The sequence below is a fragment of the Streptomyces sp. NPDC058457 genome (assembly GCF_042720695.1).
GTDB lineage: Bacteria > Actinomycetota > Actinomycetes > Streptomycetales > Streptomycetaceae > Streptomyces.
Genome location: NZ_JBHXLU010000070.1, coordinates 1 through 56599, shown reverse-complemented (window position 1 = coordinate 56599; position 56599 = coordinate 1). Strand labels below are relative to the sequence as shown.

53 protein-coding genes and 1 pseudogene (1 of these 54 cut by a window edge) are annotated in these 56599 nt (G+C 71.0%); 29 read left to right on the top strand and 25 right to left on the bottom strand.

Going from position 1 to position 56599, the window contains the following annotated elements:
- On the bottom strand, positions 1-354 hold the 5' end (the start) of the coding sequence (locus tag ACFWPS_RS38840; protein WP_383714490.1) for a Ku protein. The gene continues 747 nt to the left of window position 1, outside the view; 354 of the gene's 1101 nt are visible here — the first part of the coding sequence; the start codon lies at positions 352-354; its stop codon lies off the left edge, out of view.
- 52 nt (positions 355-406) lie between these two features.
- On the opposite strand from ACFWPS_RS38840, the gene ligD reads away from it, so the two are divergent.
- Positions 407-1288 (top strand): non-homologous end-joining DNA ligase, encoded by an 882-nt coding sequence (gene ligD, locus ACFWPS_RS38835; RefSeq protein WP_383714488.1) that lies wholly within the window; start codon positions 407-409, stop codon positions 1286-1288.
- Between the two features lie 26 nt (positions 1289-1314).
- On the opposite strand, the gene ACFWPS_RS38830 is transcribed toward ligD, so the two are convergent.
- On the bottom strand, positions 1315-2118 hold the full coding sequence (locus tag ACFWPS_RS38830; RefSeq protein WP_383714485.1) for a nuclease-related domain-containing protein: 804 nt from the start codon (positions 2116-2118) through the stop codon (positions 1315-1317).
- 101 nt (positions 2119-2219) lie between these two features.
- On the opposite strand from ACFWPS_RS38830, the gene ACFWPS_RS38825 reads away from it, so the two are divergent.
- The 7 genes from ACFWPS_RS38825 to ACFWPS_RS38795 all read left to right on the top strand — a co-directional run bounded on the left by ACFWPS_RS38825 (position 2220) and on the right by ACFWPS_RS38795 (position 9503).
- The gene (locus ACFWPS_RS38825; RefSeq protein WP_383714483.1) at positions 2220-2726 is read left to right on the top strand and encodes a protein phosphatase; all 507 of its coding nucleotides are present in this window, start codon (positions 2220-2222) and stop codon (positions 2724-2726) included.
- A 154-nt stretch (positions 2727-2880) separates the two neighbouring features.
- Positions 2881-3609 (top strand): hypothetical protein, encoded by a 729-nt coding sequence (locus tag ACFWPS_RS38820; RefSeq protein ID WP_383714481.1) that lies wholly within the window; start codon positions 2881-2883, stop codon positions 3607-3609.
- A complete protein-coding gene (locus ACFWPS_RS38815; RefSeq protein ID WP_383714478.1) occupies positions 3606-4841 on the top strand; it encodes an ATP-binding protein in 1236 nt (411 codons plus the stop codon). Before ACFWPS_RS38820 ends, ACFWPS_RS38815 begins: the two co-directional genes overlap by 4 nt.
- A gap of 245 nt (positions 4842-5086) precedes the next feature.
- A complete protein-coding gene (locus ACFWPS_RS38810; protein WP_383714476.1) occupies positions 5087-5551 on the top strand; it encodes an SH3 domain-containing protein in 465 nt (154 codons plus the stop codon).
- A gap of 43 nt (positions 5552-5594) precedes the next feature.
- Positions 5595-6956, top strand: a complete 1362-nt coding sequence (locus ACFWPS_RS38805) for an FtsW/RodA/SpoVE family cell cycle protein (protein WP_383714473.1) — start codon at positions 5595-5597, stop codon at positions 6954-6956.
- The gene (locus ACFWPS_RS38800) at positions 6953-8440 is read left to right on the top strand and encodes a penicillin-binding transpeptidase domain-containing protein (RefSeq protein ID WP_383714470.1); all 1488 of its coding nucleotides are present in this window, start codon (positions 6953-6955) and stop codon (positions 8438-8440) included. Before ACFWPS_RS38805 ends, ACFWPS_RS38800 begins: the two co-directional genes overlap by 4 nt.
- A 124-nt stretch (positions 8441-8564) precedes the next feature.
- Positions 8565-9503 (top strand): diiron oxygenase, encoded by a 939-nt coding sequence (locus tag ACFWPS_RS38795; protein WP_383714468.1) that lies wholly within the window; start codon positions 8565-8567, stop codon positions 9501-9503.
- A gap of 95 nt (positions 9504-9598) precedes the next feature.
- Here the strand turns inward: ACFWPS_RS38795 and ACFWPS_RS38790 are convergent, their stop codons facing one another.
- From ACFWPS_RS38790 to ACFWPS_RS38755, 8 genes are all read right to left on the bottom strand, one after another.
- The gene (locus ACFWPS_RS38790) at positions 9599-10741 is read right to left on the bottom strand and encodes an NlpC/P60 family protein (RefSeq protein WP_383714466.1); all 1143 of its coding nucleotides are present in this window, start codon (positions 10739-10741) and stop codon (positions 9599-9601) included.
- A 127-nt stretch (positions 10742-10868) separates the two neighbouring features.
- On the bottom strand, positions 10869-11216 hold the full coding sequence (locus ACFWPS_RS38785; RefSeq protein ID WP_383714463.1) for a hypothetical protein: 348 nt from the start codon (positions 11214-11216) through the stop codon (positions 10869-10871).
- A gap of 10 nt (positions 11217-11226) precedes the next feature.
- Positions 11227-11880, bottom strand: a complete 654-nt coding sequence (locus ACFWPS_RS38780; RefSeq protein WP_383714461.1) for a TetR/AcrR family transcriptional regulator — start codon at positions 11878-11880, stop codon at positions 11227-11229.
- Positions 11881-12090: 210 nt separating this feature from the next.
- On the bottom strand, positions 12091-13347 hold the full coding sequence (locus ACFWPS_RS38775; protein WP_383714458.1) for a styrene monooxygenase/indole monooxygenase family protein: 1257 nt from the start codon (positions 13345-13347) through the stop codon (positions 12091-12093).
- A gap of 42 nt (positions 13348-13389) precedes the next feature.
- A complete protein-coding gene (locus ACFWPS_RS38770; protein WP_383714456.1) occupies positions 13390-14025 on the bottom strand; it encodes an ATP/GTP-binding protein in 636 nt (211 codons plus the stop codon).
- Positions 14006-14428 carry a DUF742 domain-containing protein gene (locus tag ACFWPS_RS38765; RefSeq protein ID WP_217561068.1) on the bottom strand — a complete coding sequence of 141 codons (423 nt, stop codon included), beginning with the start codon at positions 14426-14428 and terminating at the stop codon, positions 14006-14008. Before ACFWPS_RS38765 ends, ACFWPS_RS38770 begins: the two co-directional genes overlap by 20 nt.
- Complete coding sequence (locus ACFWPS_RS38760) at positions 14425-14928, bottom strand: roadblock/LC7 domain-containing protein (RefSeq protein WP_089098801.1); 504 nt, start codon at positions 14926-14928, stop codon at positions 14425-14427. Before ACFWPS_RS38760 ends, ACFWPS_RS38765 begins: the two co-directional genes overlap by 4 nt.
- A complete protein-coding gene (locus ACFWPS_RS38755) occupies positions 14925-17834 on the bottom strand; it encodes a nitrate- and nitrite sensing domain-containing protein (protein ID WP_383714453.1) in 2910 nt (969 codons plus the stop codon). The genes ACFWPS_RS38760 and ACFWPS_RS38755 overlap by 4 nt, the downstream gene beginning before the upstream one ends.
- 396 nt (positions 17835-18230) lie before the next feature.
- Here ACFWPS_RS38755 and ACFWPS_RS38750 point away from each other — a divergent pair, with 396 nt between their 5' ends.
- Positions 18231-19019 (top strand): protein phosphatase 2C domain-containing protein, encoded by a 789-nt coding sequence (locus tag ACFWPS_RS38750; RefSeq protein WP_383714450.1) that lies wholly within the window; start codon positions 18231-18233, stop codon positions 19017-19019.
- 23 nt (positions 19020-19042) lie between these two features.
- Here ACFWPS_RS38750 and ACFWPS_RS38745 read toward each other — a convergent pair whose 3' ends face one another.
- Positions 19043-19534 carry a MarR family winged helix-turn-helix transcriptional regulator gene (locus ACFWPS_RS38745; RefSeq protein WP_383714448.1) on the bottom strand — a complete coding sequence of 164 codons (492 nt, stop codon included), beginning with the start codon at positions 19532-19534 and terminating at the stop codon, positions 19043-19045.
- Between the two features lie 278 nt (positions 19535-19812).
- Here ACFWPS_RS38745 and ACFWPS_RS38740 point away from each other — a divergent pair, with 278 nt between their 5' ends.
- Positions 19813-20628: a lysozyme gene (locus ACFWPS_RS38740; RefSeq protein ID WP_383714445.1), complete on the top strand. Its 816-nt coding sequence runs from the start codon at positions 19813-19815 to the stop codon at positions 20626-20628.
- 56 nt (positions 20629-20684) lie between these two features.
- Here the strand turns inward: ACFWPS_RS38740 and lon are convergent, their stop codons facing one another.
- Entirely contained in the window at positions 20685-23105 is a 2421-nt protein-coding gene (lon, locus tag ACFWPS_RS38735; RefSeq protein WP_383714442.1) for an endopeptidase La, read from the bottom strand.
- A 250-nt stretch (positions 23106-23355) separates the two neighbouring features.
- Between lon and ACFWPS_RS38730 the strand changes: the two genes are divergently transcribed.
- Both ACFWPS_RS38730 and ACFWPS_RS38725 read left to right on the top strand, forming a co-directional pair.
- Entirely contained in the window at positions 23356-24108 is a 753-nt protein-coding gene (locus ACFWPS_RS38730; protein WP_383714505.1) for a GNAT family N-acetyltransferase, read from the top strand.
- Positions 24109-24550: 442 nt separating this feature from the next.
- On the top strand, positions 24551-26059 hold the full coding sequence (locus tag ACFWPS_RS38725; RefSeq protein ID WP_383714439.1) for a sulfatase: 1509 nt from the start codon (positions 24551-24553) through the stop codon (positions 26057-26059).
- A gap of 4 nt (positions 26060-26063) precedes the next feature.
- On the opposite strand, the gene ACFWPS_RS38720 is transcribed toward ACFWPS_RS38725, so the two are convergent.
- Positions 26064-26885 carry a rhomboid-like protein gene (locus ACFWPS_RS38720; RefSeq protein ID WP_383714436.1) on the bottom strand — a complete coding sequence of 274 codons (822 nt, stop codon included), beginning with the start codon at positions 26883-26885 and terminating at the stop codon, positions 26064-26066.
- Between the two features lie 254 nt (positions 26886-27139).
- On the opposite strand from ACFWPS_RS38720, the gene ACFWPS_RS38715 reads away from it, so the two are divergent.
- From ACFWPS_RS38715 to ACFWPS_RS38695, 5 genes are all read left to right on the top strand, one after another.
- Positions 27140-27865: a spermidine synthase gene (locus tag ACFWPS_RS38715; protein ID WP_383714433.1), complete on the top strand. Its 726-nt coding sequence runs from the start codon at positions 27140-27142 to the stop codon at positions 27863-27865.
- Between the two features lie 110 nt (positions 27866-27975).
- On the top strand, positions 27976-28716 hold the full coding sequence (locus ACFWPS_RS38710; RefSeq protein ID WP_365708410.1) for a response regulator transcription factor: 741 nt from the start codon (positions 27976-27978) through the stop codon (positions 28714-28716).
- Complete coding sequence (locus tag ACFWPS_RS38705; RefSeq protein WP_383714431.1) at positions 28713-29825, top strand: sensor histidine kinase; 1113 nt, start codon at positions 28713-28715, stop codon at positions 29823-29825. Before ACFWPS_RS38710 ends, ACFWPS_RS38705 begins: the two co-directional genes overlap by 4 nt.
- 326 nt (positions 29826-30151) lie before the next feature.
- Positions 30152-34012 carry a multifunctional oxoglutarate decarboxylase/oxoglutarate dehydrogenase thiamine pyrophosphate-binding subunit/dihydrolipoyllysine-residue succinyltransferase subunit gene (locus ACFWPS_RS38700; protein ID WP_383714429.1) on the top strand — a complete coding sequence of 1287 codons (3861 nt, stop codon included), beginning with the start codon at positions 30152-30154 and terminating at the stop codon, positions 34010-34012.
- A gap of 170 nt (positions 34013-34182) precedes the next feature.
- Positions 34183-34362 carry a DUF6104 family protein gene (locus ACFWPS_RS38695; RefSeq protein ID WP_152776632.1) on the top strand — a complete coding sequence of 60 codons (180 nt, stop codon included), beginning with the start codon at positions 34183-34185 and terminating at the stop codon, positions 34360-34362.
- Between the two features lie 162 nt (positions 34363-34524).
- Here the strand turns inward: ACFWPS_RS38695 and ACFWPS_RS38690 are convergent, their stop codons facing one another.
- Positions 34525-35319 (bottom strand): hypothetical protein, encoded by a 795-nt coding sequence (locus ACFWPS_RS38690; protein ID WP_383714427.1) that lies wholly within the window; start codon positions 35317-35319, stop codon positions 34525-34527.
- A gap of 226 nt (positions 35320-35545) precedes the next feature.
- Between ACFWPS_RS38690 and ACFWPS_RS38685 the strand changes: the two genes are divergently transcribed.
- Positions 35546-36442: a DUF4097 domain-containing protein gene (locus tag ACFWPS_RS38685; protein ID WP_383714424.1), complete on the top strand. Its 897-nt coding sequence runs from the start codon at positions 35546-35548 to the stop codon at positions 36440-36442.
- Position 36443: 1 nt separating this feature from the next.
- Positions 36444-37541 carry a PadR family transcriptional regulator gene (locus tag ACFWPS_RS38680; RefSeq protein WP_383714421.1) on the top strand — a complete coding sequence of 366 codons (1098 nt, stop codon included), beginning with the start codon at positions 36444-36446 and terminating at the stop codon, positions 37539-37541.
- Between the two features lie 16 nt (positions 37542-37557).
- Here ACFWPS_RS38680 and ACFWPS_RS38675 read toward each other — a convergent pair whose 3' ends face one another.
- A complete protein-coding gene (locus ACFWPS_RS38675) occupies positions 37558-38523 on the bottom strand; it encodes a zinc-binding dehydrogenase (RefSeq protein WP_383714418.1) in 966 nt (321 codons plus the stop codon).
- A gap of 289 nt (positions 38524-38812) precedes the next feature.
- A complete protein-coding gene (locus ACFWPS_RS38670) occupies positions 38813-40045 on the bottom strand; it encodes an NADP-dependent malic enzyme (protein ID WP_383714415.1) in 1233 nt (410 codons plus the stop codon).
- A gap of 582 nt (positions 40046-40627) precedes the next feature.
- Here ACFWPS_RS38670 and ACFWPS_RS38665 point away from each other — a divergent pair.
- The 3 genes from ACFWPS_RS38665 to ACFWPS_RS38655 are packed head-to-tail and all read left to right on the top strand — an operon-like array spanning position 40628 to position 43345.
- On the top strand, positions 40628-41587 hold the full coding sequence (locus tag ACFWPS_RS38665) for an ABC transporter substrate-binding protein (RefSeq protein WP_383714413.1): 960 nt from the start codon (positions 40628-40630) through the stop codon (positions 41585-41587).
- A gap of 31 nt (positions 41588-41618) precedes the next feature.
- A complete protein-coding gene (locus tag ACFWPS_RS38660; RefSeq protein WP_383714410.1) occupies positions 41619-42548 on the top strand; it encodes an amino acid ABC transporter permease in 930 nt (309 codons plus the stop codon).
- A complete protein-coding gene (locus tag ACFWPS_RS38655; protein ID WP_383714407.1) occupies positions 42545-43345 on the top strand; it encodes an amino acid ABC transporter ATP-binding protein in 801 nt (266 codons plus the stop codon). The genes ACFWPS_RS38660 and ACFWPS_RS38655 overlap by 4 nt, the downstream gene beginning before the upstream one ends.
- 70 nt (positions 43346-43415) lie before the next feature.
- Here the strand turns inward: ACFWPS_RS38655 and ACFWPS_RS38650 are convergent, their stop codons facing one another.
- Entirely contained in the window at positions 43416-44036 is a 621-nt protein-coding gene (locus ACFWPS_RS38650) for a hypothetical protein (protein ID WP_383714404.1), read from the bottom strand.
- 277 nt (positions 44037-44313) lie between these two features.
- Entirely contained in the window at positions 44314-44598 is a 285-nt protein-coding gene (locus ACFWPS_RS38645) for a hypothetical protein (protein WP_383714401.1), read from the bottom strand.
- Between the two features lie 408 nt (positions 44599-45006).
- Here ACFWPS_RS38645 and ACFWPS_RS38640 point away from each other — a divergent pair, with 408 nt between their 5' ends.
- Complete coding sequence (locus ACFWPS_RS38640) at positions 45007-46854, top strand: protein kinase (RefSeq protein ID WP_383714398.1); 1848 nt, start codon at positions 45007-45009, stop codon at positions 46852-46854.
- Between the two features lie 30 nt (positions 46855-46884).
- Here the strand turns inward: ACFWPS_RS38640 and ACFWPS_RS38635 are convergent, their stop codons facing one another.
- Complete coding sequence (locus tag ACFWPS_RS38635) at positions 46885-48264, bottom strand: sigma-70 family RNA polymerase sigma factor (RefSeq protein WP_383714396.1); 1380 nt, start codon at positions 48262-48264, stop codon at positions 46885-46887.
- 101 nt (positions 48265-48365) lie between these two features.
- Here ACFWPS_RS38635 and ACFWPS_RS38630 point away from each other — a divergent pair, with 101 nt between their 5' ends.
- Positions 48366-49184, top strand: coding sequence for a hypothetical protein (locus ACFWPS_RS38630; protein ID WP_383714393.1), 819 nt, complete (start codon positions 48366-48368; stop codon positions 49182-49184).
- A 215-nt stretch (positions 49185-49399) separates the two neighbouring features.
- On the opposite strand, the pseudogene ACFWPS_RS38625 reads toward ACFWPS_RS38630, so the two are convergent.
- Positions 49400-49642: pseudogene (locus ACFWPS_RS38625) on the bottom strand (SAM-dependent methyltransferase); the annotation flags it as partial.
- Positions 49643-49742: 100 nt separating this feature from the next.
- Between ACFWPS_RS38625 and ACFWPS_RS38620 the strand changes: the two are divergent.
- Positions 49743-50384 carry an ABATE domain-containing protein gene (locus ACFWPS_RS38620; protein ID WP_089098821.1) on the top strand — a complete coding sequence of 214 codons (642 nt, stop codon included), beginning with the start codon at positions 49743-49745 and terminating at the stop codon, positions 50382-50384.
- On the opposite strand, the gene sodX is transcribed toward ACFWPS_RS38620, so the two are convergent.
- Entirely contained in the window at positions 50276-50722 is a 447-nt protein-coding gene (gene sodX, locus ACFWPS_RS38615; protein ID WP_361290451.1) for a nickel-type superoxide dismutase maturation protease, read from the bottom strand. The two genes, ACFWPS_RS38620 and sodX, sit on opposite strands and share 109 nt — an antisense overlap.
- A 145-nt stretch (positions 50723-50867) precedes the next feature.
- Between sodX and sodN the strand changes: the two genes are divergently transcribed.
- Positions 50868-51263, top strand: coding sequence for a superoxide dismutase, Ni (gene sodN / locus ACFWPS_RS38610; protein ID WP_055634112.1), 396 nt, complete (start codon positions 50868-50870; stop codon positions 51261-51263).
- Positions 51264-51399: 136 nt separating this feature from the next.
- Here sodN and ACFWPS_RS38605 read toward each other — a convergent pair whose 3' ends face one another.
- From ACFWPS_RS38605 to ACFWPS_RS38590, 4 genes are all read right to left on the bottom strand, one after another.
- A complete protein-coding gene (locus ACFWPS_RS38605) occupies positions 51400-51879 on the bottom strand; it encodes a GNAT family N-acetyltransferase (protein ID WP_383714390.1) in 480 nt (159 codons plus the stop codon).
- A 422-nt stretch (positions 51880-52301) separates the two neighbouring features.
- Complete coding sequence (gene ppk2, locus ACFWPS_RS38600) at positions 52302-53204, bottom strand: polyphosphate kinase 2 (RefSeq protein WP_383714387.1); 903 nt, start codon at positions 53202-53204, stop codon at positions 52302-52304.
- A 33-nt stretch (positions 53205-53237) separates the two neighbouring features.
- Positions 53238-53468 carry a hypothetical protein gene (locus ACFWPS_RS38595; RefSeq protein ID WP_383714384.1) on the bottom strand — a complete coding sequence of 77 codons (231 nt, stop codon included), beginning with the start codon at positions 53466-53468 and terminating at the stop codon, positions 53238-53240.
- 14 nt (positions 53469-53482) lie between these two features.
- Positions 53483-54637, bottom strand: coding sequence for an anion permease (locus ACFWPS_RS38590; RefSeq protein ID WP_383714381.1), 1155 nt, complete (start codon positions 54635-54637; stop codon positions 53483-53485).
- A gap of 106 nt (positions 54638-54743) precedes the next feature.
- Here ACFWPS_RS38590 and ACFWPS_RS38585 point away from each other — a divergent pair, with 106 nt between their 5' ends.
- The 3 genes from ACFWPS_RS38585 to ACFWPS_RS38575 all read left to right on the top strand — a co-directional run bounded on the left by ACFWPS_RS38585 (position 54744) and on the right by ACFWPS_RS38575 (position 56444).
- Entirely contained in the window at positions 54744-55142 is a 399-nt protein-coding gene (locus ACFWPS_RS38585) for a helix-turn-helix transcriptional regulator (RefSeq protein WP_383714378.1), read from the top strand.
- Between the two features lie 123 nt (positions 55143-55265).
- Positions 55266-55685 carry a VOC family protein gene (locus tag ACFWPS_RS38580; RefSeq protein ID WP_383714376.1) on the top strand — a complete coding sequence of 140 codons (420 nt, stop codon included), beginning with the start codon at positions 55266-55268 and terminating at the stop codon, positions 55683-55685.
- Between the two features lie 18 nt (positions 55686-55703).
- Positions 55704-56444 (top strand): VOC family protein, encoded by a 741-nt coding sequence (locus ACFWPS_RS38575; protein WP_383714374.1) that lies wholly within the window; start codon positions 55704-55706, stop codon positions 56442-56444.
- Positions 56445-56599: the final 155 nt, after the last annotated feature.

Genomic DNA, 56599 nt, shown 5'->3' with positions numbered 1-56599 from the left:
AGGGGCACCCGAGGCCGCCAGGTAGTACGCCGCGTCCATCTGGAGCGGGTCGATCCGGTCGGCGGGGACGAACGCGACGATCTCGATCGTGCGGGCGGTGGGGATGGGCAGGTGGGACAGGTCCTCGTCGGTGATCGGGACGATCGTGCCGTCGGCGTCCTCGTACCCCTTGCCGATCTCCGACTGGGTGACCTCACGGTCCTCCAGCTCGCAGAACTTGCGGTAGCGGATGCGGCCGTTGTCCTCGGTGTGGACCTGGCGGAAGGAGATCGAGTGGCTCTCCGTGGCGTTCACCAGCTTGATCGGGATGCTGACGAGCCCGAAGGAGATCGCGCCGTTCCAGATGGATCGCACGTGCGGCTCCCCTCCGTCCAGGGTGTACGCCTTTGTGTGAGATTGTCATCGTATGACGCCGATCACAGAGGTGGACGGGCGAAGGGTCGCGCTCAGCAACCTGGAGAAGGTGCTGTATCCGGCGACCGGGTTCACCAAGGGCGAGCTGCTGCACTACTACGCGACGACGTCCGGGGTCCTGCTGCCGCATCTGCGGGACCGGCCGGTCTCGTTCCTCCGGTACCCGGACGGTCCTGACGGCCAGGTGTTCTTCACCAAGAACGTGCCGCCGGGTACGCCCGAGTGGGTCACCACCGCCGAGGTGCGCCGCTCGGAGGGGGCGGCCCGGATGGTGCTGGTGCAGGACCTCGCGAGCCTAATGTGGGCGGCGAACCTGGTCACCGAGTTCCACACGCACCAGTGGCTGGTGGGGGCGCCGGACGAGGCGGACCGGATCGTCTTCGACCTGGATCCTGGGGCTCCCGCGACGGTGGTGCAGTGCTGCGAGGTCGCGTTGTGGCTGCGGGACCGGCTGGCGGCGGACGGGATCGAGGCGTACGCCAAGACGGCCGGTTCGAAGGGGCTGCATCTGCTGGCGGCGGTGCGGGGGGCGTCCAGCGAGCGGGTCAGCGAGTACGCGAAGGAGCTGGCCGTCGCGGCGGAGCGGGCGATGCCGCGGCTGGTGGTGCACCGGATGACGCGGAGTCTGCGGCCGGGGAAGGTGTTCGTGGACTGGAGCCAGAACGCGGGGCGGAAGACGACGGCCACGCCGTACACGCTGCGGGCGCGGCGGGAGCCGACGGTGTCGGCGCCGGTGACGTGGCAGGAGGTCGCGGAGTGCCGGGCGGCGGCGCAGCTGGCCTTCCGGGCGGGGGACATCGTGCCGCGTGTCCAGGACCACGGGGACCTGCTGGCCCCGCTGCTGGACCCGGGGCGCGCGACGACGCTGCCCTGAAGGCCCCTGCAAGCCCCCGAAGTGCCCTACACCCTCCCCCACGTGTTGCGGTCCCTCGCCATGGCGTGCAGGGCCTCCACGTCCGCCGGTTTGAGGACGCCGCCCAGCCGGGACAGGCTGTCCAGGTCCCGGTCCCGGAGGATGTGGACCTCGCGCGGCGGGGCCGTCAGCCTGACGTCCGCCGGCTCGGTCAGGGCGAGGACCGGACGGACCTCCGCCGTGAGGGCGTACGAGGCCCGGTCGGCGTCCGCCCGCAGGCGGCGCAGGAGAGGCTGGGGGTCACGCCGACCCAGTGTGATCATCGGGTCGGCGACCAGGACCTTCTGCTTGCGGGCGTAGAGGGAGTGCACACAGAACAGGCCGCCGGGCCCGATCAGCAGGTGGTGCAGGCGGTCGCCGCCGGGCAGCGGGACGGAGTGCAGGGCGTGCCAGCCCGCTCCGTCCAGGTGGTCCAGCGCGTCGCCGACGGTCTGTTCCGCGGTCAGGGCGAGGCGGCGCGGGTCGGGGCGGAGGCGGTGGGCCGGACCGGGGTCCCGGTCGAGCGCGACCAGCAGCGCCTCGCCCGGGCGGTTGGGCGCGAGGTCGTCATCGGGGTGCAGGGTCAGCCGCGCCAGTTCGGCGGGGGTGGGCACGGGTGGCGGGCCGACCGTGACCGGGCCGGTCAGGAACGGCCGCAGGGTCTCCAGTACGTCGTCCCGCCGCTCGTCGCTGAGCAGGTTGACCCGGCCCGCCTCACGGTCGTACCAGGCGATGTTCCTTCCGTCCGTGAGGCATACGTACAGTCGCTCCTGACCGTGCCGCCAGGTCGACACGACGCGCAGTCCGTTCATTGCGTCATCACCCCTCGACCATGGGAACAGGCGGGGTGCTCCAGGGGCAAGAACCCCGCTACCTTTGACAGGGGTTGGCGCGCGCAGCGGGGAGGCGCCGGGTGCGGATCCGTGGGGAGCAGTACGACGTGCCGGCTCCGGACAGTCCCTGGAGCGAGGTGCTGCCCGGTCTGTGGATGGGCGGCCACGAGTTCCGGGGGCGTTCGGGGCGGCTGGAGGCCGCCGTGGTGCGGGACGAGTTCGACCTGGTGCAGAGTCTGCTGCGGCTGCCCGGGCACGGTCCGGCCACCGGGGTCGAGCACCATGTGTGGCCGATACCGGACGGGCCGCTGGACGGCACCCAGCTGGCGGGGGTGATGCGGCTCGCGCTTGCGGCCAGCGAGGCCCTGGACGCGGGACGGTCGGTGCTGGTGCGCTGCTACAGCGGGTACAACCGGTCCGGGCTCGTGGTCGCGCAGGCGCTGGTGCACCAGGGGCGTACGGCCGAGGAGGCGATCCGGCTGGTGCGCGCCCGGCGCTCGCCCTGGGCACTGCACAACGAGCTGTTCGTGGCCTATCTGCGGGCCGGCCTGTCCACCGCCCGGCTCCTGGAGGATCTCGCCGAGTAGCCTCTGCCCTGCACCGCCCCCCCCAGGCGCAAAAAGGACTTCCCTACGAATCTGCGAATAAGGTGTACGAGGCCGCCTCCGCCCACCGCCCCCGCCCACCGACCCCGCCAGAGCCAGAGCCAGAGCCAGAGCCAGAGCCAGAGCCAGGAGCAGCGTGCCAGCCCGTCGTCCCGTCCGTGCCGCCGTGACCGCGGCCGCCGTCGCCCTGCTGACGGTGACCGCGGCCGGCTGCGGCGACTCCGGCGGACTGCGCGGGGCCGGGGCGACCCCGACCGCGATCAGCCCCGCGAAGCTCTGGCCCGACCTGCGGCCGGCGTCCAGCCCGGCCTGGCCCTACGACGAGGGCAGCACGGAGACCGTCAAGGGGATCACGGTTCCCGGCGACGACATCCGCGGGGTGGATCCGGTGGCCGTCGTACGGGCGGAGATCGCCTCGGACCCGGCGGACTACGGGGACAAGGGGGCGTACCACGAGACCGCGGACCGGATGAAGGAGTGCACGGCGGGCGGCGGCGGGGCGCGGTGTCCGCTGCTGAAGCCGTACTACCGGGACCTCACCGGGGACGGGCGGGACGAGCTCATGCTCGGCTTCCGGCTGTATCCGACGAACCAGACCGCGCTGCGCGTGTACACCGTCGAGAAGCACCGGCTGGTGCAGGTTCTCGACGACAACGACGCGATCATCGGCGTCGAGCTGGCCGGGCGGACGGTGATCGTGCGGTCGCCGGCCGGGATCAGCGGGTACGAGTACCGGACGACCTGGGCGTGGGATCCCGAGCGGAAGGCGATGGTGTTCTCCCGGGACGAGTTCCTGCGCACCGGCAAGGGCCGGCACACCCGCACCCCGATACCGTCGGCGTCGGCTTCGGCGGGGGCGCGATGAGGCTCCCGCACTGGGCCGGGACGCTCGCGGCGAAGTCGGCGGCGTTCATCACGGTGATGTGCTGTGCGCTGGCCGCGCTGCTCGGCGTCCTGGTGCATGTGTCGGTCACCGACCAGACCGTCGCACAGGCCCGCGACCAGGCGCTGGCCCGGCTCGCGGAGGCGACGACCGCCTACGAGGCGGGGGACGCCCTGCCGCGGGGTGCCCGCGTCGACCCGCGCGGGCTGCCGCCGCGGCTGCGGGCGCTGGCGCTGACCGGGGAGCGGGGCACGATGGTCGCCAGGGACGAGGACGACGGTCACCCTGTGATGTGGGCGGCGGGCCCGGCCGACCGGAGCCGGTCGCTCGCGGTGGGCGTCGACTACTCCCAGCAGGCCCGCACCATCGCCGGCCTGGACCACTCCATCCTCTGGTCGTCGGCGCTCGCCATCGGGGCGACGCTGCTGGTCGGCGCGTTCGCGGTGACCCGGGTGACCCGGCGGCTGCACGGCACCGCCCAGGTGGCCCGGCGGATCAGCGCCGGGGACCTGGACGCCCGCGTGCACGATCCCCGTACCGAGGATCCGACCCGCCCGCAGGACGAGGTGGCCGCGGTCGCCGCCGCGCTGGACGGGATGGCCGCGTCGCTGCAGAGCAAGCTGCTGAGCGAGCAGCGGTTCACGGCCGACGTGGCGCACGAGCTGCGGACGCCGCTGACGGGGCTGCACGCGGCGGCGGAACTGCTGCCTCCGGGGCGGCCGACGGAACTGGTGCGGGACCGGGTGGCGACGCTGCGCACGCTCACCGAGGACCTGCTGGAGATCTCCCGCCTCGACGCGGGCCGGGAGCGGCTGGAGACCGACGCGGAGGCACTGGGCACGCTGGCCGAGCGGGTGGTGCGGGCGTCCGGGACGGAGACCGAGGTGAAGGTCGTACGGGACGGGTGGGTGGAGACCGACCGGCGGCGGCTGGAACGGGTGCTGGGGAACCTGGTCGCCAACGCGCACCGGCACGGGCGGGGGCCCGTGGTGCTGACGGTGGAGGGCAAGGAGGTCACCGTGCGGGACCACGGGGACGGCTATCCCGAGTACCTGGTGGCACACGGCCCGCAGCGGTTCCGGACGGAGGGCGGGGCCAGGGGGCACGGGCTGGGGCTGACGATCGCGGTGGGGCAGGCGGAGGTGCTCGGCGCGCGGCTGTCGTTCGCCAACGCGATCGGCGGTGGGGCTGTGGCGACGTTGACGCTCCCGTAGGGGGTGCGCGGTAGGTTGCGCGGCTGCGGGTGCGTGGGGGTTGCTCGGGCAGTTCCCCGCGCCCCTGAAGGGGCGCTCGTGCAGCGCCCCTTTCTTTTGGGGGCGCGGGGACTGCGCGACCGCCCCCCACCGGCCCGCAGATCCCGTTCGGCTCACTGCAAAAGGCGCCCCCCGCGCACCCCTCCTAGCGTGGCGAATAGTCAGGTTCCCCCTGTTCACGCATCCCGTCCCGTTCGGAGGCCCCCATGTCCCTGCGCTCCACGCTCACCCGCGGCTTCGCGATAGCCGCCCTCGTCACCCTCTGCGGCACCACGCCCGCCCTCGCCGACGACGGCTGGGACAGTGCCGACCCGGGGACCGGCCAGTACGGCGACCCCAATGACCCCTACGACTCCGACCACCTCGACGGCGTCGGCAACACCGGCGGCGCCGACGGCACCGACGACTTCCTCGGCCCGGGTGGCACCGACCCCGCCCGCTACCGGGGCGTCGTCACCGCGCGGGACGGCATCTGGCTGCGCAACGAGCCGGAGCGGGGCAGCCGGCGGATCCGGTTCGTCGCGAACGGCGAGGAGGTCTCCATCCACTGCCGGGCCGTCGGCGATCCCGTCGACGGCGACCGCGTCTGGTACCTGCTCACCGACGGCACCTGGGCCTGGGGCCCCGCCCGCGACATCGACACCCTCGGGCGTACGCCACGCTGGTGCTGACCAACAAGACCCCCAACTCTCACTATTTGGGTAAGTTCCGGACATGACCAAGGCCGGAACCACCCTGGCGGCGACCGCGACCCCCACCTCCCCCGTACGCCTCCCCCGGCGCCGTGGCATCGAACTCGCCCTGATCGTGCTGGCCGTCCTGCTCTCCGTGTACGGCTACTGCGCGGTCGGCCTGGCAAAGACCGGCACCGTCCCGCCCGGCGCCGCCGGTTACGGCGCCGGTCTCGGGGTGCTCGCGCTCGTCGCCCACCTCGCCGTACGCCTGCGCGCCCCGTACGCCGACCCGCTGCCGCTCCCGATCGGCGTGCTGCTCAACGGACTCGGCCTGGTTTTGATCTACCGGCTGGACCTGCAGAGCCCCGGCGACCGGGCGGCCCCCGCCCAACTCGTCTGGTCCACCCTGGGCGTCGGCCTGTTCATCCTCGTCGTGCTGATGCTCCGCGACCACCGCGTGCTCCAGCGCTACGCGTACGTCTGCGTCGCCGCCGCACTCGTCCTGCTGCTCCTGCCGATCCTCTTCCCGGCCGTCAACGGAGCCCGGATCTGGATCCGCCTCGCCGGATTCTCCATCCAGCCAAGCGAGTTCGCGAAGGTGCTGCTCGCGGTGTTCTTCGCCGCGTACCTCGCCGCCAACCGCAACGCGCTCGCCTACGCCGGCCGCCGGCTGTGGTTCATGCAGTTCCCGACGGGCCGGGTGCTGGGCCCGATCGTCACCATCTGGCTGGTGAGCGTCGGCGTCCTGATCCTCGAACGCGACCTGGGCACCTCGCTCCTCTTCTTCGGCCTCTTCGTCGTGATGCTGTACGTCGCCACCGGGCGCACCGGCTGGATCGCCGTCGGTCTGCTGCTCGCCGTGTTCGGCGCGATGGCCGTCGGCCGTCTGGAACCCCATGTGCACGGCCGGATCGAGGACTGGATGCACCCCTTCGCCTCGATCGACGCGGGCCAGGGGCCGAACCAACTCGCCCAGTCCCTCTTCGCGTTCGCGGCCGGCGGGATCCTCGGCACCGGACTGGGCCTGGGCCACTCCGTCCTCATCGGCTTCGCCGCCAAGTCGGACTTCATCCTGGCCACGGCGGGCGAGGAACTCGGTCTCGCCGGACTCTCCGCGATCTTCCTCCTCTACGGCCTGCTCGTGGAGCGCGGCTACCGGGCCGGTCTCGCCCTGCGCGACCCCTTCGGCCGGCTGCTCGCGGTCGGGCTCGCCTCGATCGTGGCCCTCCAGGTGTTCGTGATCGCGGGCGGGGTGACCGGGCTGATCCCGCTGACCGGCATGGCGATGCCGTTCCTCGCCCAGGGCGGCTCCTCGGTCGTCACCAACTGGGCGATCGTGGCCCTGCTGATCCGGGTGAGCGACTCGGCCCGCAGCCAGTACGACGGACAGGTGGCCCCATGACCCGGTACGACCGCCGGCGGGGCGGCATGGCCAGGTACGTCCGGCGGGCCCGCGCCCTCTGCGCCCTGCTGCTGTTCGCCCTCCTCGTCAACGCCGCCCGCATCCAGGTCGTCCTGGCGCGGGAGTACGACGACAACCCCGCCAACCGCCGTAACTCGATCGCCCGTTACGGCCTCCCCCGCGGCGACATCCTGGTCGGCGGCGTGCCGGTCACCGGCTCCCGGGACAGCAGGGAGCAGCTGCGCTACGAACGCACGTATCCGCAGGGCCCGTTGTACGCCCCGGTCACCGGCTTCGCCTCCCAGCTGTACGGCACGACGTTCCTGGAGCACGCCGAGGACGGAGTGCTCTCCGGGACCGACCCGATGCTGGCGTCGCTCCCGCTGTGGAACGACACGGGCCGGGCGGTGAACCCGGGCGGGAACGTCGTCACGACCCTGAACCGGTACGCCCAGGAGGCCGCCTACCGGGGGCTCGGCTCGCGCAAGGGCGCGGTGGCCGCGATCGAACCGGCGACCGGCCGGATCCTCGCCCTGGTCTCCACCCCGTCCTACGACCCCTCCCAGCTGTCCGGCAACGGCGCGGCGGTGACCTCGGCCTGGTCGCGGCTGAACGGCGACCCGGAGAAACCGATGCTCAACCGGGCGGTACGGCAGACGTATCCGCCGGGCTCGACCTTCAAGGTGGTCACCGCGGCCGCCGCGCTCGACGCGGGCGTCGTCACCGACCTGGACGCGCCGACCCGCTCCCCCGACCCCTACCGGCTGCCGGGCACCACGACCCGGCTGACCAACGAGGGCGACGGCTGCGCGGACGCCTCGCTGCGGGCGGCCTTCGAGTGGTCCTGCAACACGGTCTTCGCGAAGCTGGGCGTGGATGTGGGAGCGGCGAACATGAGGGCGACGGCCGAGGCGTTCGGCTTCAACGACACCCGGCTGCGCATCCCGTTCACCGCCGCCCCGAGCACCTTCGACACGACGGTGGACAAGGCGCAGCTGGCCCTGTCGTCGATCGGGCAGTACAACACCCGGGCCACGCCGCTGCAGATGGCGATGGTCGCGGCGGCGGTGGCGGACGGGGGGCTCGCGCATCCGCCGTATCTGGTGGAGCGGACCGTGCGACGGACCGGTGAGACGGTCGCCACGGGCGGTGCGGGGCCGGTGCGGCAGGTGATGAGTCCCGCGACGGCCGTGCGGATGAAGGAACTCATGGTCGACGTGGTCCGGGAGGGCACCGGCACGAACGCGGCGATCCGCGGCGCCACGGTCGGCGGCAAGACCGGCACCGCGCAGCACGGTCTCGGCAACTCCGGGGTGCCGTACGCCTGGTTCGTGTCCTGGGCGCAGGCGGACGACGACCTGGAGCCGAAGGTCGCGGTGGCGGTGGTGGTCGAGGACGCGGCGGCCGACCGCTCGGACATCAGCGGGGGCGGGGACGCGGCGCCGATCGCCCGGGCGGTGATGCGGGCGGTGCTCGGCTTCTGAGGCGTCCCGCACCGGGGTAGACGCGGAGTCAACAAGTCGCGCGCGGGGGATTGACCGGCTTGCTGACAGGCGGTCTCATAAGAGCGGACGACGACATACCCCCGGGTAACGAGGTGAGGGAGCCATGACGACCCTGACGGAGGCCGACGCGGTCGACGGACTGCGGGACGCGCTCGGCCTGCTCAAGGACCGCGAGCAGGTGGCCGAACGGCTGCTGGTCTCCTCCGCGAAGCACTCCTTCGACCCGGACAAGGAGCTGGACTGGGACGCGCCCTTCGAGGAGGGCAAGTGGTTCTGGCCGCCGGAGCTGGTGTCGCTGTACGGCACGCCGATGTGGCAGCGGATGTCCGAGGAACAGCGGATCCTGCTCTCCCAGCACGAGGCCGCCGCGCTGGCCTCGCTGGGCATCTGGTTCGAGCTGATCCTGATGCAGCTGCTGGTCCGGCACATCTACGACAAGGCGGCGACGAGTGCGCATGTGCGCTACGCGCTGACCGAGATCGAGGACGAGTGCCGGCACTCGAAGATGTTCGCGCGGCTGATAGCGCGCGGGGACGCGCCCTGGTACCCGGTGAGCCGCGCCCACCAGAACCTGGGCCGCCTCTTCAAGACGATCTCCACGACCCCCGGTTCGTTCACGGCCACCCTGCTCGGCGAGGAGGTCCTGGACTGGATGCAGCGGCTGACCTTCCCCGACGAGCGGGTCCAGCCGCTGGTCCGCGGGGTCACGCGGATCCACGTGGTCGAGGAGGCCCGGCATGTGCGGTACGCCCGCGAGGAGCTGCGCCGGCAGATGGTGACGGCGCCGCGGTGGTCGCAGGAGTTCACGCGGGTCACCTCCGGTGAGTTCGCGCGGGTGTTCTCGGTCGCCTTCGTCAATCCGGAGGTCTACACGAACGTGGGGCTGGACCGGCGGGAGGCGGTGGCGCAGGTGCGGGCGAGCGGGCATCGGCGGGAGGTCATGCAGACGGGCGCGAAGCGGCTGACCGACTTTCTGGATGACATCGGGGTTCTTCAGGGGGTCGGGCGGCGGTTGTGGAGGAGCTCGGGGCTGCTGGCTTGAGGGTCGGGTGCGGGTGAGTGGGGGTTGTTCGCGCAGTTCCCCGCGCCCCTTAGGCGGGTATCCGGGTCGCATGTCGATACAACCCCGAGCCTCTCCTAGGTAGGAGTCGGCGTCGTCGGCGGCAGAGTTCCGAAGCTCTCATCCGGGCCCTCTGTCGCTGTCTTCGGGATCGCGGGGGGCGTGTAGCGGGCCAAGGACCGGGCCGTCGGATCTGGCCGTACCGCGCCCAGGATCGGATTCGCGGCGATCGGGGAGACCTTGATCTTCGCGCCGGGGCGGGGGGCCTGGACCACCTTGCCGTTGCCCAGGTAGAGGGCTACGTGGGTGGCCTCGGGGAAGTACACGACCAGGTCGCCGGGGCGGAGGCTGTTCAGGGGGACGTGGGGCAGGTCGGCCCACTGTTGCTGGCTGGTTCTCGGGATGGGCGTGCCGGCGTGCTCCCAGGCCTGTGAGGTCAGGCCCGAGCAGTCGTACGACGCCGGGCCCGCCGCGCCCCACTGGTACGGCTTGCCCAGCTGCCGCACCGCGTAGCGCACCGCGCGGTCGCCTTCCGGGGAGGGGGGTGGCGTGGTGGTGCTCAGGGCGCCGGACGTGGTGAGGCTCCGCTGGGCGTCCGCCGTCTCGGTCCGCTCCAGGTCCGCCAGGGCGGTGAGTTGGTCGGGGGTGAGGGAGGCCAGCATCCGCTCCACGTCGGAGAGGCGGGCCCGCACCTCGTCACGCTGTTTCCTCTGCCCCTCGGCGAGGGCGAACTGGGTGTCGAGTGCCTTGCGGGCCCGGCCGGTCAGGTCGGTCTGCCGCCGCTCGTCGTCGGCCAGCCGGCCCACCGTCTTCGCCCGCTCACGTGCCAGTTCGCCGATGACATGGCCCTCGTCGAGCGCGTGCTGCGGGTCACGGGCGAGGAGCAGGCGGATGTAGGGGGAGAGCCCGGTGGAGTTCTGGTACTGCTGCCGGGCCAGCCGGCCCGCCTCGTCCTTGCTGCTGTGCAGGGAGAGCCGGGCCTCGGCCAGCTCGCCGTCCAACCGGGTCACCTCGGTGCGCTGCCGGTTCAGGCGTTCCGCGGCCGCGTTGTAGGTCTCGGTGGCCTGTTCGGCCTGCCGGTACGCCTGCTGAAGGTCCGTCAGCAGCTCGGCGACCGGCCGCCCGGGGTCGGGTGCGGCGAGCGCGGGCAGGGGCGTGAGGACGGCCTGGGCCGCCGCCACCGCGGCCGTACAGGCCAGACGCAGAAACCTTCCTGGCACGTCATCACCTCCGATGCGGGACGGTCTCTCCGTCCCGCATCGCGATGATCACGTGATAATCAGACGTGTATGCGTGGCCCGCGCGGCGAATGTGCGCGATTCGGCCCAGTCATGTCACCCGCCAGTGTCACCCGCCGGTGCCGTCCGGCCCGCCGGGCGGCGTCGCGTCCGGTGCGGCGGGCGGCGTCGCGTCCGGTGCGGCGGCCGGGTCCGGCTTCGACCACGGCCACTTCGGCCCACCGCCGGCCCCCTTGCCCGTGGGGTCGTACTCGTACTTCCAGCCCTGGGACAGGCCCAAGCGCTTGCTCTGCCCGCGGGGCATGCGACGGTAGACCAGGACCGTGGGCGGCCCGCCGGCCGGGTCCGGGACCGGGATGCGGTAGGTCTTCGGGGGGTGGCCCGTCATGCCGAGCAGCACGGGGAGCGTCCGCCCGTCCATCGGGCCGCCTTCGAAGGGGGTGTCCTGACTCTTCACGGCACCAGTTTCAGCCATCCGCCGCGAGGGCGTCGACGAGGGCGGCGGTCTGCGGGTCGCGGCGCGCGGTCACACTGAGTACGGCGACGAACTGGTCGACCAGCCAGTCCCGCAACTCGTCGACCGGCGGCTGCTTGCCTTCGTCGAGCCAGATGAGGGAGGCCGCCTCGACAGCGGTGATCCACATCCGGACGGTCATCCGCAGCCGGGGGCTCGGGTCGGCGACGTCCAGGTGGCTGAGAATATGCTGCGCGGCGGCCCGCCGTACGCCGTCCACGATCGCTGTCGTCCGCGAGGTCTCGACCACGCTGCCGCCCTGGAGCAGGGCGCTGAAACCGGCGTCGTGCTGGTCGACGAAGGCGAGGTAGCGGTCGAGGGCGCGGGCGAGCCGGGGCAGAAGGGGGCCCTCACGGGGCTCGTCGAAGCAGTGTTCGAGCTCCTCGGCGGCCGACCTGAGGGCGGCCTCGTAGAGCTGCTGCTTGCCGCCGGGGAAGTAGCGGTACACCAGAGGGCGGGAGACCCCGGCCGCCTCCGCCACGTCGTCGAGCGAGATGTCCTCGGGCGCGCGGTGCGCGAAGAGGGAGAGGGCCGCGTCGAGCAGCTGACTGCGCCGCTCCTCGACGGACAGCCTGCGGTAGGCGGGGGTGGCGGCCTGCGGGGTCATGCGATCAGCGTATGCGCTGGGCTGGGAGCGCCGCGACGGGCACCGGCGGTCGGTCGGGTGCGGCGCCGTCGTGGCCGGTCGCGCCCACGCGGCGGAGCCGCATATCGAATACAGCCCCGCGCCCCTAAAAGCAGGGGGCTGCACAAGCGCCCCTTCAGGGGCGCGGGGAACTGCGCGAGCAACCACCGCGCACCCGCGGCCGAAAAACGATCAGGCGCCTGCGGTCACCGAGGCGAGGTACGCCTCTGTCTTCTCCGGCTCGTAGAAGAAGTTCTCGTAGTCGGCGGGGTCGTTGAAGCCGTTGGCGAAGCGGTCGGCGACCGGCGGGAGCTGGCCCGCGGCGCCGATCAGGTTGAGGATGTGCTCCGGCGGGGGCGCCAGCATGGCGTTCGTCCACTTGGTGACGTGCTGGGCCGTGTTCCAGTAGCGGTCGAACGTCTCCTGCATCCAGGCCTCGTCGAACTCCTTCTCGCCGTTTTCGAGGATCGAGGCGAGGTAGGAGGCGGCGCACTTGGCGGCGGAGTTGGAGCCCTGGCCCGTGATCGGGTCGTTGGCCACGACGACGTCCGCGACGCCGAGGACCAGGCCGCCGCCGGGGAGGCGGCCGATCGGGTTGCGGACGGTGGGGGCGTAACGGCCGGCGAGCGTGCCGCCGGCGTCGGTCAGTTCGACCTTGGTGGTCCGCGCGTGCTCCCAGGGCGTGTACCGCTCCATGAGTTCCAGGGTCAGGGAGAGGTGCTCCGAGGGGTCCTTGACGCCGTTGAAGACGTCCAGCGGGCCGCCGGGTATGCCCTCCCAGAAGAGGATGTCGGCGGGGCCGGAGGTGGTGAGCGTCGGCATGACGAAGAGTTCGCCGACGCCGGGGACCAGGTTGCAGCGGACCGCGTAGTAGTCCGGGTGCTCCGGGCGGGGTCCGAGGCCGTGGACGTAGGAGACGGCCAGGGCCCGCTGCGGCTCCGTGTAGGGGGAACGCGAAGCGTCGCGGCCGAACATGGAGACCAGCTCGCCCTTGCCGGCCGAGACCAGCACCAGGTCGTACGTACGGGCGAAGTAGTCGAGGTCGCCGACGGCCGCGCCGTGGATGACCAGCTGGCCGCCGCGCTGCGCGAAGGTCTCCATCCAGCCGGCCATCTTCACCCGCTGGTCGACCGACTGCGCGTACCCGTCGAGCTTGCCCACCCAGTCGATGGCACGGGCCGCGGGACCCTCGGCCCAGGAGCCGGGGGCGGCGACCGAGACGCCGAGTCCTTCGATCTTCGGGGCCTGGGACTCCCAGAAGTTCAGCTGGAGATCGCGCTCGTGCTGCAGTGCCGTGTGGAACATGCACTGCGTCGACATGACCCGGCCGGAGCGGATCTCGTCCGCGGTCCGGTTCGACATCAGGGTGACCTCGTAGCCGTGCGACAGGAGGCCGAGGGCGAGCTGGAGACCGGACTGGCCGGCCCCCACGACGAGTATCTTCCGCATGCGGTGGTGGCTCCTAAGGGTTCAGAAGATCTACCCGGGGTGCTACTCGGGGGTTTCGTCCAGCGCGTGGGCGACCAGGGACAGCAGCGTCTCGATGGCCGAGATCCGACGGCGGGCGTCCATGATCATTACAGGTATGTGCGGAGGAATCGTCAATGCCTCGCGCACGTCCTCGGGTTCGAAGCGCTCGCTGCCGTCGAAGTGGTTGACCGCGACGACGTACGGCAGCCCGCAGCTCTCGAAGTAGTCCAGCGCCGGGAAGCAGTCCTTCAGGCGCCGGGTGTCCGCGAGGACGACGGCGCCGATCGCGCCGCGCACCAGGTCGTCCCACATGAACCAGAACCGCTGCTGGCCCGGCGTGCCGAACAGGTAGAGCACCAGGTCGTCGTCGAGCGTGATGCGGCCGAAGTCCATGGCCACGGTGGTGGTCGTCTTGCCGGGCGTGGCGGTGAGGTCGTCGGTCTCCTCGCTCGCCTCGGTCATCAGCGCCTCGGTCTGCAGGGGCGTGATCTCCGAGACGGCGGTGACCAGCGTGGTCTTGCCGACGCCGAAGCCGCCGGCCACGACTATCTTCGTGGCGACGGGGGCCCGGGTGCGGTCCGTCTGCCAGGACCGCGTGTGCTCCTCCCCGTCGAGGAGCGGGTTGACGCCGGTGGCGTCAGAGACGGCGTAGTCCACTCAGCACCCTTTCCAGCAGAGCGCGGTCCGGGCGGCCGGCGCCGTGACCGGTCCCGGTGCCGTACACACGGATCTTTCCCTGGTCCGCGAGGTCACTGAGCAGGACCCGGACCACACCGAGCGGCATCTTCAGCAGCGCGGCGATCTCGGCCACCGTGCGCATGCGGCGGCACAGTTCGACGATGGCCCGCATCTCCGGCATCACCCGGGTGTTGAGGGAACCATTCGTCAGTTCCTTGCGCTCCTCCGGGGCCTCCAACGCGGCCACGAACGTCTCCACGAGGAGGACGTGACCGAAGCGGGTACGGCCGCCGGTGAGCGAGTAGGGGCGGACGCGGGCGGGTTTGCGGTCACCGCCGCGTACCGGGAGGTTCTGCCTGCGGTTCTTCGGCGCGTTGCTCATCGGCCGCTCCTCGGCGCGTCGGCCTCCAGGGACTGGCGTAGCTCGGTGCGGAGTTCGGGGGTGAGGACGTGGCCGGCCCGGCCGACGAACAGTGCCATGTGATATGCCACCACGCTCATGTCGCACTCCGCGCTGCCGTGCACACCCAGCAGCGAGCCGTCGCTGATCGACATCACGAAGAGGCTGCCCTCGTCCATCGCGACCATCGTGTGCTTGACCGGGCCGAAGTCCATCAGCTTGGCGGTGCCGACGGTGAGGCTGCCGATGCCGGAGACGATGGTGGCGAGGTCCGCGGCGGAGCCGCGCGGGCCCTTCCGCTTCTCGTTCCTGGCCTCGCGGGCCGCTTCGTTCTGGCCGGGGTCCGAGGAGAGCAGGAGCAGCCCGTCCGAGGAGACCACGGCGACCGACTGGATACCGGGCACCTCCTCGATGAGGTTGCTCAGCAGCCAGTGCAGGTTACGAGCCTCACTGCTCAGTCCGAAGGTACTGGGCGCGGTCAACTGCTTGCCTCCTCGACAGTGCCCCCCGTGGCTTCTTCGGATACGGCTGTTCCGGGTACGGCTCTTACGGTGCTCGGCACCCTGTTCTGCCCCGTCTGCTCGGCGATCTCCGCCTCGACGTCACGCCGGCCGGCGTCGGCGCCCCGGCGGAAGCCGCCGAGCCTGCGGCGGAGGGCATCCGCGTCGACGCCGGTGCTGCGCTGGCGGGGCGGTGGGGCGGGAGCGGTGATCTTGGGGGTGCGCTTGGGGAGGCCCTTGCTGGTGACCGGGTCCTCGTCCTCCGCCTCGGCCTCGACTTCGGCGGTTTCGTTCCCACCCGCACCATCCGTGCGGGTATCGGTGTCAGGTGCGGGTGGCCCCAGTGGGGCGTACTCGCCGTCGGCGGCCGCGGGCAGCGGGCGGGTGCGAGCATCGGCGTCGGCAGGATGCGCCCGCTCCCCGGCCGCACCCTCACCCACACTCGCCTCCGGCTGCGGCTCCAGCGGGACCAGCAGTTCCATCGTCGTCTCGGCGAACGTCTCCGCCGGCGCCTTCGGCCGGGCCGTCGGCTCGGGGTCCGCCGGCTTCGGCGGGGCCGCCTGCTCGTGCACGGCGTCCTCGTCGGCCCGCCGTACCGCTACGGCCTCCTCGTCGGCCCCCTCCGCCGCTGCGCCGTGCCCATGCCCGTCCGCCTCCCGTACCGCCTTCTCCGCCAGCGTCACCAGGGGGTCGCCGGACGTGGAGCGGCCGTACAGGACGTTGGAGTTGACCTCCGCGTCCGCGCCGGGGAGGGAGAAGGCGTGGGCGCCGGCCGGGGTCGTCGTGGCCGAGGGGACCGCGGGCGGCGGGGCCTGGGCCAGCAGCGGCTGGGGCAGGACCACGACTGCCGCCACCCCGCCCTGCTTCTGCTCGCGCAGCTGGACGCGGACGCCGTGCCGGTGGGCCAGCCGGGCCACCACGTAGAGGCCGAGGCCGAGACCGTCCTCGCCCTCCTGGTCGTACGGCGACTCGGGGTCGAAGTCGGCCAGGCGGCCGTTGAGGCGGACCATGCGGTCGGCGGTCATGCCGATGCCCTCGTCCTGGACGGAGAGCATGACCTCGCCGCTCTCCAGCAGCCAGCCGGAGATCTCGACGGGGACGTCGGGCGGGGAGGACGCGGTGGCGTTCTCCATCAGTTCGGCGAGGAGGTGGGAGAGGTCGTCGGCCGCGAAGCCGGCCACGTGCGCGTGCGGGGGGAGGGAGGCGATCCGGACCCGCTCGTAGCGCTCGATCTCGCTGACCGCCGCCCGGACGACGTCCACCAGCGGGATCGGGCCCGCGTGCTGCTGGACGTGTTCGGTGCCGGCGAGGACGAGGAGGTTCTCGCTGTGGCGGCGCATGACCGTGGCGAAGTGGTCGAGTTTGAAGAGGGTCGACAGGCGGTCGGGGTCCTGCTCGCGCTCCTCCAGCGTCTCGATGACCGCCAGCTGGCGTTCCACCAGGCCGAGCGTGCGCAGTGCGAGGTTGACGAAGGTGGAGCCGATGCTGGTGCGCAGCCGCTCCAGCTGGTCGGCGGCGTCGGTGACCTCCGCGCGCAGTTCCTCGCGGGCGTCGGCCATCTTCTGGCGCTGGCCGACCAGGTGCTTGCGGTCGGTCTCCAGGGTGGCGATGCGGTCGTAGAGCTCGGCGGCGTGCGCGTGCAGGGCGTTGACGGAGCGGACGACCTGGGCGAACTCGTCGTTGCGGCCGGTGAAGGCGACCGGTTCCGCGGTGCGCGGGTCCTCGGCCCCGGCGAGGCGGGCCGAGCCCCGGCGGAGCACGGAGAGGGGGCGGGTGAGGGTGCGGGCCATGGCCGTGGCGATGCCGACCGCGACCAGCATCAGGGCGCCGAGCACCGCGACCCGGATCTCCAGCGCGGTGACGTCGTCGTCGCGGAGCACCGCGAGGTCCTTGGTGCGGTGGTCGTAGAGGGCCGACTCCACGCCCCGCATCAGCTCGACCCGGGCGGACAGCGCCGCGTCCAGCTTCTTGGTGCCGGTGGCGAGGTCGTCGTCGGAGAGGGTCGGCTGGTCGGTGAGGGCGGCCAGGTACTTGTCGGCGTTGTTGACGTCGTTGCCGGTGACCGTGGAGTCGAACGAGTCGACCGCCGCCTTGGGCGCGGTGTCGCGGAAGTCGGCGAGGGCCGCGTCGGCGCGCAGCCGGGCCTGCTGGGCGGCGGCGGTGAGCGCGTCCCGCTGCTTCTTGTCGGCCTCGGAGGTGGTGGTGCTGGTGGTGGACAGACCGGTGATCGGGTCGATCGTGGTCTGGGTGGTGCTCGGGATGTTCAGGGCGGCGAGCAGGAGGCCCCGGGCCGCCGCGGACTGCTGGACGGCGGAGTCCAGTTCGGCGAGCGCGTAGGCGCCGGAGCCGGCCCTGGGGGGCATCTGCTCGGCCAGTTGCTCGGCGAGCCGGTGCAGTTCGGTGATGGTCTCCGAGTAGGCCTCGTGGGTTTCGAGGGCCGTGCTCTTGCCGGTGAGCGCGGCCCGGCGGACGGCGGCGATGCCGTCGAGGTCGGTACGCAGCCAGCCGGGGGCGTCGGTGTCCGCGCGCAGGTCCTCGACCTGGCGGTCGACCCGGGCGCTGCGGTCCTCGGAGGGCGCCTTGGACTTGGGGCGGCCCGCCGCGATGTAGGTGGTGACGTCGTCGCGCTCGTCGGCGAGCGAGTTGGCGAGGGCCAGCGCGTCCTGGGTGCGGCCGGCCAGGGTCACCAGGTCCTGGGAGTCGCTCAGCTGCCCGGAGGCGGTGAGCAGGGCGGGCGCTCCGGCTCCCGCGATCGCGGCGGCGACCACGGCCACGGCCACGATCAGCCGGGTGCGGACGTGCTTGGGGCGGCCGGTGCCGACGGGGGCCGCGGCGCCCGTTTCGGAGGCCGTCTTCTTGCCTGCGCGCCGAGGCCGCGTCTTCTGCACCGGTGCTCGCATTCCTGAACTCGTGTACCCAAGGGGTTGGGTGGCACCCCGTCATAATCCCCGGCATTTCGGTGCCAAGTGGTGCGTGCACCCGATTCGTACGGTCCCCGACCCTCCCAGCGCCGGTGGGCAGTGGTCTCGCATCACTCCCGCCGCCACCCGAAGGAGTGAACATCGGAGGGGAGTTGGCGGGCAAGTTCCGACGGACCGTGCGGGGTCCTTTTCCGGCTGGCCGGTTGGACGCGGACGGCAGGCTTTGGCAGGATTCGCCACCGCACCTTCCCGGAGTGCGCCATTCCACCCCAAATCAGGCGGCTGACCTGCGGGACCGCATCAATTCCAAGGTCGTTGCCAGCCTTTGGTGAAGCCCGTGGAGGGGTCGTGCAGACTGGCCGAATGCGTACTGAAGTCGTTTCGGAATCCGGCACCCCCGGCCGCCCCAACGAGGACTTCGCCGGTGTCGGGCTTCCCGCCTCGGGGCAGGGGGGTTGTCTGATCGTCCTGGACGGGGTCACTCCGCCGCGGGACGGCACCGGGTGTCTGCATTCCGTCCACTGGTTCACCGCACGGCTGGGCGGCGCACTGACCGAACTGACCGTTTCGCGAGGAGATCTGACGCTGCGGGAGATCCTCGAACGGGCGATCGGCCGCACAGCCGCCGCACACGGTGACACCTGTGACCTTTCTCACCCGCGCACGCCCCAGGCGACGGTCGTGCTGAGCCGCTGGTCCGAGGAGACCGTGGAGTTCCTGGTCCTGTCCGACTCCGCGCTGCTCCTGAGGTCCCCCGACGGCGCGGTCACCCCGGTCCTGGACGACCGGCTCGACCGCGTGCCCCGCGCCTCGCTCGCCTCGGACGCGATCGCCGACGCCACGGTCCGCAACCGGGAGGGCGGCTTCTTCACGGCCGCCGCCGACCCCTCGGTGGCCGCCCGCGCGGTCACCGGGACCGCGCCCCGCGCCGAGGTCCGCGCGCTGGCCGCACTCACGGACGGGGCGACCCGCTGGACGGAGAAGTTCCGCGAGGGCGACTGGACGGCCCTTCTCGACGTCGTCCGCAAGGAGGGGGCGCGGGCGCTGGTCGACCGGGTGCGGGAGCTGGAGGCGGCCGACCGGGAGGAGCGGGTGTTCCTGCGGCGGAGCAAGACGCACGACGACGCGACGGTGGTGTACGTCGAGCTGTGAGGCTCCCGGCGACGGCGTGGCGGCTACTTCTCCATGACGCCGTTCAACTGCTGGAGCAGCCGGGCCAGTTCCGCGACCTCGCTGCGGTCCCAGTGGGCGAGCTGGCGGACGTAGCGGCCCCGGCGGGCCTCGCGGACCGTGCCGACCCGGCGCCGGCCCTCGTCGGTGAGGGCGACCAGCCAGGCCCGCCCGTCGGCCGGGTCGGGCTCCCGGGCGATCAGGCCGAGCTCCTCCAGGGCGCGCAGCTGACGGGACATGGTGGCCTTGCCGACGCCGATGTAGGCGGCCAGTTCGGTGGCGCGCTGGCCGCCGCACTCGTCGAGCCGCACGAGCAGTCCGTACGCGGCGGACTCCAGGTCGGGGTGGACCTCCCGGGCCATCTCGCCCTGGCTGGCCCGGGCGCGGCGCAGCAGCACCGTCAACTCGCGTTCCAGGGCCAGGAACTCCTGGTCCGCACCGTTCGGCGTCAACCCGGTGGCGGCGCGCCGTTCCTCGCCCTGCTCGTCCTCGTGCACGTCAGCACCCCTGATCGGTTTCACAGTCCTGAAAGTTTCCGTCAAGCCCCGTCATCGCCGCAGCTCGCCAAGTATTCCGCAGGCTCAGACCAACGGCAGCCTCCGGACCCCCTTCCCGGGAGGTCCGCCACGTGCGTAGCGTCCGCTCCAAGGCAATCGATGGCATGCCCACGCCGCTAGATGGCGTCACGCCGTGTGACACCGCGTCGTGTCGCACCGCGTAGACGGACCGCCTCTGGCATATCTGGGACCTTCACCTCACCCCACGGAGGCACGTCATGCCCGTGCACAGACCCGCCCCCAAGCTCCTCACCGCCCTGCTCACGCTGCTGCTCGCGGCGCTCTCCCCCAACCCCGCCCACGCCGACGCGTCCGGCCCGGCCGGCCCGGTCCGCGGCTCGGCGTACATGGGCATGGGCGTCCTGGCCCACGACGGCCAGAGCGGCACGCCCAAGACCGGCCTCGCCACCCAGGCCGAGGGTGTCGATGTCGCCAGCTACCAGGGCGACGTCGCCTGGTCGACCCTGCTGAGCAGCGGGGTCAGATGGGCGTACACCAAGGCCACGGAAGGCACGTACTACACCAACCCCTACTTCACCCAGCAGTACAACGGCTCCTACGACGTCGGCATGATCCGCGGCGCCTACCACTTCGCGACCCCGGACACCACGGGCGGCGCCGCCCAGGCCGACTACTTCGTCGACCACGGCGGCGGCTGGTCCCAGGACGGCCAGACGCTGCCCGGCGTCCTGGACATCGAGTGGAACCCGTACGGCGCAGCGTGCTACGGCAAGTCCGCGAGCGGGATGGTCACCTGGATCACCGACTTCCTGAACCGGTACAAGGCCCGGACGGGCCGGGCCGCCGTCGTGTACACGGCGACCAGCTGGTGGAAGGACTGCACCGGCAACTACAGCGGCTTCGGCGCCAGCAACCCGCTGTGGGTCGCCCGGTACGCCTCGGACGTGGGCACGCTGCCGGCCGGCTGGTCGGCGTACACGATGTGGCAGTACACGTCGACCGGACCGACGGTCGGGGACCACGACAAGTTCAACGGGGCCGTAGACCAGGTGGTCGCGTTCGCCAAAGGGTAGGCGAAGGCCCGGGCCTCCTCGCGGGGACCCGGGCCTTCTGCATCCGGCAGCGTCCGTCACGCCGCTACCGGAACCTCCGGCGCCGCGCCGTTCGTGGCGGGCGCGAGCGCCAGCTCCAGGACCTGCCGGACGTCGGTCACGGCGTGGACGTCGAGCTTGTCCAGCACCTCGGCCGGGACGTCGTCCAGGTCGGCCTCGTTGCGCTTCGGGATGATGACGGTCGTCACCCCGGCGCGCTGGGCGGCGAGCAGCTTCTGCTTCACACCGCCGATGGGCAGCACCCGGCCGGTCAGCGAGACCTCGCCGGTCATCGCCACGTCCGTGCGGACCAGCCGCCCGGAGAGCAGCGACGCGAGGGCCGTCGTCATCGTGACGCCGGCGCTCGGGCCGTCCTTCGGCACCGCGCCCGCCGGGAAGTGGATGTGCACGCCCCGGTCCTTCAGGTCGCCGACCGGAAGCTCCAGTTCGGCGCCGTGCGAGCGGAGGAAGGACAGGGCGATCTGCGCCGACTCCTTCATCACGTCGCCCAGCTGACCGGTGAGGGTCAGACCCGCCGCGCCCGTCTCCGGGTCGGCGAGGGACGCCTCGACGAAGAGGACGTCGCCGCCGGCGCCGGTGACCGCGAGGCCGGTCGCCACTCCGGGGACCGCCGTGCGGCGCTCGGCCGGGTCCTGCGCGGACTCGGGCACGTGGTGCGGCCGGCCGATCAGGGCGCGCAGGTCCTCGTCCCTGATCGTGAACGGCAGCTCCCGGTCGCCCAGTTCGTGCTGTGCGGCCACCTTGCGGAGCAGCCGGGCGATCGAGCGCTCCAGGGTGCGGACGCCCGCCTCGCGGGTGTACTCGCCGGCGAGCTTGCGCAGCGCGCTCTCGTCGAGGATCACCTCGTCCTTGTCGAGCCCCGCCCGGTCCAGCTGGCGCGGGAGCAGGTGGTCACGGGCGATGACGACCTTCTCGTCCTCGGTGTAGCCGTCCAGGCGGACCAGCTCCATACGGTCGAGCAGGGCCTCCGGGATCGCCTCCAGGACGTTGGCGGTGGCGAGGAAGACGACGTCGGACAGGTCGAGTTCGACTTCCAGGTAGTGGTCGCGGAAGGTGTGGTTCTGCGCCGGGTCCAGGACTTCGAGCAGGGCCGCGGCCGGGTCGCCGCGGAAGTCGGAGCCCACCTTGTCGATCTCGTCGAGCAGGACGACCGGGTTCATCGAACCGGCCTCCTTGATGGCCCGCACGATCCGGCCGGGCAGCGCGCCGACGTAGGTACGGCGGTGACCGCGGATCTCGGCCTCGTCCCGGACGCCGCCCAGGGCGACCCGGACGAACTTCCGCCCCATCGCGTGCGCGACCGACTCACCGAGCGAGGTCTTGCCGACGCCGGGCGGCCCGACAAGGGCGAGGACGGCACCGCCACGGCGGCCGCCGATGACTCCGAGCCCCCGGTCGTTACGGCGCTTGCGCACCGCCAGGTACTCGGTGATCCGCTCCTTCACGTCCTCCAGACCGGCGTGCTCGGCGTCCAGGATCGCCTTGGCGCCCTGGATGTCGTACGCGTCCTCGGTCCGCTCGTTCCACGGCAGTTCGAGCACCGTGTCCAGCCAGGTACGGATCCACGAGCCCTCGGGCGACTGGTCGCTGGACCGCTCCAGCTTGTCGACCTCCTTGAGGGCGGCCTCGCGGACCTTCTCGGGCAGGTCGGCGGCCTCCACGCGGGCGCGGTAGTCGTCGGACTCCTCGCCGTCCTTCGCGGCATCGCCGTTCAGCTCGCGCAGCTCCTTGCGGACCGCCTCCAGCTGGCGGCGGAGCAGGAACTCGCGCTGCTGCTTGTCGACGCCCTCCTGGACGTCCTTGGCGATGGTCTCGGCCACGTCCTGCTCGGCGAGGTGGTCGCGGAGCTGCTGGGTGGCGAGCTTCAGCCGGGCCACCGGGTCGGCGGTCTCCAGGAGTTCGATCTTCTGGTCAACGGTCAGGTAGGGCGAGTAGCCGGAGTTGTCGGCGAGCTGGGACACGTCGTCGATGGCCTGCACCCGGTCCACGACCTGCCAGGCGCCGCGCTTGCGCAGCCAGGCGGTGGCGAGGGCCTTGTACTCCTTGACCAGTTCGGTGACATGACCGGGCACCGGGTCCGGGACGTTCTCGTCGATACGGGTGCCCTCCACCCACAGGGCGGCACCCGGGCCGGTGGTACCGGCGCCGATGCGCACCCGGTAGCGGCCGCGGATCAGGGCGCCCGGGTCGCCGTCGGCGAGGCGGCCGACCTGTTCCACGGTGCCGAGCACACCGGTGCCCGGGTAGGTCCCGTCGACACGCGGCACCAGCAGCACCTTGGGCTTGCCGGGCTCGGTACGGGCGGCGGCCTGCGCAGCCTCCACGGCGGCGCGTACATCAGGGTCCTTCAGGTCCAGCGGGACCACCATCCCGGGCAGCACGACCTCGCCGTCGAGAGGCAGCACAGGGAGGGTGAGTGATGCGGACGTCGAAGCCATGATCTCCCCTTCGGCAGTCAACTTGAGTTATGCCGACTCAATGCATGTGAGCCACCGAATGTTCCCAGGGGTGCGTTCGCTGTGAGCGATCGGCTGCTGACCTGGTCGTACGGGATGTACGGCCGGGAAAACGGTCAAGGCCCACCGCTGGAAAAACAGTTGATCGGCACGGACGCATTCCCCGTACGGTCGGCCGGTGACCGACGACACCGACACCACCGCGACCCTGCTCGCCGCCTACGACGCGCAGATGCGCGCCGTCCAGCCCGTCCCCGCGCCCGGGATCACCTACGAGCACGACGGCCCCGTCCTCCGCGTCGTGGGCCAGCACCGCGGCTTCGTGACCGGGCCGCGCGACTGGGGCGGCGTGCGCGGCCCCGAGCTGGACGCGCTGATCGCCCGGCAGCGGGACTTCTTCGCGGCGCGCGGCGAGGCGGTGGAGTGGAAGACGCGCGGGCACGACGACCCGGCGGACCTCCCCGAGCGGCTGCGCGCGGCGGGCTTCGTGCCCGAGGACCAGGAGACGGTGGTGATCGCCGAGGTCGCGGACCTGACGGCGGACGCACCCGTCCTCCCCCCGGGCGTGACGCTGCGCCGGGTCACCGCCGACGCGGACCTGGAGCGCATCGCCGCGCTGGAGACCGCGGTGTGGGGCGAGGACATGGCGTGGATCGCCGGATACCTGCGGGGCCGGCTCGCGGTGAACCCGGACGGCATCGAGATCTACGTCGCCGAGGCGGCAGGGGAGGTCGTGTCGGCGGCCTGGGTGGCCTTCCGGCCCGGCACGGACTTCGCCATGCTGCTGGGCGGCTCCACGCTGGCCGAGTGGCGCGGCCAGGGCATCTACCGCGTACTGGTGGCCCTCCGGGCGACCCGCGCGGCGGCCCGGAACGCGCCCTACCTCCTCGTGGAGGCCTCGGACGACAGCGCCCCGATCCTGAAGCGACTGGGCTTCACGGCGGTGACGACGACGACCCCGTACGTGTGGACCCCGGCCCGTTGAAGCGCGCCCCAAAGGGGCGCGGGGCTGTATCGATGTGCGGCTCCGCCGCGTGGGCGCGACCAGCCACGACGACGCCACACCCGGCACCCGACCGGCCCCCACGCACAGCGTTGAACCCCGGCCCGCTGGAACGCGCCCGAAGGGGCGCGGGGAACTGCGCGAGCAACCACAGCGCACGCGCACCCGGCCGCCTGCCGTAACGGCGCATCGCACCGGCAGGTCGGGCACCGCCGGACAACGCCGTCGGCGCTGAGCACTGTTGCGACGGGAAAAGAAGACGGGAAAAGAAGAAGGGCCGGCATCCGCCCCCCGGTGCCACTGCCATGACTCCGCAAGGCCGTCGCTACACCACCGCAACGCAACTCACAGGAAACTAGCCGAAACTGCCAGCGGATTCACAGCGAACGGCGGCGACGGCATACAACGGGGCTCGGGGGGACACATGGGTGAGGAACAGCCGACGGCCAAGCGGCCGGCACGGCGTGCCGTGCTCACCGGCGCCGCCGTCGTCGCGGCCGGCGCCGCCGTCCCGTTGACCCTGCGGGCCATGGACGACGACGGCACCGGCTCCCCCACCCCCGCCCGCACCGCCCCCGCCGCGCCCGTCGCGAGCCGCCCCCCGGCGTCGCCGACCTCGCAGGCCTCGCCCCTCCCCCGCACCGACCCGCGCCCGAACATCCTCTTCGTCCTCACCGACGACCAGCCGAAGGAGACGGACTGGGCGATCCGCCGTACCGCCGACTGGCTGGGCGGGCAGGGCGTCGCCTTCGCGCGGGCGCACGCCAACACCCCGCTCTGCGCGCCCTCCCGGGCCTCGATCATGTCCGGGCGGTACGCGCACCACCACGGTGTCCTCGACACCCGCCACCCGTACCACCTCGACCAGCACACCACCGTGCAGCGCCAGTTGCACGAGGCCGGCTACCGCACCGGCCTGTTCGGCAAGTACCTCAACTACTGGCACACCGGCGACAACCCGCCGCACTTCGACGAGTGGCTCCTCCAGGAACCGGTGGCGTACTACGACGGCCACTACAACGACAACGGCACGGTCCGGAACATCCCCGGCTACAACACCACCGTCATCAGGGACCGCGCCCTCGACTTCATCGACAGGTCCCGGACCGACACCCGGCCATGGTTCGCGTACGTCGCCACCCGCAGTGCGCACGAACTCAACATCCCGGAGCGGAAGTACGCGCACGCACGCGTGCCGGAGTGGCCGGGCCGGCCCTCCGTCCACGAGGGCGACAAGAGCGACAAGCCCCCGTTCCTGCGCACGGCCAACCACACGTACGACCAGGGAAAGGCGCTGCGCAGGCGCCAGTTGCGCACCCTGCTGTCGGTGGACGACGCGATGCGGGACTTCCAGGACAAGCTGCGTGCGCTGGGCCAGCTGGAGAACACGCTCGTGCTCTACACCAGCGACCACGGGCTGTGCTGGGCGGACCACGGCTGGCTGCGCAAGTCGGTGCCGTACCGGCCGAGCCTGGAGGTGCCGTTCTGGCTGTCCTGGCCGGCGCACGGCCTGGGCAAGGGCACCGTCGACGACCGGCTCACCGGCCATGTCGACATCGCCCCGACCTTCCTGGACGCGGCCGGCATCACCCCGGACACCCCGCACGACGGCCACTCGCTCCTCGACACCCGCAACGACCGCGACCTCCTCCTCGCCGAGTGGTGGTGGAACCGGCAGGACCAGGAGCCGATCCACACCTGGGCCACCCACGTCGGCAGGTCCACGCAGTACACGGAGTACTACCGCACCCGCCTCGACGGGCAGGGCCGGCCCACGCAGGGCGACGGCGCGGTCCTCTTCCGCGAGTTCTACGACCTGGCCGCCGACCCGTACCAGCTCGCCAACCGCCTGCACGGCGCCACGGCAGAACAGGAAGCGGCCCTCGGCGTCCCGGAGTTGGCGAAGGGCCTGGCGGCGGCGCGGCGCGCCTGAGCGCTCAGGCGACGACGGCGACGGGGACGGCCGGGTCCTGGACGCGCTCCCGCCGCCAGCGTCGTACCACCGGCCAGAGCGCTGTCCCGACGGCCAGTGCGATCAGGTGGCCCCAGTTGGTCATCGGGTCCTGGAAGGCGACGAGGTCGGTGACGAGGCTGTAGCCGACCAGGGCGAGCAGCGGCCAGCGCAGCCAGGGGGCGAGGAGACCGGAGAGCGCACCGATGCTGGCGGCCACGCCGAAGCTGATGCCGTAGTCGAGACGGTGCAGGGAGGTGTCGGGGAGGTGACCGACCAGGACCGCGAGGCCGACCGGGACCTCCGTCGCGAGGGTCGCCAGGACGTGGCCCGTGAGGAAGACGAGGATCGCGCGGGCACCGCCTATCCGCCGCTCCAGCGCGGTCAGGACGAGCACGAAGGCCAGCGCGAAGGGCGACAGCAGCCCGCCCGCGATCCACAGTGCGCTGGCCAGCAGGACGAAGACCGGGGTGCGCAGCAGATGGGCGACATCGGTGCTGGAGTCCTGGTAGAGCGTGTTCAGCAGGCCGGGACTCGCGTAGCTCGCGAAGAGCGAGGTGAGGGCCAGGACCGCCGTGTAGGCGAAGGTGACCGGGGTGCCGGTGGGGGTGGGGAGCAGCCGCCAGGGCAGCAGGTGCCGGGCGGCCGGGCGCCAGGGGTACGGACGGAGGGCGGGGCGGGGGATCGCCGGGGCGGGGGCCGCGACCGGGCCGCGCTGGCGCGGTACGCCGTCGAGGAGGGCGGCGACATCCCCGGCGGGAAGGGGCTCGGGCGTGGGCGTCGATGCGGCCCTCGCGGTCCGTTCCACGGTGAGGCGCTCCTTCCGTTTCACCCCACCCTTCGCCGTCCCACGAGCCGCTGTCTGTGATCGGGGCCACCCGGGGGACGATTCACAGGATTTTCTGAAGAACCAAGAGGGGTCAGGAGGAACCATACGAGCCGTATCCGGTCACCCCTGGGCGCGAAGCGCCGGGCCGCCCCTCGAACGGGTGACACCCGTGCGGCTGCCCGCCACCCGTAATTCGTGTGGCCGCAAAGCCCTGTTGGGGCAGGATGGCCGCCATGACCAGCTCAGCCTCCGCAAGCTCCGCGGCCTCCGCGTACCTCGGTTCCCCTGGTCCCCCTGGTTCCCCTGTGGTCCTGGACCGGCGCGACGGGCCGTACGGCGAGGTGGTGCTGCGCAGACACGGCGAGCTCCTGCAGATCATCGCCAACGGCTGCTTCCTGATGGACACCTCCGACGGACGCTCGGAACGGTTGCTCGTGGACGCCGCCCACCAGGCGCTGGACGGGCGGAGCGAGCCGGCGGTGCTGATCGGCGGGCTGGGCGTCGGGTTCTCGCTCGCCCATGCCGCACAGGAACCCCGCTGGGGGCGGATCACTGTCGTGGAGCGGGAGCCGGCGGTCGTCGACTGGCACCGGGACGGCCCGCTCTCGGCGCTCTCCGCCCGCGCGTTCGCCGATCCGCGCACGGCAATCGTCCAGAGCGATCTGGTCACTTACGTCAATGAGACATCGGACACGTTCGACGCGCTGTGCCTGGACATCGACAACGGCCCCGGCTGGACCGTCGACAAGGGCAATGAGGGGCTCTACTCACCGGCCGGACTCGCGGGCTGCGCAAGGGTGTTGAGGCCGGGCGGGGTACTGGCCGTATGGTCGGCGCAGCCCTCTGCGGAATTCGAGGGATCCTTGCGGAATGCCGGGTTCCAACGGGTGCGTACCGAAGAGATCCCGGTTGCCCGGGGCGTTCCGGACGTCGTTCACCTTGCCGTCCGCCCTGGATAGCGAGTGCGCCTCCTGTCACCGTAATGTGCATCCCTGACGCGGATCATTCAAGCGTCAATCGCAGTCATGGAATCACCCCACTGGTTCCGGAAAGCACACAGGGGCGGGCGATGGAGCAGACACACACCTCGCACAACGGTACGGCGACGGCGACTCCGGGCGCCCAGCGCCGGGTTCTGGTCGTCGAGGACGATCCCACGATCGTCGACGCCATCGCGGTCCGCCTGCGCGCCGAGGGGTTCCTCGTGCAAACAGCGGGCGACGGTCCGGCGGCCGTCGACACCGCCGAGGCCTGGCAGCCCGACCTGCTGATCCTCGACATCATGCTGCCCGGCTTCGACGGTCTTGAGGTCTGCCGGCGCGTGCAGGCCGCCCGTCCGGTGCCGGTGCTGATGCTCACCGCGCGGGACGACGAGACCGACATGCTGGTCGGCCTCGGGGTCGGCGCCGACGACTACATGACCAAGCCGTTCTCCATGCGGGAGCTGGCGGCGCGTGTGCACGTGCTGCTGCGCCGGGTGGAGCGGGCGGCCATCGCGGCCTCCACGCCCCGCTCCGGCATCCTGCGCCTCGGCGAGCTGGAGATCGACCACGCACAGCGCCGGGTCCGGGTGCGCAGCGAGGACGTGCATCTCACGCCCACCGAGTTCGACCTCCTGGTGTGCCTGGCGAACACCCCGCGCGCGGTGCTCTCCCGTGAACAGCTGCTCGCCGAGGTGTGGGACTGGGCGGACGCCTCCGGCACCCGCACGGTCGACAGCCACATCAAGGCGCTGCGCCGGAAGATCGGCGCCGAGCGGATCCGCACCGTGCACGGTGTGGGCTACGCCCTGGAGACACCGACGCCATGAGCGGGGGGCCGGCCGGACCGAGAGGCCCCGGGGAGGAGCCCTGGGGCGCCGCTGTACGCCCGTTCTCGATCAAGACCAAGCTGGGCGCGCTCGTCGTCGTCTCGGTGCTGATCACCACCGGTCTGTCGATCGTCGCGGTGCACACCAAGACGGAGCTGCGCTTCATCACGGTCTTCTCGATGATCGCCACACTGTTGATAACGCAGTTCGTGGCTCATTCGCTCACCGCGCCGCTGGACGACATGAACGCGGTGGCCCGGTCGATATCGCAGGGCGACTACACGCGCCGGGTGCGGGAGAACCGCCGGGACGAGCTGGGCGACCTGGCCGAGACGATCAACGTCATGGCCGACGAGCTGGAGGCCCAGGACCGCCAGCGCAAGGAGCTGGTCGCGAACGTCTCGCACGAGCTGCGCACGCCCATCGCGGCGCTGCGGGCCGTCCTGGAGAACGTCGTCGACGGCATCGCCGAGCCGGACACCGAGACCATGCGCACGGCACTGAAGCAGACCGAGCGCCTCGGCCGCCTGGTGGAGACCCTCCTCGACCTGTCCCGGCTCGACAACGGGGTCGTACCGCTGCGCCAGCGCCGTTTCGAGGTGTGGCCGTACCTCTCGGGCGTGCTGAAGGAGGCCAACATGGTCGCCGGGGCGCGCGGGAGCATGGCCTCGGGCTCCGGGAACCACACCCGTACCGACGTCCATCTGCACCTGGACGTCTCCCCGCCCGAGCTGTCCGCGCACGCCGACCCGGAGCGCATCCACCAGGTCGTGGCGAACCTCATCGACAACGCGGTCAAGCACAGCCCGCCGCACGGCCGGGTGACGGTGAAGGCGCGGCGCGGGCCGCAGCCGGAGTCGCTGGAGCTGGAGGTCCTGGACGAGGGCCCCGGCATTCCGCGCTCGGAGTGGCACCGCGTCTTCGAGCGCTTCAACCGCGGCGCCGTACGGCGGCCGCACGGTCCGGGCAGCGACGGCGGCACCGGCCTGGGGCTGGCGATCGCCCGGTGGGCGGTGGATCTGCACGGCGGCCGGATCGGCGTGGCCGAATCCGAGCGGGGCTGCAGGATTATCGTCACCCTTCCAGGGCTTTCATCCGTGCCAAGTTGACGTAAAGTTCGATCCGGAGCCTCAAGATCCATCTGTGGTCCGCACGGTCGTCGGCACAGCCGGACACGTGTGATCAGGTGCGGCCCCCGCGCATGTCGCGCGGGGCGCCGGAGCGAGGTGATCATCGACGTGGCGGAGCCATGTCCGGTTCCGTCCTCTCACAGCGCAACCACGCTTGTTTCCCGCCATATCAAGCCCTGAAACACGGTTTTCGATGTGACTTACGCGACGATGAACCGGCCCGACCTGACCTTCGCGGTCTTGGAGGCGTAGCCTTTATTCCCGCTGTCCATAACCTTGTGAAGCGGAAGAGGGCGGTTGCCGCCGTGTCGCCACAGTCCCCCAGTAACTCGAGCATCTCGACCGACGCAGACCAAGCGGGCAAGAACCCCGCAGCCGCGTTCGGACCGAACGAGTGGCTCGTCGACGAGATCTATCAGCAGTACCTCCAGGACCCGAATTCGGTAGACCGAGCCTGGTGGGACTTCTTCGCCGACTACAAGCCGGGAGCGCCCGCCGCCTCGGCTCCGGCGGGTACCGCGGCCGCGGGGGCCGCGGGCACCACCTCCACGACACCCGCGCCGGCCCAGCCGGCGGCTCCGGCGCCCGCCCCCGCCCCCCAGGCGCCCGCCGCGCCCGCTCCGGCCGCCCAGGCCGCGCCTGTCGCTCCCCAGGCCGCAGCGCCCTCCCCCACGCTCGAATCAGCTCGCGCGGGGGGACCCCCATCGGCGCCCGCGAAGCCCGCCGCCGCCCCGGCCCCGGCCGCCGCGAAGCCGGCCGCCGCTGCCGCGAAGGCCGCGCCCGCCGCCGCGTCGCCCGACGGTCCCGATCTGGTCACCCTGCGTGGTCCCGCCGCCGCCGTCGCGAAGAACATGAGCGCCTCGCTGGACGTGCCGACCGCCACCTCGGTCCGCGCGGTCCCGGTGAAGCTGCTGTTCGACAACCGCATCGTCATCAACAACCACCTCAAGCGCGCCCGGGGCGGGAAGATCTCCTTCACGCACCTGATCGGCTTCGCGATGGTGCAGGCCCTCAAGGCCATGCCGTCGATGAACTACTCGTTCGCGGAGAAGGACGGCAAGCCGACCCTGGTCAAGCCGCCGCACGTGAACTTCGGCCTGGCCATCGACCTGGTGAAGCCCAACGGCGACCGCCAGCTCGTCGTGGCCGGCATCAAGAAGGCCGAGACGCTGAACTTCTTCGAGTTCTGGCAGGCCTACGAGGACATCGTCCGTCGCGCCCGCGACAACAAGCTGACGATGGACGACTTCACCGGCGTCACGGTCTCCCTGACCAACCCCGGCGGACTCGGCACCGTCCACTCGGTCCCGCGTCTGATGCCCGGCCAGTCGGTCATCATGGGCGTCGGCTCCATGGACTACCCGGCGGAGTTCCAGGGCACCAGCCAGGACACCCTGAACAAGCTCGGCATCTCGAAGGTCATGACGCTCACGTCGACCTACGACCACCGGGTCATCCAGGGCGCCGCCTCCGGCGAGTTCCTGCGCTCGGTCGCCAACCTCCTCCTCGGCGAGAACGGCTTCTACGACGACATCTTCGAGGCCCTGCGCATCCCGTACGAGCCGGTCCGCTGGCTCCGGGACATCGACGCCTCGCACGACGACGACGTCACCAAGGCCGCCCGCGTCTTCGAGCTGATCCACTCCTACCGGGTCCGCGGCCACGTCATGGCCGACACCGACCCGCTGGAGTACAAGCAGCGCAAGCACCCCGACCTGGACATCACCGAGCACGGCCTCACCCTGTGGGACCTGGAGCGCGACTTCGCGGTCGGCGGCTTCGCCGGCAAGTCGATGATGAAGCTGCGCGACATCCTCGGCGTGCTGCGCGACTCGTACTGCCGCACCACCGGCATCGAGTTCATGCACATCCAGGACCCGAAGCAGCGCAAGTGGATCCAGGACCGCGTGGAGCGCCCGCACTCCAAGATGGAGCGCGAGGAGCAGCTGCGGATCCTGCGCCGGCTGAACGCGGCGGAGGCCTTCGAGACCTTCCTGCAGACGAAGTACGTCGGCCAGAAGCGCTTCTCCCTGGAGGGCGGCGAGTCCGTCATCCCGCTGCTCGACGCGGTCCTCGACTCGGCGGCGGAGTCCCGTCTCGACGAGGTCGTCATCGGCATGGCCCACCGCGGCCGCCTGAACGTCCTCGCCAACATCGTCGGCAAGTCGTACGCCCAGATCTTCCGCGAGTTCGAGGGCAACCTCGACCCGAAGTCGATGCACGGCTCCGGCGACGTGAAGTACCACCTGGGCGCCGAGGGCACCTTCACCGGCCTGGACGGCGAGCAGATCAAGGTCTCGCTGGCCGCCAACCCGTCCCACCTGGAGACGGTCGACCCGGTCATCGAGGGCATCGCCCGCGCCAAGCAGGACATCATCAACAAGGGCGGCACGGACTTCACGGTCCTGCCCGTCGCGCTGCACGGCGACGCGGCCTTCGCGGGCCAGGGCGTGGTGGCCGAGACCCTGAACATGTCGCAGCTGCGCGGCTACCGCACCGGCGGCACGGTCCACATCGTCATCAACAACCAGGTCGGCTTCACCGCCGCCCCGGAGTCGTCGCGCTCCTCGATGTACGCGACCGACGTGGCCCGCATGATCGAGGCCCCGATCTTCCACGTGAACGGTGACGACCCGGAGGCCGTGGTCCGCGTGGCCCGCCTGGCCTTCGAGTTCCGTCAGGCGTTCAACAAGGACGTGGTGATCGACCTCATCTGCTACCGCCGCCGCGGTCACAACGAGTCGGACAACCCGGCCTTCACCCAGCCCCTGATGTACGACCTGATCGACAAGAAGCGCTCGGTGCGCAAGCTCTACACCGAGTCCCTGATCGGTCGCGGCGACATCACCCTGGAAGAGGCCGAGCAGGCCCTGCAGGACTACCAGGGCCAGCTGGAGAAGGTCTTCACGGAGGTCCGCGAGGCCACCTCGCAGCCGGCCGCCGCGGACGTCCACGAGCCGCTGGACGGCTTCCCGGTGGCGGTGCCGACGGCGATCTCCACGGAGGCCGTCAAGCGCATCGCCGAGTCCCAGGTCAACATCCCGGACTACTTCACCGTCCACCCGCGTCTGCTGCCGCAGCTGCAGCGCCGGGCGGCGATGATCGAGGACGGCACGATCGACTGGGGCATGGGCGAGACCCTCGCCATCGGCTCGCTGCTGATGGAGGGCACCCCGGTGCGCCTCTCCGGCCAGGACTCCCAGCGCGGCACCTTCGGCCAGCGCCACGCGGTCCTGATCGACCGGGAGACGGGCGCGGACTACACCCCGCTCCTCTACCTGTCCGAGGACCAGGCCCGCTACAACGTCTACAACTCGCTGCTCTCCGAGTACGCGGTGATGGGCTTCGAGTACGGCTACTCGCTGGCCCGTCCGGACGCGCTGGTGATGTGGGAGGCGCAGTTCGGTGACTTCACCAACGGCGCCCAGTCGATCGTCGACGAGTACATCTCGGCGGCCGAGCAGAAGTGGGGCCAGACGTCCGGCGTCACCCTGCTCCTCCCGCACGGCTACGAGGGCCAGGGCCCGGACCACTCCTCGGCCCGCATCGAGCGCTTCCTGCAGCTGTGCGCGCAGAACAACATGACGGTCGCGATGCCGACCCTCCCGTCGAACTACTTCCACCTCCTGCGGTGGCAGGTGCACAACCCGCACCACAAGCCGCTGGTCGTCTTCACCCCGAAGTCGATGCTGCGCCTCAAGGCGGCGGCCTCGAAGGCGGAGGAGTTCACGAACGGGCAGTTCCGCCCGGTCATCGGCGACGCCTCGGTCGACCCGGCCGCGGTCCGCAAGGTCGTCTTCTGCACCGGCAAGGTCTACTACGACCTGGAGGCCGAGCGGCAGAAGCGCGGCGTCACGGACACGGCGATCATCCGCCTCGAGCGCCTGTACCCGCTGCCGGGTGCGGAGCTCCAGGCCGAGGTCAACAAGTACCCGAACGCCGAGAAGTACCTGTGGACCCAGGAGGAACCGGCGAACCAGGGTGCCTGGCCGTTCATCGCGCTCAACCTGATCGACCACCTGGACCTGGCGGTCGGCGCGGACGTCCCGGCCGGCGAGCGCCTGCGCCGCATCTCCCGCCCGCACTCCTCGTCCCCGGCGGTGGGTTCGGCCAAGCGCCACCAGGCGGAGCAGGAGCAGCTGGTGCGCGAGGTCTTCGACGCGTAAGCGTCCGACACGCGCCGAAGCGTCCGACACGCGCCGAAGGGCCCGATCCCCGTTGCGGGGGCCGGGCCCTTCGGCCTTCGTTCCCGCGCCCAGCCACCCTTGTCGTCCGCCTAGGCTGGTAGACGTCCACCACCGGGCACCCACACATGCAGGCAGCAGGAGAGCAACCCATGTACTTCACCGACCGAGGCATCGAGGAACTGGAGAAGCGGCGCGGCGAGGAAGAGATCACCTTCGAGTGGCTCGCGGAGCAGCTCCGCACGTTCGTCGACCTGAACCCCGACTTCGAGGTCCCGGTGGAGCGCCTGGCGACGTGGCTGGCCCGGCTGGACGACGAGGACGAGGAGTAGGAAGCCCTTGGCGCCCCGGGGGCCGCGCTCGGTGACGCCGGACGTGATCAGCGCCCCGTCAGGGGCGCGGGGCTGGATCGATGTGCGGCTCCGCCGCGTGAGCGCGACCGGCCCCCACCGGCCCGCAGCCGAAGTACGGCCCTGCCCCGGACCGATCGCCGGTCAGTCCCGCGGAAACACCGTCTCGTACGACAGCTCCAGTGCCCCGTGCACCATCAGCAGCGCTCCCAGCGCGACCCATCCCGCGCTACGCCGCCGTACCCCCCATCCGGCGACCGGCAGCCCCACGGCCACCTCGGCCAGGGCCAGCCGACGAGCCCTCGGCGGTCCTTCCTCCGCCCCGCTGCCCGCGATGCCTTCGACATGCCTCACGCAGGCCCCGGCGCCGGCCACCTCGCAGAGGCGTTCGCCCGGTTCGCCGGGCGCGAACTCCTCCGGCAGTTCCACCCCCGCACGCGCGAGGACAGCGGTCAGCCCCCGCAGCCGGGCGCCCGCGTCGGCCGCCGGATCCGGTGCGGTCAGCCGGTCGAGGACCTGCATGTCCAGCACCGGGTCCAGCCCCAGACGCGCCGCGAACGTGTGCATCGCCTCGGTCTCCCCCGCCGGCGTGCCGTCGGCGAGCCACACATAGCCGACCGGGCGGCGGAACCCGGAGGCGAGGGTGAAGCCGGCGCGGTCGGCGTCCCACCACAGCGCGAGCACCGGCCATGCGGAACCCACGGCGAGCGCGGTGGCCCAGCCGGTCAGGACGCGGTCGACGGGCTCGCCCGCACGCAGCCACGTCGTGCCCTCGGGAACGAGGAGGCTCCACTCGCCGGCCGCTGTGAGCAGCATCCGTTGCCGCAGCAGCGCGGCGAGCGGGGTGACGGCGTCGGGAGCGGCCCGGCAGAGCAGCAGGGCGCCGGAAGAGGGGGCGGGGGCAGGCCGCGAGACGGCCTTCGATTCGTCCGTCGGCATGAACACACGCTAAGCAATTCGCCCGGTTATCGCCCGATATAGGGCTCCACCGGACCCCGCGAGGTCAAGTTCGAGCCCGGCCCATCACGCGAAAGAGTGTCTTGACTTCCCTCGGCCACGATATATCGTGTTTTACGGAAGACGCGATATGGCGCGAGCCGTGTTATCGCGTTCGCGTCCAGCCGTCGTGTCCAGCCGTCGCGTCCGGCCCTAGGAGGTCCGCACCATGTCCAAGTCCGAGTGGTCCGTCGCTGAGCCCAGGAAGCTCGACTTCGACACCCCCGTGAGCGACCTGCACGTCCGCATCGTCAACGGAACAGTCAACGTCGTGGGCACCGACGAGGGTTCCACCCGCCTGGAAGTCTCCGAGATCGAGGGCCCGCCCCTGATCGTCACGCTCGATGGCGGCACCCTCACGGTGGCCTACGAGGACCTCCCCTGGAAGGGCTTCCTCAAGTGGCTCGACCGCAAGGGCTGGCGGCGCAGCGCGGTGGTCTCCCTCGCCGTCCCGGCGGACACCCGGGTGGAGGTGGGCGTGGTCGGCGCGGCAGCCGTGGTGTCCGGCATCACCGGCACCTCGGTGGTCAAGGGCGTCACCGGCGACACCACCCTGGTCGGCCTCTCCGGCGAAGTCCGCGCGGACACGGTGTCCGGGAATCTGGAGGCCCAGGCCGTCACCGGCAACCTGCGGTTCAACTCGGTCTCCGGCGACCTGACCGTCGTCGAGGGCTCGGGCTCCGCCGTGCGCGCCGACTCGGTCAGCGGCTCCATGATCATCGACCTGGACCCGGACGGCCCGACCGACGTCCGGCTGACCAGCGTCTCCGGCGAGATCGCCATCCGGCTGCCGCACCCGGCCGACGCCGAGGTCGAGGCCAACACCGCGAGCGGCACGATCTCCAACGCCTTCGACGGACTTCGGGTGCACGGCCAGTGGGGCGCCCACAAGATCACCGGCCGCCTCGGCGCGGGCACCGGCAAGCTCCGCGCCACCACGGTCTCCGGCTCCATCGCCCTGCTGCGCCGCCCGCCCAAGGAGGACGAGGACGGCACCACAGACGGCAGTGCAGACGGCGCCACCGACGACACCACCGGCGGCACGACCGAAAAGAAGGTGCTCTGACATGCCTCCCGTCTTCGCCCACGGCCGCCTCCGCCTCTACCTCCTCAAGCTGCTGGACGAGGCCCCGCGCCACGGCTACGAGGTGATCCGGCTGCTGGAGGAGCGCTTCCAGGGCCTGTACGCCCCGTCGGCGGGCACCGTCTACCCCCGCCTGGCCAAGCTGGAGGCCGAGGGCCTGGTCACCCACACCACCGAGGGCGGCCGCAAGGTCTACGCCATCACGGACGCCGGCCGGGCCGAACTGGCGGACCGCAGCGGCGAGCTGGCCGACCTGGAGCTGGAGATCCGCGAGTCGGTGGCGGAACTGGCCGCCGAGATAAGGGCCGACGTGCGCGGCGCGGCCGGCGATCTGCGCCGCGAGGTGCGCGCGGCCGCCTCCGAGGCCCGGCACGGCGGCGGGACGGACACCGGGGAGTTCGGCGACCTCGGTGACAAGGAGTCGTGGCGCGCCGCCAAGGAGGAGATGCGGCGGGTCAAGCAGGAGTGGAAGGAACAGGCCCGCCGAGCCAAGGACGAGAGCCGCCGGGCCCGTGACGAGGCCCAGCGGGCCCGCCGGCAGGCCCAGGAGGCCCAGGCCCGGGCGCGGGCCCAGGCCCAGGAGGAGATGCAGCGCATCGCCCGCCGGGTGCAGGAGCACGTCCAGGACCACTTCGCGCGCGGCGACTGGCCGACGGGGGTCCGCGAGGGCCTCACCGAACTCGCCAAGGAGTTCGGCGAGTTCGGAAAGGACTACGGCAAGGACTTCGGCAAGGACTTCGGCTTCGCCGGCCACACCGAGCCGACCCCCCACACGGGCACCGACACCGGCACGGGCACCGGGCCGGACCTGCGCAAGCCGCCCCCCGCACCGGCCCCGGAGTACTCGCAGACCCCGGAGGACTTCCCGGCGCAGTACGCCCCCGCGTGGGCGCACGGCGACGAGACCGACACCGGCGACCCGGCCCGCGACCTCGACCGGCTCCTGGACCGTTTCCGTGACGACATCCGCGACGCGGCCCGCGACCACGGTGTCACCACGGACCAGCTCCGCGAGGCCCGCCGCCACCTGTCGACGGCGGCAGCACACATAGGAGCGCTGCTGCGCGGCCCGAAGCCCTGAGAAACGGCCCGCCCACTCAGGAGCTGGTCAGCACGATCTTCCCGAACTGGTCGCCGGACTCCAGCCGTTCGAAGCCCTCGCGGGCGCGGTCGAGCGGGAGCAGCTCGTCGATGACGGGACGCACTCCGGTGGCCGCGCAGAAGGCGAGCAGGTCCTCCAGCTCGTCCTTGGTACCCATGGTCGAGCCCACGACCTTCAGCTCAAGGAAGAAGATCCGGGTCAGCTCGGCGTGCGAGGGGCGGTCGCCGCTGGTGGCGCCGGAGATGACGATGGTGCCGCCGGGCCGCAGCGACTTCACCGAGTGGGACCAGGTGGCGGCGCCGACGGTCTCGATGACGGCGTCCACGCGCTGTGACAGCCGGGCCCCCGGCTCCACCGCTTCGACGGCACCCAGTTCCAGGGCCCGCTTCCGCTTCGCCTCGTCGCGGCTGGTGGCGAAGACCCGCAGCCCGGCGGCCTTGCCGAGCACGATCGCGGCCGTGGCGACACCGCCGCCCGCGCCCTGCACGAGGACCGAGTCGCCGGGGCGTACGCCCGCGTTGGTGAAGAGCATCCGGTAGGCCGTCAGCCAGGCGGTGGGCAGGCAGGCGGCCTCGGCGAAGGAGAGCTCCCTGGGCTTGGGCAGGATGTTCCAGGTGGGCACGGCGACCTGCTCGGCGAAGGTGCCCTGGTAGCGCTCGGTGAGGATGGACCGGGGCTCGTTCGGCCCGACTCCGTGGCCGCTCTGCCCGATCACGGAGTGCAGGACGACCTCGTTGCCGTCCTCGTCGACGCCTGCGGCGTCACAGCCGAGGATCATCGGCAGCCGTTCCTCGGGCAGACCGACGCCGCGCAGGGACCAGAGGTCGTGATGGTTGAGGGAGGCGGCCCGAACGTCGACGGTACTCCAGCCGGGCCGGGCCTCGGGGGCGGGGCGCTCCCCCAACTCAAGGCCGGAGAGCGGCTGGTCGCGGTCGATTCGGGCGGCGTAGACGGCGAACATAGGGCCGACGATAGGTTCCCGGCGCCGAGGGCGAAACCGGGGACCGCTGTGACACATACCCTCTTGCGCGCAGCGCCCCGTGAGGGGGGCACGTACAGCGCCCCGTAAGGGGCGCGGGGAACTGCGCGCCAAGCCCCCACCCACCGACACCCGACCACGGCCCCCACCACCCCAACGCGGGGGCCTGGGGGCGGCAGCCCCCAGAACAACGGTCACCTCGTAGGCACCCGAACGGGTGGGAGGGTGGGAAAAGAAATGGCCCCGCCCGAGAAGAGCGAGGCCATTCGAGTCACCGTCGGGCAACACCTTCGGCCCGCGCAGCCGCAGCCACCGCCGCAGTCACCGCAGGCGCAACCCGCTCGTCGAACGGAGAGGGAATGACATAGTCGGCGGCAAGATCATCGCCGACGACCGACGCCAGCGCCTCCGCCGCCGCGATCTTCATCCCCTCGGTGATCCGGGAGGCCCGCACCTGGAGCGCGCCCGCGAAGATCCCCGGGAACGCCAGCACGTTGTTGATCTGGTTCGGGAAGTCCGACCGCCCGGTCGCCACGACCGCCGCGTACTTGTGGGCGACGTCGGGGTGCACCTCCGGGTTCGGGTTGGCCATCGCGAAGACGAAGGCTCCCTCGGCCATCGAGGCGACGGCCTCCTCCGGGACCGTACCGCCGGAGACGCCGATGAAGACGTCGGCGCCGGCCAGCGCGTCCTCCAGGGTGCCCTTGAGCCCGGCCTTGTTGGTGAACCCGGCGACCTCGCGCTTGACCGCGGTGAGGTCGTCGCGGTCGGCCGAGATGATGCCCTTGCGGTCGGCGAGGGCGACGTCCCCGATGCCGGCCTCGACCAGCATCTTGGCGATGGCGACCCCGGCCGCGCCGGCGCCCGAGATCACCGCCCGCAGCTGCCCGATCTCCCGCCGGCTGAGCCGCGCAGCGTTCCGCAGCGCCGCCAGCGTCACGACGGCCGTACCGTGCTGGTCGTCGTGGAAGACCGGGATGTCGAGCCGCTCCTGGAGCTTGCGCTCGATCTCGAAGCACCGCGGAGCCGAGATGTCCTCCAGGTTGACCCCGCCGAAGGAGGGGGCGAGGCGGACGACGGTCTCCACGATCTCGTCGACGCCGGTGCAGGCGAGGGCGATGGGGACCGCGTCCACGCCGCCGAACTGCTTGAAGAGGATCGCCTTGCCCTCCATCACCGGGAGGGAGGCCTCGGGACCGATGTCCCCGAGGCCGAGCACGGCCGTACCGTCGGTGACGACGGCCACGACGGACGACTTCCATGTGTAGTCGTTGACCAGCTCGGGCTGTTCCGCGATCGCGGTGCACACGCGCGCGACTCCGGGCGTGTACGCGAGGGAAAGGTCGTCCTTGTCACGGATCGGCACGGTGGCCTGCACGGCCATCTTGCCGCCGCGGTGCAGCGCGAACGCCGGATCGAAGGAATCGAGGGGCTCGGCCCCGCCGTCCTGGTCCGTATTGCCCGACGCGCTGTCGCTGCGAGGATTGACGATCTCCGCTGCCACTTGTCTTACCCCTTAGGTATGCATGGTTTGAGGGTCGGCCGCTCCCGGTGAGGGAGTGGGCGGGCACCGCGCAGGGCCCGAACTCTGATACGTACGAGTGGCACGTACGAGCACCTGCGCGACGGGCGCGCCGCACACGCGCCCTGAGCCCCGGATGAGGGGTGTAAAGAACCTTCTTACCGGACGGACAGCGCTCCCGACGAGTCGAATAGGCGCAAGGTCACATCACGGATGTAGTAGGTAGCCGACAGATGAGCGGCCGAGTGACCGGCGGACGATCACCGGGACGGCCCGGGATGAACCGGCGGTGAACCGTAGATCTTCCGGCCGGAAGGTCGCATTCCCGCAGATGTACGGGGCGGCGGGTCGAGGAAGGACCGGCCTGACGCGTCACGGGGGTCACCCGTTATCCGATTTTGACATGGTGGCAGGTCTGCTTGGAGCAATCCCAATGGCAGGATGCCGTAAACCCACGAGGTCGCGACACCCGAAGGTGTGTGTTTCCGTCGACCCATCGGCATATCGACATATCAGACACATCGGTATATCGGCTTGTCCTACCCACCGCCGGAGGAACCCACCATGACCGCAAGCTCCACCCGTCGTACCAGCACGTCGCGCTCCAGGATCGCCGCGGTCGGTGCGATCGCGGTCGCCGGCACCCTGATCCTCACCGGCTGCGGTGACCAGACGGACAAGGGCAGCGACGGCGGCTCCTCCTCGACGTCCTCGGCCCCGCTTTCGAGCAAGCTGCCGGACGACATCCGCAAGGCCGGCGTGATCAAGGTGGGCTCCGACATCGCCTACCCGCCGGTCGAGTACATGGAGAACGGCAAGGCCGTCGGTGTCGACCCGGACATCGCGGACGCGCTGGGCAAGCAGCTGGGCGTCAAGTTCGAGTTCCAGAACGGCAAGTTCGACCAGCTGATCGTGGGTCTGCAGGCCAACCGCTTCAACGCGATCATGTCGGCGATGAACGACACGAAGGCCCGCCAGGACGGCGTCGACTCCGACACCGGCAATAAGGTCGGCAACGGCGTCGACTTCGTCGACTACTTCACCGCCGGCACCTCGATCCTGGTCCAGAAGGGCAACCCGAAGGGCATCAAGTCCCTGGACGACCTGTGCGGCCAGGTCGTGGCCCTGCAGAAGGGCACCACGTCCGAGGGCATCGCCAAGGCGCAGAGCACGAAGTGTACGAAGGACGGCAAGAAGGCCATCACGCTGCAGACCTTCGACACCGACCCCGAGGCGCTGCTCCGTCTGAAGCAGGGTGCCTCCGTCGCCGACCTGAACGACTTCCCGGTGGCCGCCTACAACGCCAAGACGTCCGGCAGCGGCAAGGACTTCGAGGTCGTCGGCGAGCAGATCGAGGCCGGCCCGTACGGCATCGCGGTCAGCAAGGAGAACACCCAGCTGCGCGATGCGATCCAGGCCGCCGTGGCCGCCATCATCAAGAACGGCGACTACCAGAAGATCCTGGAGAAGTGGAACGTCACGCAGGGCGCGGTGACCGAGTCGAAGATCAACGGCGGCTCCTGACCACCCCGGTCGCGACTGAAGGGCCGTCACTGTGACTGACACGGTCGAGAAGACCCCGGCGCCGTCCGTGCCGCCGGAGCAGATCAAGGCCATCCCGGTGCGCCACTACGGGCGCTGGGTGGCCGCCGCGGTGGTCATCGCCGTCCTGGTGCTGATCGGCATGGCGTTCTCCAACGCGGACATCAACTACAGCATCATCCCGGACTACGTCACCGACGGGACGATCCTGTCGGGTGCCTGGCACACGCTGTACATCTCGGTACTGGCCATGGTGCTGGGCCTGGTCCTGGGTGTGATCCTCGCGATCATGCGGATGTCGTCGAACCCGGTCACCAGCACGGTGGCCTGGTTCTACATCTGGTTCTTCCGGGGCACCCCGGTCCTGGTCCAGTTGCTGCTCTGGTACAACATCGCGCTCGTGTTCCCCATCCTCAACCTGGGGTTCTACAAGGACGAGATGAACCAGGTGATGACGCCGTTCCTGGCGGCACTCCTGGGCCTGGGCCTGAACGAGGCCGCGTACATGTCGGAGATCGTCCGGGCCGGCATCCAGTCGGTCGACGAGGGCCAGACGGAGGCCTCGCACGCACTGGGCATGACCCAGGCCCAGACGCTGCGCCGGGTGATCCTGCCGCAGGCGATGCGGGTCATCGTGCCGCCGACGGGCAACGAGTACATCAACATGCTGAAGACGTCGTCGCTGGCGTCCGTGGTCCAGTTCCCCGAGCTGATCAAGCGGGCCACGGACATCTCCAGCACCTCGCTCGCGGTGGTCGAGATGTATTTCGTGGCGTGCATCTGGTACCTGTTCCTCACCACGATCTTCAGCATCGTCCAGTACTACATCGAGCGCCATTACGCCCGCGGTTCGTCGCGCAGCCTGCCGCCGACGCCGCTGCAGCGACTGCGGAAGAACCTGTCCCGGTGGGGCTCGTTCCGTCGCCCGGAGGTGGCCCGATGAGCGGTCTCGCGAAGGACATCACCCCGCCGAGCAGCGGGGCGCCGATGGTCAAGGCCGAGGGCGTGCACAAGTCGTTCGGTCTTGCGCACATCCTCAAGGGCATCGACCTGGAGGTGCTGCCGCGCGAGGTGTTCTGCCTGATCGGCCCGTCCGGTTCCGGCAAGTCCACGTTCCTGCGGTGCATCAACCACCTCGAGAAGATCAGCGCCGGCCGGCTGTACGTCGACGGCCACCTGGTCGGCTACCGCCAGCACGGCGACAAGCTCTACGAGCTGAAGGAGAAGGAGGTCGCGGCGCAGCGGCGGGACATCGGCATGGTGTTCCAGCGCTTCAACCTCTTCCCGCACATGACGGCCCTGGAGAACGTCATGGAGGCGCCGGTCCAGGTCAAGCGCGAGACCAGGGCGGTGGCCCGGGAGCGGGCGCAGCGCCTCCTCGACCGGGTCGGCCTCGGCGACCGTACCGGGCACTACCCGGCGCAGCTCTCCGGCGGCCAGCAGCAGCGCGTCGCGATCGCCCGCGCGCTCGCCATGCAGCCGAAGCTCATGCTCTTCGACGAGCCGACCTCCGCGCTCGACCCGGAGCTGGTCGGCGAGGTCCTGGACGTGATGCGGGACCTGGCCGAGGACGGCATGACGATGATCGTCGTCACGCACGAGATGGGCTTCGCCCGCGAGGTCGGCGACAGTCTGGTCTTCATGGACGACGGCGTGGTCGTCGAGTCCGGCCACCCGCGCGACGTCCTGACCAACCCCCAGCACGACCGGACGAAGTCGTTCCTGTCGAAGGTGCTGTAGCGGTACGGCGCGAGGGGGCGGTACGACATCTCGTACCGCCCCTTCGGTCTGTTTGCGGTCTGCCTGCGCCCTATCTGAGGGCGAGCAGCAGCGTGTCCGACGGCGAGCACCACACCGCCCGCGCCTCCCCGAACCCCTTCTCGCGCAGCACGCGCGCGTGCCAGGCGGCCGGGGGCATGTCGCCCTCCGCGTGCTCCCCGTGGATCTCGAAGCGGCGGGCCGTCGGCCCGGCGAGCGCAGCGAGGTGCCCGGCGGGTTCAGTGTGATCGCGGGCGGCCAGCGCGGCGGTGAGGTAGGCCACCGACTCGGCCTCGGTGAACAATCCGACCTCGATCAGACGCCGACCCTCATTGGTGAGTACGGCATCCTTGCGGCGGGTTGTGACCAAGGTCCGACCATGCGGACTGGCCGGGGGCCACAGCCCGTTCAGATCGGCAGGGTCGGCGACATCGTCCAGCACCACCAGCCACCGCCACGACCGATCCCGCGGACCCGGCTCCAGCCAGGCCAAGAACGCCTGCGCCGCCTGTCCGGGTTCAGCGCCCAGGATCTCGATGCCAGCCTGCGCGTACCCGGACGCCGCTTGTGTCGCGTTGCTGGCGGTGATCCACACCAGCACGTCCAGCTCACCCGCCTGCCAGGCAGTACGGGCATAGTCCGCGGCCAGCTGGGTCTTACCGACACAGCCCATCGGGCGCCGCCTAAAACGGGAGGTTATGTTCCCACGGCCACACTCCGAAGCCGCACAACCAGGCCCAAGACCACACCTCAACCCCGCTCCCCGTACTGCAACTGCTCACACCCGGCACAACGCAGCCCGCAACAGCCGTCACGACCCGACGCAACACGCGCCGTTGAAGATCACTGCCCCTGTTGGGGACATCTGAGAATGACTCTGGCCGGAGTTTTGTGAAAGGCCGGGTCGGCAGCCCAGGGATACGGGAGATCCAGCCCCGCTGCGGAGCTCGCTACCCAGCAGCCACGACCTGGCCGGCCGTGACCTGAGGAGGGTTGGGAAGCAGCGCCGCGAGGCTGCCCCGTACGAAGTCCGCCGCCCTCTTGACCGACTCGTCGGCCCCGGCCTGGTCTTCATAGATGCTGGTGGAGACCATCACTCCGTCCCCGGCGTCAATCCAGTAGTAGGCCACGAAGCCGGGAACCTGGCGGAGGAGGGGGACGAATCCCTCATCCACCCGGCGCCCCGCCTCGGCGGGATCCGTCACCCCTTCGTACCGCCGAACCACTGCGTACATGGCTGATCTCCTCGCGTATCCCAAGGCCACCTTGCTCGAAACGGCATACCCCTCAGCGCGCGCCTCCCGTTCGTGGCACGGCCGGAAGACGCTCGGATAGGCGCATGGGTCGTCCGAACCGGGCATCTGCCGGGGGCGGGCGAAACGGGGCGTCACGGAACTCCGGGCGGAGCCACTTGCAAGAAACGCCGACAACCCGTCCCGCGCTTAGCGGGCGGGGCTCCATGATGCGGGGAATTCGAAGGCCAGCCGAACTCCAGGGCGATACCGTGCGGTTAACGAGCGCTCCCGGTGAGGAGCGCTCTGCATACGCATGTGCTCGGGAAAGCCACGCCGTCCGGAGCGCGGCCCGGTGTGCCGACGTAGAATTGTCCGTACCTGCGACACCGGAGCTAGGAGCCTCCGATCATGCGCGACGGTGAGCCGGACGAACATCGTTTGTCGGCCGTCGAGGAATCCTCCGACGGCCGTTCGAGTACCCGCAGCTTCGGGGACTTCGACAGACTCGGCGATTACATGCTGTGCGAGGTGCTCGGCGAGGGCGGCATGGGGCAGGTGTACCGGGCGTACGACCTGAGCCAGGACCGAGAGGTCGCACTCAAGGTCCTTTACCCACAGCTGCAGCTCGACAAGGAGTTCCGGCAGCGCTTCCAGCGTGAGTCGCGGATCGTGGCGCGGCTGAACGAGCCGCACATCATCCCCATTCACCACTACGGCGAGATCGATGGCCTTCTCTACCTCGACATGCGGTTGGTCGAGGGTGAGGACCTGCGCAGCAGGCTGCGCGACCGCGGCCCGCTGACTCTGCCGGAGGCGACGATCATCCTGGCGCAGGTTGCCGACGCGCTCGACGCCGCGCACGGAGCCGACGTGACCCACCGGGACGTCAAGCCGTCGAACATCCTGCTCAGCAGGGGACACAGCGGTGCCCCCTTCGTCTACCTGGTCGATTTCGGTATCGCCCGTTCCGGCAGAGGCAGCACCGTCACCAGGCCCACCCAGGCGGTCGGAACCGTGGAGTACATGGCCCCGGAGCGCTTCCTGGGCACAGGCACGGACTCGCGTATCGATGTCTACTCACTCGCCTGCGTGCTCTACGAGTGCCTGACCGGTCGCACCCCGTTCCCCGGGCAGGAGTTCGCGTCCCAGTGCCACGCCCACCTCGAGCTGCCGCCACCTCGTGCCTCGGAGGCTGTCGCCGGGCTCCCGGCGGAGTTGGACGACATCATCGCCAAGGGCATGGCGAAGCAGCCCGAGGAGCGTTACGCGACGGCCGGCGAGCTCGCACAGCACCTGCGACGCGTGGCGGGGGCGACGACCGCCCAGGGGCAGGGAGCCGGGGCGGCGGACATCGATTCCGGACCGTGCGCAGCAGCCGGGGAACCCGCCTCGCCCCCTGAGGTCACCCCATCCGCGGGAGGCCCGCAGGCCCCGCAGGCCCCGGACGCCACGGCGGGCACTCGGTCCGCGCCGGACAAGACGCACAGCCGCAACGCAGCTGCGAAGCACGGCACCAGCCGGCAGCGCGGTACGGGCGCGGATCACGGCACGGATCACGGCACGGACCGCGAACACCCGCCGGCCCCGGATCACCGCGAACCGACGAGAAGCCTGGTATTCCCGAAGCCGCTGTTCAGGCGCAGGGCGTTCCTGATCACTGCCGCCGTGGCCGTGGGGCTGTGCACCGGCCTGCTCGTGTTCGGCCTGCGGTCCTCGTCCGCACCGCCGACGGTTTCCAGAGCGCCCTCGGCCAGCCCGACGTCAGGACCGGGGGCAGGTACGTTGTCGGCGCTGTTCACCACGGCGCTTCCGGCGGCGGACGACACCGACGAGACGGTAAGTCCGGCCGAGCAGCCGCTGTTGCGGTCCTCGCACTTCGACCACTGTCGCCCGATGCAGAGTCTGGAGAACAACCGTGCGGTCCGCGCCGCCGTGCATTGCTGGATGGAAAACGGCGGCCAGGGCGGCAGACCGACCGTGGGGAACTTCTACAGGTTCGACAGTTCCGACACCCTGGACAAGGTCATCGGTGCGCAGACCGCCCGGGCCGGGAAGGGGCCCTGCACGGGCGCCGGGCCCGCTGCCCAGAACTGGCCGACCGGCGGCAGGGTTGCCTCTGGGACGCTGTACTGCTTCACCGACCGGGACGGCCCCACGCTGGCCTGGTCCGACAACCGCCAGGGGAAGGTCATCCTCGGCGTCATCGGCGGCTCCGAGATGCAGACGCTGGATCACTGGTGGTCCGTGAACCGCTGAGCGCCCGGCGCCTCGGGCGTCGAGCAGTGGTCAGCTCGTCGTGATCGACAGCAGCGGTCCGCTGTTCGTGTCGACCTCGAAGCGGGCGACATCATCCACGCTCTTCGAGATCGCGCCGGGGATCGGGACGGTGTCGGTGCCATTGCCCGCGAGCCAGCTGGCGGCGGTTTCGCGGCTGCCCTCCAGGCCGACGGCGACCAGGGTGCAGGGTGTTTCGGAGGGGATTCCGGACACCTTGAGTCGCACTTCACTGCCCCAGGGCGTGGGGGCGGTGGTCACCGTGGCCGTCACGCCCGAGGCCTGGTCGGACGCCCTGAAGGTCCGGGTACCTGCCGCGCCGATCCGGGAGGTGGTGCCGGGGGACGACAACTGTGATGCCACCACCCAGGTGACGGCGGCGACGACCACCACCAGAGCGAGCACGGCGGCCCGCCGCCGCCACGCGCGACGCGGCTGGTTACCGGCCTGCTGAGGCATCTCGTCGGGCGTGGTTCCGCCGGGCCGGGCCTGGGCGGCTTCATCGGGCCCGAGCTGACCTGCGCCATCGCGGCTGATCGCCACCGTCCTCTCGGGCCCGGCGGCGGCAGGAGAGGTGCGCCCCGGCAACACATCGGCTTCGCTGACGGTGTCGAGCAGCGGGACGAGCATGGACAGCGCGTCCCGCTCCGCCCGACAGGCGGCACAAGTGGCGAGGTGGGCGGCGATCTCCGGTTCCGCGTCCGGCGCAAGCTTGCCCAGCACGTATGCACCCAGCGAGAGCCGGGCGGGGTCGAATCCCGAGGTGCGGGTGCGCCTCTCGTCGCCCCAGTCGGTGTCGGCCGGGGCGACGGGGCCGGACGCCACCCCCGCGCACCCCGCCGCCGCACCGCCCGCGGTCTCGGGGCCGGTGCCCCGGGGGGCCCGCTCGGACAGCTCGGCGCGGAGCTGCGTCAGCGCGTGATAGAGACGGGACTTCACCGTGCCCACGGGGACGCCGAGCGCCTCAGCGGTCTCGTCCATGCTCCTGCCGCGATAGTAGGTCTCCAGAAGCACGGTGCGTTGGGTGGGGACGAGGGCACGCACAGCCTCTACCACCCGCTGGGTCCGGGCGGACCGGTGCTGCCCCTGCTCCACGGTGCTCCCTCCGGTGGGCCGATGGGCCGGCCCCTCCGGGCGGACCGCCGAACCGGGCTCGGCGTCCAGGCCGCGCAGGACCGAGCGCAGCCACTCTCGGGGGGATTCCCGTTCCGAGTCGAAGGCGTCGGGGTTGCGCCAGCCCCGCAGGAGTGTCTCCCGCACCAGCGCCTGCGCCCGCTGCCGATCCCCCGAGGTGAGATCCATGGCGTCGTTCAGCAGCGGTTCGCCGTGCTCGGCGTACATGATCAGCAGCACATCCTCGTCAGGGCCGAAGCCACTACGCTCACGGTTCACGATGGTCGATCACTCCCAAATGCACCTGCTTGCTACGATATGCCGCGTATAAATATTACTCTACGCAATACATGTGACACTTTCCGTAGCTGGGAGGCAGCGTGAAAAGACCGCTCTATGCCGTCATGGCGTTCGCGACCATGGCGTCAACGGCGGCATCCGGTGCCGCCATTGCGCAACCCAGTGGCGTCCAGCGCTACCAGGCCGTCCTCGACCCGGTTCCCACGAACCGGGTCAACGGGTCGGGTCTGGCCAACCTGCAGCTCAGCGGAGCCCAGGCGCAGATCTCGATCCAGACCGCCGGCCTCGTGAACAGCTGGCACGCCTTGCACATCCACATCCACGGCCAGGGAAAATGCCCCGATGCCTCGATGGCGAAGCAGCACAACCACCGGACGGCGATCAGCGCGACCGACGGCGCCCCCGCCTACGGCGAGATCATGACATCGCTGACGGTGAGCGGGGACACCAGCCCGAGCCGGGCGTTCACTTCGAACCGCTTTCCCTCCGGAAGCAATCTCGCCTATGGGCGAACGGTCGCACTCGACAGCGACACCGTGGAGCAGCTCAAGTCGGGCCAGGCAGTCCTCGTCGTGCACGGCATCGACTACGACGGCCACGGCCGGTACGACGACGCCCTGGGGGCCAGCGAGGACGACACCACGCAGACGCAGAACGCCACCGCCCCGGCGCTGTGCGGAACCTTCACGGCGTTCGGCGCCTCCGCACCCCACTCGGCCGCGCCCAGCACCGGCCCCACCGGCTCCGCACCCGGCGCGTACGCACAGCAGGGGACCGACACGGCTACCGGGACGAGCACGGTCGACATCGTCGCGCTCAGCGTGGCCTCGGCGGCCTTCGTAGGAGCCCTCGTCGCGGCGTTCTACAGCCGCGCGGCCCTGAAACGCCTCGAACGCTGAATCACCGGCCCATGGCGTGCCGGACCGCGAAAGAGCCGAGGAAGGGCAGAGGCCGCCCCGCTCTCGGGCCCAGAAGGACCATGAGCCTTGAGCTCGACACCCCGGAACCAGCAACCCGGACTCAGGCTGGACGGGGAGCACTTGTGCGTCCAGGATGATCGCCGAGGGGATCATCCATACCCCAGAAGGCGGACATCGGTACGGTGCGGTCAACGAGCGCTCCCGGTGAGGACCGCGTCGTACGAGTCGTACGGCAGCCTCGCGGACCACTCCGGGCCCTTGAGGTCGGCGGTGACGAACGTCACCCGGTCGTCGCCCGCGTCGAGCATGATCCGGAACCGCTCCTCGCGGTCCGGCATGCACCACTCCTGCTGCCGGTCCCAGCTCCCCTGCCAGGCACCCCAGTCGGCCCCGGTCGTGCTCGCAGTCGTGGTCGTGGTCGTCGGCGCGTTCGTCATGGCAACCGTCCACCGCGCAAGTCCCGTAATACCCTGGAAGCACGACCGGCTATTACCCGACCGCACGACCGACCCCAGAGTGCCCGCGTAAGGATTACAAGTGGAACTGGCCTATTACTCGGATTATGCCGTCCGGCTCGTCAACAGCGAGGAACCGGCCCGGGGCAAGGACTCCCTGACCTCGGTCGAGGCCGTCCGTGATCTCTTCGCCGGCAACCAGCAGGCCGCCCGGCGCGCCACCGACGCCGACCTCACCCGCTTCCGCTCGGTCCGGGCCCGGCTGCGCGCGGTCTTCGAGGCGGCCGACAAGGGCGAGGAGACCCTCGCCGTGGACCTGCTGAACTCGCTCCTCCTGGAGTTCCCGGTCAGCCCGCAGATCTCCGGGCACGACTTCCGGGACGAGGACGGCCGCCCGCTGTGGCACATGCACCTGGCCGACCACCCCTCCAACGCCACCGCCGGCTACACGGCGATCGCGGCGATGGGCCTGGCCTTCCACCTCACCGAGTACGGCGTCGACCGCCTCGGCCTGTGCGAGGCGGCACCGTGCCGCAACGCCTACCTCGACACCTCGACCAACCGCTCCCGGCGCTACTGCTCGGACCGCTGCGCGACCCGCGCCAACGTGGCCGCCTACCGGGCCCGCAAGCGCCTGGAGGCGGAGCGGCCCGAACGATCCGACGACAGCACCGGCCTGGCGGCCGAGAGCGCCCAGCGCACCAGCGCCAGCGGCGAACGCTGATCCGCCCTGCGCGGCCGCCAGCGGAACAGGGCCCGGCCGAGGATGAGCTCCTCCGGCACGGTCCCGTAGTCCGTGCTGTCCCCGCCCGCGTACGCGTTGTCCCCGAGCACCCACCAGCCGCCCTCGCGCGGCTCCACGGCCCGCTTGACGACCAGCAGGTCCTGCTGGAAAGGGTGGCGCAGGACGACGACGTCACCGGCCCGTACCCGGGCCCCGTACCGCACCAGGAGCTGATCCCCCTGGTACAGCGTGGGCACCATGGACGGGCCGGTCACCTCGGCCAGTCCATAGGGCGCGGCGCCCCTCCCCCGCTCGGTCTCCTGCGACAGCTCCGGCATCCCCGGCACCTCCCCGGTCCGTTCCTCCACCAGTCTCAGTCTGACCCTGGACTTTTGTCCTAAGCCCATGGGGGCACTCGCGAAAACGCGCTTCCCAGGGAGTAATGTCCCACCTGAGAAGACGATCACGAGGAAGGAATGCTCCATGCTTTCCCGCCTGTTTGCCCCCAAGGTCAAGGTCAGCGCGCACTGCGACCTGCCCTGCGGTGTGTACGACCCGGCCCAGGCCCGCATCGAGGCGGAGTCGGTGAAGGCCGTGCAGGAAAAGATGGCCGCCAACGACGACCCGCACTTCCAGGCGCGCGCCACCGTCATCAAGGAGCAGCGTGCCGAGCTCGCCAAGCACCACGTCTCGGTGCTCTGGAGCGACTACTTCAAGCCCCCGCACTTCGAGAAGTACCCCCAGCTGCACGTGCTGGTGAACGACACCCTGAAGGCCCTGTCCGCCGCCAAGGCGTCCACGGACCCGAAGACCGGCGAGAAGGCCCTGGAGCTCATCGCCGAGATCGACAAGATCTTCTGGGAGACCAAGAAGGCCTGACCCGCATCCGCACCCGGTTGCCAAGGCCTTTTCCGACCGCACCCGGCCCGACGGACCGCCGTTCACGGTGTTCCGGAGGGTTCGGGTGCGGTCTTTTTTCCCGGAAATCTCTTCCCGGAAGGGCGACTTCGGCGGCCTATGAGGCGGCGGCCAGTTCCTTGAGCGGGTCGCCGGTCAGGCGGCAGATCCGCCACTCGTCGAGGAACTCCGCCCCGAGCGACCGGTAGAAGCCGATCGCCGGCTCGTTCCAGGCCAGCACCCACCACTCGAAGCGCTCGAAGCCGCTGCGCAGGCAGAGCGCGGCCAGGGCGGCGAGCAGGGCCCTGCCGTGGCCGCCGCCCCGGGCGTGCGGGCGTACGTAGAGGTCCTCCAGGTGCATGCCCCGGGTTCCGGTCCAGGTCGAGAAGCTCGGGAACCACAGTGCGTAGCCCGCGAGTTCGCCCGTGGTGTCGTCCTCGGCGACCAGCGCGTAGGCCGCCGGGTGGGGGCCGAACAGCGCCTCGCGGAGCTGTGCCTCGGTGGCCCGGGCCTGCTCCACGGCCCGTTCGTACGCGGCGAGTTCGCGGATCATGGCGCGGATCCCGGTGACGTCGTTCTCGGTGGCGGCGCGGATCATGCAAGGGATCATGGGTCACCGGGCCGATTCCTGTCCATCCACCCGCGCCCGCTCCCCCGCGGGCACGGCAACCTGGACGAGGCGGCCGCCGCCGCGAGGGTGGACACGTACAGGGGCAGCGCCGGCCCGGCGACGGTCGTGGACGCGCCGCGAGCGCTCACGCCCGCTTCGCCCGCCCCGTCACACGGTTCCCGGCAGGGCCGTTCACGACCGCAATCTGGATCACCGAGTCCATCATCGGCGGGCGGGCCGGGGTGCCGGGGAGGCACATGGCTGGGCCGGCCGGGTGTCCGGCCGGCCCAGCGCCCCGACGGGGCGCGGGGCTGCATCCGATGTGCGACTGCAGCCGCGTGGGCGCGACCAGCCACCACGGCGCCGCGGACGAACGACGGCGGCGCATCGCGGCGAATCCAGCGGAGCGCTCAGTGCCCGCCGTGGTCGTCCTCGCCTGCCTCCAGCAGACCGGCCGCCGCACCCACGACCCGCGGGTCCGGGCTGCCGACGACCGCCTCGTCCTTGTCGGCGTAGTCGAAGCGGGCCAGCACGCTGCGCATGGCCTCGACACGGGCCCGCTTCTTGTCGTTGCTCTTCACCACGGTCCAGGGCGCGTACTCGGTGTCCGTCTCGCGGAACATCGCGACCTTCGCGGCCGTGTAGTTGTCCCAGAGATCCAGCGAGGCCAGATCCATCGGGCTGAGCTTCCACTGCCGCACCGGGTCGACCTGGCGGATGGTGAAGCGGGTCCGCTGCTCGCCCTGCGAGACCGAGAACCAGAACTTCACCAGGTCCACCCCGTCGTCCACCAGCATCCGCTCGAACAGCGGGGCCTGGCGCATGAAGCGCCGGTACTGGTCGTCCGAGCAGAAGCCCATGACCCGCTCGACGCCGGCCCGGTTGTACCAGGAGCGGTCGAACATCACGATCTCACCGGCGGTCGGCAGGTGTTCGACGTAGCGCTGGAAGTACCACTGGCCGCTCTCGCGTTCCGTGGGCTTCTCCAGTGCCACCACGCGCGCGCCACGGGGGTTCAGGTGCTCCGTGAAGCGCTTGATGGTGCCGCCCTTGCCTGCGGCGTCCCGGCCCTCGAAGACGATGACGATCCGGCGTCCCGTCTCCTTGATCCAGGTCTGCAGCTTCAGCAGCTCGATCTGCTGGAGCCGCTTGTGCCACTCGTACTCCTTGCGCTCCATGCGCTGCGGGTACGGGTAGTTCTCCCGCCAGGTGTCGATCGGGGATCCGTCCGGGCGGATGAGTACGGGGTCGTCCGGGTCGCTGTAGTCGACCTTCAGGTCGGCCAGGTCGGACAGCAGGTCCGGCGTCGTCATCCAGTCCTCCTCAGCGGCTTGTGGGTCGGTGGGTCAGTGGAACTGCGGCACGATCAGGTAGATGCCGTACGCCACCACCGCCGCGCAGGCGAGGAAGCACAGCCCTGCCTGGGCGGCGCCGACCGCGCTGGTGCCGCCCTGCTCCTTGGCGCCCTCGTGGCGGGCGAGCCCGAGGACGCCCAGGGCGAAGACAACCACCACTGCGAATGTAACTCCGATGCTCACCGCGGTGACCTCGCCGAGTGCGGTCCAGTCGATGTCCATGGAAACTCCCTCACTCAGGCGGCGGTGCCGACGTTGGACGGGGGCGTGGTGCGGATGGCGACCTCGTGGCCGTCGTTGACGTTCTTCGCGTCGATCGGGTTGCGCCGCGACAGCAGGACGATGCCCGTCGCGAGCGCGGCGCCGACCAGCGCGACCACGACGGTGCCGAAGTTGCCGCCGTGCTTGACCGCGGCCGCGGAGATCCCGCCGACCAGCGCCGCGCTGGGCAGCGTGATCACCCAGGCGGCCACCATGCGGCCGGCGACGCCCCAGCGAACCTCCGCAAGCCGCCGGCCGACGCCCGCGCCGAGGATGGAACCGGAGGCGACCTGCGTGGTGGACAGGGCGAAGCCCATGTGGGCGGAGGTCAGGATGACCGCCGTGGAGGCGGTCTCCGCCGCGAAGCCCTGCGGGGACTGGATCTCGGTCAGGCCCTTGCCCATGGTGCGGATGATCCGCCAGCCGCCGATGTAGGTGCCGAGGGCGATGGCGAGACCGGCGGTGAAGATGACCCAGACCGGCGGGCCGGCGTCGCCCGGGAGCGCGCCGACGGAGATCAGGGTCAGGGTGATGATGCCCATGGTCTTCTGGGCGTCGTTGGTGCCGTGCGCGAGCGAGACCAGCGAGGCCGAGCCGATCTGCCCGAGCCGGAACCCCTTGGCCACGGAGTCCGCACGGCCGCGGGCGGTGAGCTTGTAGGCGCAGTACGTCGCGATCAGCGCGGCGACGCCCGCCACCACCGGCGAGGCGAACGCCGGGATGATGATCTTCTCGACAACCTTGTCAAAGTTGATCGCACCGGAGCCCGCGCCGACCCACACGGCACCGATCAACCCGCCGAACAGCGCGTGCGAGGAGCTGGAGGGCAGCCCGACCAGCCAGGTCACCAGATTCCACAGGATCGCCCCCACCAGGCCCGCGAAGATCATCGCCGGGGTCACCTTGGCGTCGTTCACAATGCCGCCGGAGATCGTCTTGGCGACCTCCGTCGAGAGGAAGGCTCCGACCAGGTTCAGAACGCCACTGATCAGAACGGCTGTCTTCGGTTTGAGCGCGCCGGTCGCGATGGACGTGGCCATCGCGTTCGCCGTGTCGTGAAACCCGTTGGTGAAGTCGAACGCAAGTGCAGTGACGATCACGACCGCCACGAGGAACGTGATGTGGTCCATTCCTTTATGCAAACAAGGACGGGCCAATTGCGCGATAACCAGAGGCAAACGGCCGTCCAAGAACAGACCCCGCTCGTGTACGTGATGTGCATGCCATGCTGGGCGGATGACCCTGGAGGATCTGCGGCGGCTGCGCCGGGCGCGCGACCGCATGGACCGCGAGTACGCCGAGCCGCTCGACATGGCCGAGCTGGCCCGTACCGCGGTCATGTCGCCGGGCCACTTCCAGCGCAGCTTCCGCAAGGCCTTCGGGGAGACGCCGTACAGCTATCTCATGACCCGGCGGGTCGAGCGGGCCAAGGCGCTGCTGCGCCGCGGCGACCTCACGGTGACGGAGGTGTGCATGGCGGTCGGCTGTACGTCGCTGGGGTCCTTCAGCTCGCGGTTCACCGAACTCGTCGGGGAGACCCCGAGCGCGTACCGGGCGCGGGACCACGAGGAGAGCACGGTGATCCCGTCCTGCGCGGCCCGCACGTTCACGCGCCCCCGCCGCAGGCCGTACTGACCGTGCGGGACCGACCGCACGGGACCGACCGCACGAGACTGATCACACGAGACTGATCACACGAGACTGATCGCAAGAGATCGACCGCACGCGCGGCCGGACGTTTCCTCCTAGCCTGGCCCCATGGACGTAAAACTCGCGCAGTGTTTCATCGCCGTAGACGACCACGACAAGGCGCTGGCCTTCTACCGTGACGTCCTCGGCCTGGAGGTCCACAACGACGTGGCGTTCGAGGGGATGCGGTGGGTGACCGTCGGGTCGCCGCAGCAGCCGGGCGTGGAGATCGTGCTGGAGCCGCCGGGCGCCAACCCGGACGCCTCCCCCGCCGACCGGCAGGCCATGGCCGAGCTGCTCGCCAAGGGCATGCTGCGCGGGGTGATCTTCTCCACCACCGACTGCGACGCGCTGTACGAGCGGGTGCGGGAGCACGGCGGCGACGTGATCCAGGAGCCGACGGACCAGCACTGGGGAGTGCGGGACTGCGCGTTCCGGGACCCCGCGGGCAACCTGCTGCGCTTCACGGAACGCCGGGCGGCCGGGTAGCGCATTTACGATCACGGCATGAGCATCCGCTGGACGTACGCCTTCGCCGACCGCCCCGCCGCGCACCTCGCCTCCGCCCAGGCGTTCTGGACCGCCGTCACCGGCACCTTCCTGTCCGCACCCCGGGGCGAGAACGACGAGTTCGTGACGCTGCTGCCGACCTCGGGCGTCGACGCCTGCGTCAAGCTCCAGGGCGTCGAGTCCGGCCCCGGCGGAGCCCACCTCGACCTCTGTGTCGAGGACGTGCCCGGCCTCGTGAAGCGGGCCCGGGAACTCGGCGCCGGAACGGTCACCGAGCACGACGGGTGGGCCGTCCTGCGGTCGCCCGCCGGGCAGTTGTGGTGCGCCGTGTCCTGGCACGGGGAGTCGGTACGGCCGCCGGTCGTGGCGGGCAGCCGGCTCGACCAGGTCAGCCTCGACATCCCGCCGTCCGCGTACGAGACGGAGACCGCGTTCTGGGCGGAGCTGACCGGCTGGGAGCTGCTCACCGGCTCGCTGCCGGAGTTCCGGGTGCTCAGGCCGCCGGCCGGCCTGCCCGTGCGGATCCTGCTCCAGCGGCTGGACGACGAACAGCCCGCCGCCGCCCACCTTGACCTGGCCTGCGCGGACATCCCGGCGACCCGTGCCCGGCACGAGGAACTCGGCGCCGCGCACGTGGCCGACGGCCGACACTGGACGGTGATGCGCGATCCGGCGGGCGGCGTCTACTGCCTGACCGGCCGCGACCCGGAGACCGGCGGTCTCCCGAGCCGGGGCTAGAGGCCGGGGCCGGGGCAGGGGCCGGGGCAGGGGCCGGGGCAGGGGCTGGGAGGCCGAGGGCTAGGCCGTTTCTGATGGCTCTTGGACGATGTCGCGGAGCCAGATGACGATCGCGGTGACGGTGAGGGTGCCGTTGAAGACGTAGTCGCGTTTGT

Coding starts and splice junctions, on each gene's coding strand:
- ligD (WP_383714488.1), top strand. CDS start 407: ATGACGCCGATCACAGAGGTGGACGGGCGAAGGGTCGCGCTCAGCAAC.
- ACFWPS_RS38830 (WP_383714485.1), bottom strand. CDS start 2,118: ATGAACGGACTGCGCGTCGTGTCGACCTGGCGGCACGGTCAGGAGCGA.
- ACFWPS_RS38815 (WP_383714478.1), top strand. CDS start 3,606: ATGAGGCTCCCGCACTGGGCCGGGACGCTCGCGGCGAAGTCGGCGGCG.
- ACFWPS_RS38810 (WP_383714476.1), top strand. CDS start 5,087: ATGTCCCTGCGCTCCACGCTCACCCGCGGCTTCGCGATAGCCGCCCTC.
- ACFWPS_RS38805 (WP_383714473.1), top strand. CDS start 5,595: ATGACCAAGGCCGGAACCACCCTGGCGGCGACCGCGACCCCCACCTCC.
- ACFWPS_RS38800 (WP_383714470.1), top strand. CDS start 6,953: ATGACCCGGTACGACCGCCGGCGGGGCGGCATGGCCAGGTACGTCCGG.
- ACFWPS_RS38795 (WP_383714468.1), top strand. CDS start 8,565: ATGACGACCCTGACGGAGGCCGACGCGGTCGACGGACTGCGGGACGCG.
- ACFWPS_RS38780 (WP_383714461.1), bottom strand. CDS start 11,880: ATGACCCCGCAGGCCGCCACCCCCGCCTACCGCAGGCTGTCCGTCGAG.
- ACFWPS_RS38775 (WP_383714458.1), bottom strand. CDS start 13,347: ATGCGGAAGATACTCGTCGTGGGGGCCGGCCAGTCCGGTCTCCAGCTC.
- ACFWPS_RS38765 (WP_217561068.1), bottom strand. CDS start 14,428: ATGAGCAACGCGCCGAAGAACCGCAGGCAGAACCTCCCGGTACGCGGC.
- ACFWPS_RS38750 (WP_383714450.1), top strand. CDS start 18,231: ATGCGTACTGAAGTCGTTTCGGAATCCGGCACCCCCGGCCGCCCCAAC.
- ACFWPS_RS38740 (WP_383714445.1), top strand. CDS start 19,813: ATGCCCGTGCACAGACCCGCCCCCAAGCTCCTCACCGCCCTGCTCACG.
- lon (WP_383714442.1), bottom strand. CDS start 23,105: ATGGCTTCGACGTCCGCATCACTCACCCTCCCTGTGCTGCCTCTCGAC.
- ACFWPS_RS38730 (WP_383714505.1), top strand. CDS start 23,356: ATGCGCGCCGTCCAGCCCGTCCCCGCGCCCGGGATCACCTACGAGCAC.
- ACFWPS_RS38725 (WP_383714439.1), top strand. CDS start 24,551: ATGGGTGAGGAACAGCCGACGGCCAAGCGGCCGGCACGGCGTGCCGTG.
- ACFWPS_RS38715 (WP_383714433.1), top strand. CDS start 27,140: ATGACCAGCTCAGCCTCCGCAAGCTCCGCGGCCTCCGCGTACCTCGGT.
- ACFWPS_RS38710 (WP_365708410.1), top strand. CDS start 27,976: ATGGAGCAGACACACACCTCGCACAACGGTACGGCGACGGCGACTCCG.
- ACFWPS_RS38705 (WP_383714431.1), top strand. CDS start 28,713: ATGAGCGGGGGGCCGGCCGGACCGAGAGGCCCCGGGGAGGAGCCCTGG.
- ACFWPS_RS38695 (WP_152776632.1), top strand. CDS start 34,183: ATGTACTTCACCGACCGAGGCATCGAGGAACTGGAGAAGCGGCGCGGC.
- ACFWPS_RS38690 (WP_383714427.1), bottom strand. CDS start 35,319: ATGCCGACGGACGAATCGAAGGCCGTCTCGCGGCCTGCCCCCGCCCCC.
- ACFWPS_RS38685 (WP_383714424.1), top strand. CDS start 35,546: ATGTCCAAGTCCGAGTGGTCCGTCGCTGAGCCCAGGAAGCTCGACTTC.
- ACFWPS_RS38680 (WP_383714421.1), top strand. CDS start 36,444: ATGCCTCCCGTCTTCGCCCACGGCCGCCTCCGCCTCTACCTCCTCAAG.
- ACFWPS_RS38675 (WP_383714418.1), bottom strand. CDS start 38,523: ATGTTCGCCGTCTACGCCGCCCGAATCGACCGCGACCAGCCGCTCTCC.
- ACFWPS_RS38665 (WP_383714413.1), top strand. CDS start 40,628: ATGACCGCAAGCTCCACCCGTCGTACCAGCACGTCGCGCTCCAGGATC.
- ACFWPS_RS38655 (WP_383714407.1), top strand. CDS start 42,545: ATGAGCGGTCTCGCGAAGGACATCACCCCGCCGAGCAGCGGGGCGCCG.
- ACFWPS_RS38650 (WP_383714404.1), bottom strand. CDS start 44,036: ATGGGCTGTGTCGGTAAGACCCAGCTGGCCGCGGACTATGCCCGTACT.
- ACFWPS_RS38645 (WP_383714401.1), bottom strand. CDS start 44,598: ATGTACGCAGTGGTTCGGCGGTACGAAGGGGTGACGGATCCCGCCGAG.
- ACFWPS_RS38640 (WP_383714398.1), top strand. CDS start 45,007: ATGCGCGACGGTGAGCCGGACGAACATCGTTTGTCGGCCGTCGAGGAA.
- sodX (WP_361290451.1), bottom strand. CDS start 50,722: ATGCCGGAGCTGTCGCAGGAGACCGAGCGGGGGAGGGGCGCCGCGCCC.
- sodN (WP_055634112.1), top strand. CDS start 50,868: ATGCTTTCCCGCCTGTTTGCCCCCAAGGTCAAGGTCAGCGCGCACTGC.
- ACFWPS_RS38605 (WP_383714390.1), bottom strand. CDS start 51,879: ATGATCCGCGCCGCCACCGAGAACGACGTCACCGGGATCCGCGCCATG.
- ppk2 (WP_383714387.1), bottom strand. CDS start 53,204: ATGACGACGCCGGACCTGCTGTCCGACCTGGCCGACCTGAAGGTCGAC.
- ACFWPS_RS38595 (WP_383714384.1), bottom strand. CDS start 53,468: ATGGACATCGACTGGACCGCACTCGGCGAGGTCACCGCGGTGAGCATC.
- ACFWPS_RS38590 (WP_383714381.1), bottom strand. CDS start 54,637: ATGGACCACATCACGTTCCTCGTGGCGGTCGTGATCGTCACTGCACTT.
- ACFWPS_RS38585 (WP_383714378.1), top strand. CDS start 54,744: ATGACCCTGGAGGATCTGCGGCGGCTGCGCCGGGCGCGCGACCGCATG.
- ACFWPS_RS38580 (WP_383714376.1), top strand. CDS start 55,266: ATGGACGTAAAACTCGCGCAGTGTTTCATCGCCGTAGACGACCACGAC.
- ACFWPS_RS38575 (WP_383714374.1), top strand. CDS start 55,704: ATGAGCATCCGCTGGACGTACGCCTTCGCCGACCGCCCCGCCGCGCAC.